The organism is Marinovum sp. E3 (assembly GCF_055755275.1).
Map to the genome: position 1 here is coordinate 169723 of NZ_CM146908.1, position 55587 is coordinate 225309.

General features: G+C 65.1%; 52 protein-coding genes, 1 tRNA gene and 2 pseudogenes (1 of these 55 only partly in view). 26 read left to right on the forward strand and 29 right to left on the reverse strand.

Going from position 1 to position 55587, the window contains the following annotated elements:
• Positions 1-86: 86 nt before the first annotated feature.
• The 5 genes from AC0J5K_RS00780 to glpD form a co-directional block, all read right to left on the reverse strand.
• Positions 87-974 carry a carbohydrate ABC transporter permease gene (locus AC0J5K_RS00780; protein WP_074837483.1) on the reverse strand — a complete coding sequence of 296 codons (888 nt, stop codon included), beginning with the start codon at positions 972-974 and terminating at the stop codon, positions 87-89.
• Positions 975-1089: 115 nt separating this feature from the next.
• The gene (locus tag AC0J5K_RS00785) at positions 1090-1959 is read right to left on the reverse strand and encodes a carbohydrate ABC transporter permease (RefSeq protein ID WP_048529116.1); all 870 of its coding nucleotides are present in this window, start codon (positions 1957-1959) and stop codon (positions 1090-1092) included.
• Complete coding sequence (locus AC0J5K_RS00790) at positions 1959-3035, reverse strand: ABC transporter ATP-binding protein (protein WP_274566115.1); 1077 nt, start codon at positions 3033-3035, stop codon at positions 1959-1961. The genes AC0J5K_RS00785 and AC0J5K_RS00790 overlap by 1 nt, the downstream gene beginning before the upstream one ends.
• A gap of 12 nt (positions 3036-3047) precedes the next feature.
• Positions 3048-4136 (reverse strand): ABC transporter ATP-binding protein, encoded by a 1089-nt coding sequence (locus tag AC0J5K_RS00795; protein ID WP_274566114.1) that lies wholly within the window; start codon positions 4134-4136, stop codon positions 3048-3050.
• 122 nt (positions 4137-4258) lie between these two features.
• Positions 4259-5854 (reverse strand): glycerol-3-phosphate dehydrogenase, encoded by a 1596-nt coding sequence (gene glpD, locus AC0J5K_RS00800; RefSeq protein ID WP_074837485.1) that lies wholly within the window; start codon positions 5852-5854, stop codon positions 4259-4261.
• A gap of 260 nt (positions 5855-6114) precedes the next feature.
• On the opposite strand from glpD, the gene AC0J5K_RS00805 reads away from it, so the two are divergent.
• Positions 6115-6879, forward strand: a complete 765-nt coding sequence (locus tag AC0J5K_RS00805; RefSeq protein ID WP_274566113.1) for a DeoR/GlpR family DNA-binding transcription regulator — start codon at positions 6115-6117, stop codon at positions 6877-6879.
• 22 nt (positions 6880-6901) lie between these two features.
• On the opposite strand, the gene AC0J5K_RS00810 is transcribed toward AC0J5K_RS00805, so the two are convergent.
• Positions 6902-8416, reverse strand: coding sequence for a malonate--CoA ligase (locus AC0J5K_RS00810; RefSeq protein ID WP_274566112.1), 1515 nt, complete (start codon positions 8414-8416; stop codon positions 6902-6904).
• Between the two features lie 3 nt (positions 8417-8419).
• Positions 8420-9679 (reverse strand): malonyl-CoA decarboxylase, encoded by a 1260-nt coding sequence (locus AC0J5K_RS00815; RefSeq protein WP_274566111.1) that lies wholly within the window; start codon positions 9677-9679, stop codon positions 8420-8422.
• Between the two features lie 172 nt (positions 9680-9851).
• On the opposite strand from AC0J5K_RS00815, the gene AC0J5K_RS00820 reads away from it, so the two are divergent.
• Together AC0J5K_RS00820 and AC0J5K_RS00825 are read left to right on the forward strand one after the other, a co-directional pair.
• The gene (locus tag AC0J5K_RS00820) at positions 9852-10511 is read left to right on the forward strand and encodes a GntR family transcriptional regulator (protein WP_048529128.1); all 660 of its coding nucleotides are present in this window, start codon (positions 9852-9854) and stop codon (positions 10509-10511) included.
• 165 nt (positions 10512-10676) lie between these two features.
• Positions 10677-12059: a Na+/H+ antiporter NhaA gene (locus AC0J5K_RS00825; RefSeq protein WP_048529130.1), complete on the forward strand. Its 1383-nt coding sequence runs from the start codon at positions 10677-10679 to the stop codon at positions 12057-12059.
• 52 nt (positions 12060-12111) lie between these two features.
• Here the strand turns inward: AC0J5K_RS00825 and AC0J5K_RS00830 are convergent, their stop codons facing one another.
• Positions 12112-13755, reverse strand: a complete 1644-nt coding sequence (locus AC0J5K_RS00830; protein ID WP_274566110.1) for a hypothetical protein — start codon at positions 13753-13755, stop codon at positions 12112-12114.
• A 194-nt stretch (positions 13756-13949) separates the two neighbouring features.
• Here AC0J5K_RS00830 and AC0J5K_RS00835 point away from each other — a divergent pair, with 194 nt between their 5' ends.
• Together AC0J5K_RS00835 and AC0J5K_RS00840 are read left to right on the forward strand one after the other, a co-directional pair.
• Positions 13950-14609, forward strand: a complete 660-nt coding sequence (locus AC0J5K_RS00835) for an ABC transporter ATP-binding protein (RefSeq protein WP_048529134.1) — start codon at positions 13950-13952, stop codon at positions 14607-14609.
• A complete protein-coding gene (locus AC0J5K_RS00840; RefSeq protein WP_274566109.1) occupies positions 14587-16368 on the forward strand; it encodes a KpsE/RkpR family capsule polysaccharide export protein in 1782 nt (593 codons plus the stop codon). The genes AC0J5K_RS00835 and AC0J5K_RS00840 overlap by 23 nt, the downstream gene beginning before the upstream one ends.
• A 70-nt stretch (positions 16369-16438) precedes the next feature.
• Here the strand turns inward: AC0J5K_RS00840 and AC0J5K_RS00845 are convergent, their stop codons facing one another.
• The 6 genes from AC0J5K_RS00845 to AC0J5K_RS00870 form a co-directional block, all read right to left on the reverse strand.
• The gene (locus tag AC0J5K_RS00845; RefSeq protein ID WP_074837492.1) at positions 16439-17368 is read right to left on the reverse strand and encodes a 2-hydroxyacid dehydrogenase; all 930 of its coding nucleotides are present in this window, start codon (positions 17366-17368) and stop codon (positions 16439-16441) included.
• Positions 17365-18513, reverse strand: coding sequence for a rod shape-determining protein RodA (gene rodA / locus AC0J5K_RS00850; RefSeq protein ID WP_048529139.1), 1149 nt, complete (start codon positions 18511-18513; stop codon positions 17365-17367). The genes AC0J5K_RS00845 and rodA overlap by 4 nt, the downstream gene beginning before the upstream one ends.
• Positions 18513-20453 carry a penicillin-binding protein 2 gene (mrdA, locus tag AC0J5K_RS00855; RefSeq protein WP_074837493.1) on the reverse strand — a complete coding sequence of 647 codons (1941 nt, stop codon included), beginning with the start codon at positions 20451-20453 and terminating at the stop codon, positions 18513-18515. The genes rodA and mrdA overlap by 1 nt, the downstream gene beginning before the upstream one ends.
• Positions 20450-20986 (reverse strand): hypothetical protein, encoded by a 537-nt coding sequence (locus AC0J5K_RS00860; protein ID WP_048529142.1) that lies wholly within the window; start codon positions 20984-20986, stop codon positions 20450-20452. Before AC0J5K_RS00860 ends, mrdA begins: the two co-directional genes overlap by 4 nt.
• The gene (gene mreC, locus AC0J5K_RS00865) at positions 20979-21899 is read right to left on the reverse strand and encodes a rod shape-determining protein MreC (RefSeq protein WP_074837494.1); all 921 of its coding nucleotides are present in this window, start codon (positions 21897-21899) and stop codon (positions 20979-20981) included. The genes AC0J5K_RS00860 and mreC overlap by 8 nt, the downstream gene beginning before the upstream one ends.
• Positions 21900-22010: 111 nt before the next feature.
• Positions 22011-23057, reverse strand: coding sequence for a rod shape-determining protein (locus tag AC0J5K_RS00870; RefSeq protein ID WP_048529144.1), 1047 nt, complete (start codon positions 23055-23057; stop codon positions 22011-22013).
• Between the two features lie 502 nt (positions 23058-23559).
• Here AC0J5K_RS00870 and AC0J5K_RS00875 point away from each other — a divergent pair.
• Entirely contained in the window at positions 23560-26064 is a 2505-nt protein-coding gene (locus tag AC0J5K_RS00875; protein WP_274566108.1) for a GcvT family protein, read from the forward strand.
• 170 nt (positions 26065-26234) lie between these two features.
• Here AC0J5K_RS00875 and AC0J5K_RS00880 read toward each other — a convergent pair whose 3' ends face one another.
• The 3 genes from AC0J5K_RS00880 to ubiA are packed head-to-tail and all read right to left on the reverse strand — an operon-like array spanning position 26235 to position 29499.
• Entirely contained in the window at positions 26235-26567 is a 333-nt protein-coding gene (locus AC0J5K_RS00880) for a hypothetical protein (RefSeq protein ID WP_048529148.1), read from the reverse strand.
• Positions 26560-28464 (reverse strand): OmpA family protein, encoded by a 1905-nt coding sequence (locus AC0J5K_RS00885; protein WP_274566107.1) that lies wholly within the window; start codon positions 28462-28464, stop codon positions 26560-26562. Before AC0J5K_RS00885 ends, AC0J5K_RS00880 begins: the two co-directional genes overlap by 8 nt.
• A 60-nt stretch (positions 28465-28524) precedes the next feature.
• Positions 28525-29499: a 4-hydroxybenzoate octaprenyltransferase gene (gene ubiA, locus AC0J5K_RS00890; protein ID WP_274566106.1), complete on the reverse strand. Its 975-nt coding sequence runs from the start codon at positions 29497-29499 to the stop codon at positions 28525-28527.
• A 12-nt stretch (positions 29500-29511) separates the two neighbouring features.
• On the opposite strand from ubiA, the gene AC0J5K_RS00895 reads away from it, so the two are divergent.
• The 4 genes from AC0J5K_RS00895 (at position 29512) to AC0J5K_RS00910 (ending at position 33054) form a co-directional block, all read left to right on the forward strand.
• Positions 29512-30252, forward strand: coding sequence for a 16S rRNA (uracil(1498)-N(3))-methyltransferase (locus tag AC0J5K_RS00895; protein ID WP_274566105.1), 741 nt, complete (start codon positions 29512-29514; stop codon positions 30250-30252).
• On the forward strand, positions 30249-31103 hold the full coding sequence (locus AC0J5K_RS00900; RefSeq protein WP_074837499.1) for a GNAT family N-acetyltransferase: 855 nt from the start codon (positions 30249-30251) through the stop codon (positions 31101-31103). Before AC0J5K_RS00895 ends, AC0J5K_RS00900 begins: the two co-directional genes overlap by 4 nt.
• Positions 31100-31621, forward strand: coding sequence for a hypothetical protein (locus AC0J5K_RS00905; RefSeq protein WP_074837500.1), 522 nt, complete (start codon positions 31100-31102; stop codon positions 31619-31621). The genes AC0J5K_RS00900 and AC0J5K_RS00905 overlap by 4 nt, the downstream gene beginning before the upstream one ends.
• A gap of 62 nt (positions 31622-31683) precedes the next feature.
• Positions 31684-33054: a glutamate--cysteine ligase gene (locus AC0J5K_RS00910; RefSeq protein ID WP_074837501.1), complete on the forward strand. Its 1371-nt coding sequence runs from the start codon at positions 31684-31686 to the stop codon at positions 33052-33054.
• Between the two features lie 39 nt (positions 33055-33093).
• Here the strand turns inward: AC0J5K_RS00910 and AC0J5K_RS00915 are convergent, their stop codons facing one another.
• The 5 genes from AC0J5K_RS00915 to AC0J5K_RS00935 all read right to left on the reverse strand — a co-directional run bounded on the left by AC0J5K_RS00915 (position 33094) and on the right by AC0J5K_RS00935 (position 36500).
• Positions 33094-34134 carry a threonine aldolase family protein gene (locus AC0J5K_RS00915; protein ID WP_074837502.1) on the reverse strand — a complete coding sequence of 347 codons (1041 nt, stop codon included), beginning with the start codon at positions 34132-34134 and terminating at the stop codon, positions 33094-33096.
• A 1-nt stretch (position 34135) separates the two neighbouring features.
• Complete coding sequence (locus tag AC0J5K_RS00920; RefSeq protein ID WP_274566102.1) at positions 34136-34606, reverse strand: YcgN family cysteine cluster protein; 471 nt, start codon at positions 34604-34606, stop codon at positions 34136-34138.
• The gene (locus AC0J5K_RS00925) at positions 34603-35529 is read right to left on the reverse strand and encodes a bifunctional riboflavin kinase/FAD synthetase (RefSeq protein ID WP_274566100.1); all 927 of its coding nucleotides are present in this window, start codon (positions 35527-35529) and stop codon (positions 34603-34605) included. Before AC0J5K_RS00925 ends, AC0J5K_RS00920 begins: the two co-directional genes overlap by 4 nt.
• Positions 35530-35623: 94 nt before the next feature.
• Positions 35624-35806, reverse strand: coding sequence for a hypothetical protein (locus AC0J5K_RS00930; RefSeq protein ID WP_048529165.1), 183 nt, complete (start codon positions 35804-35806; stop codon positions 35624-35626).
• A 73-nt stretch (positions 35807-35879) separates the two neighbouring features.
• Positions 35880-36500: a TIGR02466 family protein gene (locus tag AC0J5K_RS00935; RefSeq protein WP_074837505.1), complete on the reverse strand. Its 621-nt coding sequence runs from the start codon at positions 36498-36500 to the stop codon at positions 35880-35882.
• A 248-nt stretch (positions 36501-36748) separates the two neighbouring features.
• On the opposite strand from AC0J5K_RS00935, the gene kduI reads away from it, so the two are divergent.
• Both kduI and kduD read left to right on the forward strand, forming a co-directional pair.
• Positions 36749-37570 carry a 5-dehydro-4-deoxy-D-glucuronate isomerase gene (gene kduI / locus AC0J5K_RS00940; protein ID WP_274566097.1) on the forward strand — a complete coding sequence of 274 codons (822 nt, stop codon included), beginning with the start codon at positions 36749-36751 and terminating at the stop codon, positions 37568-37570.
• Positions 37567-38313: a 2-dehydro-3-deoxy-D-gluconate 5-dehydrogenase KduD gene (kduD, locus tag AC0J5K_RS00945; protein WP_074837507.1), complete on the forward strand. Its 747-nt coding sequence runs from the start codon at positions 37567-37569 to the stop codon at positions 38311-38313. The genes kduI and kduD overlap by 4 nt, the downstream gene beginning before the upstream one ends.
• A gap of 3 nt (positions 38314-38316) precedes the next feature.
• Here kduD and AC0J5K_RS00950 read toward each other — a convergent pair whose 3' ends face one another.
• Positions 38317-39633 (reverse strand): MFS transporter, encoded by a 1317-nt coding sequence (locus AC0J5K_RS00950; RefSeq protein ID WP_274566094.1) that lies wholly within the window; start codon positions 39631-39633, stop codon positions 38317-38319.
• On the opposite strand from AC0J5K_RS00950, the gene AC0J5K_RS00955 reads away from it, so the two are divergent.
• The 6 genes and pseudogenes from AC0J5K_RS00955 to AC0J5K_RS00980 all read left to right on the forward strand — a co-directional run bounded on the left by AC0J5K_RS00955 (position 39623) and on the right by AC0J5K_RS00980 (position 43229).
• Positions 39623-39817 (forward strand): hypothetical protein, encoded by a 195-nt coding sequence (locus AC0J5K_RS00955; protein ID WP_283646429.1) that lies wholly within the window; start codon positions 39623-39625, stop codon positions 39815-39817. The genes AC0J5K_RS00950 and AC0J5K_RS00955 overlap by 11 nt on opposite strands.
• 239 nt (positions 39818-40056) lie before the next feature.
• Positions 40057-40440 carry a plasmid mobilization relaxosome protein MobC gene (mobC, locus tag AC0J5K_RS00960; RefSeq protein ID WP_274566093.1) on the forward strand — a complete coding sequence of 128 codons (384 nt, stop codon included), beginning with the start codon at positions 40057-40059 and terminating at the stop codon, positions 40438-40440.
• Positions 40437-41864 carry a relaxase/mobilization nuclease domain-containing protein gene (locus AC0J5K_RS00965; protein ID WP_274566091.1) on the forward strand — a complete coding sequence of 476 codons (1428 nt, stop codon included), beginning with the start codon at positions 40437-40439 and terminating at the stop codon, positions 41862-41864. Before mobC ends, AC0J5K_RS00965 begins: the two co-directional genes overlap by 4 nt.
• 93 nt (positions 41865-41957) lie before the next feature.
• Positions 41958-42137: pseudogene (locus AC0J5K_RS00970) on the forward strand (SulP family inorganic anion transporter); the annotation flags it as partial.
• Positions 42138-42201: 64 nt separating this feature from the next.
• Positions 42202-42959, forward strand: a protein-coding gene (locus AC0J5K_RS00975) for an IS5 family transposase (RefSeq protein WP_141224905.1) whose coding sequence is annotated in 2 segments (ribosomal slippage) — positions 42202-42538 and positions 42538-42959 — 759 coding nt in all. Because the reading frame shifts where the segments join, the coding sequence is not laid out codon by codon here.
• 48 nt (positions 42960-43007) lie between these two features.
• Positions 43008-43229, forward strand: a complete 222-nt coding sequence (locus tag AC0J5K_RS00980; RefSeq protein WP_473009728.1) for a hypothetical protein — start codon at positions 43008-43010, stop codon at positions 43227-43229.
• Positions 43230-43253: 24 nt separating this feature from the next.
• Here the strand turns inward: AC0J5K_RS00980 and tnpC are convergent, their stop codons facing one another.
• The 3 genes from tnpC to AC0J5K_RS00995 are packed head-to-tail and all read right to left on the reverse strand — an operon-like array spanning position 43254 to position 45529.
• On the reverse strand, positions 43254-44804 hold the full coding sequence (gene tnpC / locus AC0J5K_RS00985; protein WP_420398484.1) for an IS66 family transposase: 1551 nt from the start codon (positions 44802-44804) through the stop codon (positions 43254-43256).
• A gap of 54 nt (positions 44805-44858) precedes the next feature.
• Entirely contained in the window at positions 44859-45212 is a 354-nt protein-coding gene (gene tnpB, locus AC0J5K_RS00990; RefSeq protein WP_274566147.1) for an IS66 family insertion sequence element accessory protein TnpB, read from the reverse strand.
• Positions 45206-45529: a transposase gene (locus AC0J5K_RS00995; protein ID WP_083416213.1), complete on the reverse strand. Its 324-nt coding sequence runs from the start codon at positions 45527-45529 to the stop codon at positions 45206-45208. The genes tnpB and AC0J5K_RS00995 overlap by 7 nt, the downstream gene beginning before the upstream one ends.
• Positions 45530-45956: 427 nt before the next feature.
• Between AC0J5K_RS00995 and AC0J5K_RS01000 the strand changes: the two are divergent.
• A pseudogene (locus AC0J5K_RS01000) lies at positions 45957-46019 on the forward strand (hypothetical protein); the annotation flags it as partial.
• A gap of 547 nt (positions 46020-46566) precedes the next feature.
• Here AC0J5K_RS01000 and AC0J5K_RS01005 read toward each other — a convergent pair.
• Positions 46567-46641 (reverse strand) — tRNA-Thr (locus AC0J5K_RS01005).
• 108 nt (positions 46642-46749) lie between these two features.
• On the opposite strand from AC0J5K_RS01005, the gene AC0J5K_RS01010 reads away from it, so the two are divergent.
• The 5 genes from AC0J5K_RS01010 to AC0J5K_RS01030 all read left to right on the forward strand — a co-directional run bounded on the left by AC0J5K_RS01010 (position 46750) and on the right by AC0J5K_RS01030 (position 50839).
• Entirely contained in the window at positions 46750-46923 is a 174-nt protein-coding gene (locus tag AC0J5K_RS01010; RefSeq protein WP_170850568.1) for a hypothetical protein, read from the forward strand.
• A gap of 4 nt (positions 46924-46927) precedes the next feature.
• Positions 46928-48196 carry a UDP-N-acetylglucosamine 1-carboxyvinyltransferase gene (gene murA / locus AC0J5K_RS01015; RefSeq protein ID WP_048529171.1) on the forward strand — a complete coding sequence of 423 codons (1269 nt, stop codon included), beginning with the start codon at positions 46928-46930 and terminating at the stop codon, positions 48194-48196.
• Positions 48193-48672, forward strand: a complete 480-nt coding sequence (locus AC0J5K_RS01020) for a DUF2948 family protein (RefSeq protein ID WP_274566144.1) — start codon at positions 48193-48195, stop codon at positions 48670-48672. Before murA ends, AC0J5K_RS01020 begins: the two co-directional genes overlap by 4 nt.
• Positions 48673-48774: 102 nt before the next feature.
• A complete protein-coding gene (locus AC0J5K_RS01025) occupies positions 48775-49878 on the forward strand; it encodes a THUMP domain-containing class I SAM-dependent RNA methyltransferase (protein ID WP_274566143.1) in 1104 nt (367 codons plus the stop codon).
• A 22-nt stretch (positions 49879-49900) separates the two neighbouring features.
• Positions 49901-50839 carry a 2-hydroxyacid dehydrogenase gene (locus AC0J5K_RS01030; RefSeq protein WP_274566141.1) on the forward strand — a complete coding sequence of 313 codons (939 nt, stop codon included), beginning with the start codon at positions 49901-49903 and terminating at the stop codon, positions 50837-50839.
• Between the two features lie 33 nt (positions 50840-50872).
• Here the strand turns inward: AC0J5K_RS01030 and AC0J5K_RS01035 are convergent, their stop codons facing one another.
• Together AC0J5K_RS01035 and AC0J5K_RS01040 are read right to left on the reverse strand one after the other, a co-directional pair.
• Entirely contained in the window at positions 50873-51790 is a 918-nt protein-coding gene (locus tag AC0J5K_RS01035) for a sugar kinase (RefSeq protein ID WP_274566139.1), read from the reverse strand.
• 194 nt (positions 51791-51984) lie between these two features.
• Positions 51985-53364: an FAD-binding oxidoreductase gene (locus AC0J5K_RS01040; protein ID WP_274566138.1), complete on the reverse strand. Its 1380-nt coding sequence runs from the start codon at positions 53362-53364 to the stop codon at positions 51985-51987.
• A gap of 155 nt (positions 53365-53519) precedes the next feature.
• Here AC0J5K_RS01040 and AC0J5K_RS01045 point away from each other — a divergent pair, with 155 nt between their 5' ends.
• Positions 53520-55301 carry an IlvD/Edd family dehydratase gene (locus tag AC0J5K_RS01045; protein WP_274566137.1) on the forward strand — a complete coding sequence of 594 codons (1782 nt, stop codon included), beginning with the start codon at positions 53520-53522 and terminating at the stop codon, positions 55299-55301.
• Positions 55302-55366: 65 nt separating this feature from the next.
• A protein-coding gene (locus AC0J5K_RS01050) for an SDR family oxidoreductase (protein ID WP_274566135.1) crosses the window boundary here: on the forward strand, positions 55367-55587 show its beginning. Its footprint extends 514 nt past the window's final position; 221 of the gene's 735 nt are visible here — the first part of the coding sequence; the start codon lies at positions 55367-55369; its stop codon lies beyond the right edge, outside the window.

Here is a 55587-nt window from a genome sequence, read left to right on the forward strand (position 1 = left end):
GATCTGGGGGCCTTTGGCCGCCCGCGCGGGTGTCATCCACCCGCTGGACCCGGGGGTGACATGCGAAGGGTTAAGGAAACCTTGCATCACACCCTCCCCAGGGCAAAGCCCTTGGCAATGTAGTTGCGCACGAAGTAGATCACCAGGGCGCCGGGCACGATGGTCAGCACCCCGGCGGCAGCCAGCACGCCCCAGTCGATCCCGGCGGCGCCCTGCGTCCGGGTCATGATGGCGGCGATCGGCTTGGCGTCGACGGTGGTCAGCGTCCGCGAAAGCAGCAGCTCGACCCAGGAGAACATGAAGCAGAAGAAGGCCGCCACACCGATGCCCGAGGCGATCAGCGGCATGAAGATCTTCACGAAGAACTTCGGAAAGCTGTAGCCGTCGATATAGGCGGTTTCGTCGATCTCCTTGGGCACGCCGCGCATGAAGCCTTCGAGGATCCAGACCGCCAGCGGCACATTGAACAGCGTATGCGCCAGCGCCACGGCGATATGGGTGTCGAAGAGCCCGACCGAGCTGTAGAGCTGGAAGAAGGGCAGGGCGAAGACCGCCGGCGGCGCCATACGGTTGGTCAGCAGCCAGAAGAACAAGTGCTTGTCGCCCATGAAGTGATAGCGGCTGAACGCATAGGCCGCAGGCAGGGCCACAACGAGGCTGATCACCGTGTTGATCGTCACGTAGATGATCGAGTTGACGTAGCCCAGATACCAGGCCGGATCGGTCAGGATGGTCTGGTAGTTGGCCAGCGTCAGGTTGCGCGGCCAGAGGGTGAAGGTGTTCAGGATCTCCGAGTTGGTCTTCAGGCTCATGTTCAGCAGCCAATAGATCGGCAGCAGCATGAACAGCAGATAGAGCGTCATGACGATCAGCGAGCCGTTGGGCCGGAACTTGCGGCGGGTCTTGGTGGCGGTGCTGTCGGTGACGTTGCCGGGGATCGAGGCCGCGCCGGGGGCAGAGGTGGTATCGGTCATTGCAGCGGTCCCTTGTTGCTTGCGGCGTTCTCGGGCTTGACCCGGGGAACTTTTGGCTGGGAGGCCCTCGGGTCAGGCCCGAGGATGACGGTGACTCTGTCGGGAAAACCCATCCTTAGCCCTCCTGTTTGTCGAGGTTGGTCATCACGGTGTAGAACACCCAGCTGACCAGAAGGATTACGAGGAAATACATGATCGAGAAGGCCGCCGCCGGACCGAGGTCGAACTGTCCCAGCGCCATTTTCACCAGGTCGATCGACAAGAGCGTGGTGGCATTGCCGGGGCCGCCGCCAGTGACGACGAAAGGCTCGGTATAGATCATGAAGCTGTCCATGAACCGGAGCAGGATGGCGATCATCAGCACGCCCATCATCTTGGGCAGCTCGATGAAGCGGAAAACTTTCCAGCGGCTGGCCTGATCGATCTTGGCCGCCTGATAATAGGCGTCGGGGATCGATTTCAGCCCGGCAAAGGCCAGCAGGGCCACCAGCGAGGTCCAGTGCCAGACATCCATCACGATGATGGTGATCCAGGCGTCTAGCGTGTCCTGCGTGTAGTTGTAGGAGATGCCGAGCGCATCCAGCGTATAGCCCAGCAGGCCGATATCGACGCGGCCGAAGATCTGCCAGATGGTGCCGACCACGTTCCACGGGATGAGCAGCGGCAGCGACATCAGCACCAGGCAGAAGGACGACCAGAAGCCGCTTTTCGGCATATGCAGCGCCACGTAGATGCCCAGCGGGATCTCGATCGCCAGGATGATGGCCGAGAACATCAGCTGCCGGCCCAGCGCGTTCCACATCCGTTCGGATTCAAGCATCTCGGCGAACCATTCGAGCCCGGCCCAGAAGAACTGGTTGTTGCCGAACGTGTCCTGCACCGAATAATTGACGACGGTCATCAACGGGATCACCGCCGAGAACGCCACGAGGATCAGCACTGGCAGGACGAGAAACCAGGCCTTTTGGTTGACTGTCTTTTCCATTATGCGGCCTCCCCCGGCACCCGCCAGTCATTGGCGTAGACGTTCACGAAATCGGTATCAAAGACCACGTGGGTCATGTCGGCGCTGACGTCGTCATCCTCGTCGGCGATGATGTTGATGTCATGGCCAAAGACCTCGGCCCGCACCAGCTTGTGGCGGCCGACATCCTCGACCCGGCGCACCGTGACCGGCAGGCCCTCGGTGCGGCTGAGGCGGGCGAATTCCGGGCGCACGCCCAGCTCGACCTTGCCGCTGAGATCGCCGTAACCACGCTTGAGCCGCAGTTCGGTGCCCTCGATATGGGCGGTGGCGCCGTTGACCTCGGCCGGGATCACGTTCATCCCCGGCGAGCCGATGAAATAGCCCACGAAAGTATGCTCCGGCGTCTGGAACAGCTCTTCCGGGGTGCCGATCTGCACCACGCGGCCGTCATACATCACCACCACCTTGTCGGCGAAGGTCAGCGCCTCGGTCTGGTCGTGGGTCACATAGATCATCGTGTGGCCGAAATCGTGGTGCAGCTTTTTCAGCTGGGTCCGCAGCTCCCATTTCATATGCGGGTCGATCACCGTCAGCGGCTCGTCAAAGAGCAGCGCGTTGACGTCCTTGCGCACCATGCCGCGGCCGAGCGAGATCTTCTGCTTGGCATCGGCGGTCAGGCCTCGGGCGCGGCGGTCGAGCATGTGCTCCATGCCGATCATCGCACCGATTTCCTGCACGCGTTCGGCCACATAGGCCTCGTCTCGTCCGCGGTTGCGCAGCGGAAAGGCCAGGTTGTCGCGCACCGTCATGGTGTCGTAGACCACCGGAAACTGGAACACCTGCGCGATATTCCGCTCTGCCGTCGGCGCGTCGGTGACGTCGCGGTCGTTGAACAGGATGCGGCCCTGGCTGGGGCGCAGCAGGCCGGAAATGATGTTGAGCAGGGTGGACTTGCCGCAGCCGGACGAGCCGAGCAGCGCATAGGCGGCGCCGTCCTGCCAATCGTGGTTGAGCTCCTTCAACGCGTAATCGTCTTCGGATTGCGGTTTCGGTAGATAGGAATGCGCGAGGTTGTCGAGCGTGATCTTGGCCATGGGTCGATCTCCTCAGGCTGCCAAGGCATAGGCGGCAGGCGCGATCAGCTTGCCGTCTTCGCCAAAGATGTAGACGTGACGCGGATCGAGCCAGACATCGAGCCTTTCGCCGCGTTGCAGATCGTGCACGCCGTGGATCAGCCCGACCCAGCGCTCGTCGAAGTGATCGAGGTGCACAAAGGTTTCCGAACCGGTCAACTCGGTCACTGACAACCGCGCCGCGAATTGCATCGCATTGTCGGAATGTTTCCTGATTTCCAAGTGGTTGGGGCGGAAGCCGGCGGTATAGCGGCCATCGGGCAATTGCGTCAGTTGGCCACTGGCCTGCGCGCTCTGGCCTTCGCCGAATTGCAGCTCGTTGCCGGATTTGGTGACATCGAGGAAGTTCATCGGCGGGTCCGAGAACACCCGCGCAGTGGTGGCATCGACCGGTTGACGATAGACCTCGGGGGTCAGGCCGAACTGTGTCACCCTACCTTCCCACAGCGTCGCGGTGTTGCCGCCGAGCAGCAACGCCTCTTCCGGCTCGGTCGTGGCATAGACAAAGATCGAGCCCGAGGCTTCGAAGATCTTCGGAATCTCGACCCGCAGCTCTTCGCGCAGCTTGTAATCGAGGTTGGCCAGCGGCTCATCGAGCAGCACCAGGCCGGCGTTCTTGACCAGCGCGCGGGCCAGGGCGCAGCGTTGCTGCTGGCCGCCGGACAGCTCCAGCGGCTTGCGGTCGAGCATCGGGGTAAGCTGCATCAGCTCGGCGCTTTCGCGCACCCGGCGGTCGATCTCCTTGGCATCGGCGCCCATCAGCTTCATCGGCGAAGCGATATTGTCGTAGACGGTCATCGACGGGTAGTTGATGAACTGCTGATAGACCATCGCGACCTTGCGGTCCTGCACCCGCATGCCGGTGACGTCCTTGCCCTCCCAGAGAATCTGACCGGTGTTGGGCACGTCAAGTCCGGCCATGAGCCGCATCAACGAGGTCTTGCCCGATGATGTCGGCCCGAGCAGCACGTTCATCGTGCCGTTTTTCAGCGTGAGATCGGTGGGGTGGATATGGACCTGACCCTCAACCGATTTAGACACGCCTTTCAATTCCAGCGTCATAGCGCTTGTCTCCTCCCTGGTTCGCCGTGGTGGCGGCGGACTGGCGGTATGCGCTCAGTCCGGTAATCTGTCGTGCCGCTTGCGGCCGGTTGGGCGGGGTCCGCCGTCCGGCTCTTTGAATGTTAAGCGGCAGCCGTGCTGGATCGACGGTTTTCCGCCATCCAGTCTTGTAGGTTTTCAATCTCGGCTTCGCTCATGCGCAGGCCAAGTTTGTTGCGCCGCCACACCACGTCTTCCGCGGTGCGTGCGTATTCACGGGTCATCAGCCAGACCACCTCGGTTTCGGTCAGCGTGGCACCGAAGTCGCGGCCGAGATCCTGGGCCGTCTGCGCCGCGCCCAGCATGACGGTCGCGTCGGTGCCATAGGCCCGCACCAGCCGGCGCGCCCAGAAATCGGTGAGAAAGCCGTATTGCGATTGCAGGTCGGCGATCATGCGTTCGACGCCATCGACCGGGAAATCGCCGCCGGGCAGCGGCACGCCCGCCGTCCAGGGGCCTTTGCCGACGTTCAGGTGGCTGTCGATCTGCTCCAGCGCGCTTTCCGCCAGCCGGCGATAGGTGGTGATCTTGCCGCCAAAGACGTTGAGCACCGGCGCGCCGCCTTCGGCATCGACCTTCAGCGTGTAATCCCGCGTCGCCGCCGTGGCGCTCGAGGCGCCATCGTCATAAAGCGGCCGCACGCCGGAATAGGTCCAGACGATATCGTCCCGGCTGAGGGCCTTGGCGAAATACTGGTTGGCAAAGTCGATCAAGTAGCGCTGTTCTTCCTCGGTGCAGACCGGTTTTTGCGACGGATCGGGGTGATCGGCATCGGTGGTGCCGATCAGGGTGAAATCGGTCTCATAGGGGATCGAAAAGATGATCCGCCCGTCGGTGCCCTGGAAGAAATAGCATTTGTCGTGGTCATAGAGCCGCTTGGTCACGATATGACTGCCGCGCACCAGGCGCACGCCCTCGCGCGAATTGATCCGCACCTTGGTCTGGATGATGTCGCCGACCCAGGGGCCGCCCGCATTGATCAGCATGCGGGCGAGGTGGGTCTGAATCTCGCCGTTTTCGGTGTTTTGCGTTTCCACGCGCCAGAGGTCACCCTCGCGCACCGCAGAAAGCACCTTGGTCCGGGTCAGGATCCGGGCGCCCCGGGCTTCGGCATCGCGGGCGTTGAGCACGACAAGCCGCGAATCCTCGACCCAGCAATCGGAATATTCATAGGCCTTGTCGAACCGATCCTGAAGCGGCGCGCCTTCCTTGCTGTCGTTCAGCGACAGGGTTCTGGTGCCCGGCAAAATCTTGCGTCCGCCCAGATGATCATACATGAAAAGCCCGAGACGGATGAGCCAAGCCGGCCGGCGACCTTTCATCCAAGGCATGAACAGCCCGAGCAGCCGGGACGTCGGCGTTTCCGATTCGAACCGCATATCCTTATGATATGGAAGGATAAAACGCATGGGCCAGCTGATGTGCGGCATCGCGCGAAGCAGGGTCTCGCGTTCGATCAGCGCCTCGCGTACCAGCCGAAACTCGAAGTATTCCAGATAGCGCAGGCCGCCGTGAAACAGCTTGGTCGATGACGACGAGGTGGCCGAGGCGAGATCGTTCATCTCGGCCAGGGTGACGCTCAGCCCGCGGCCGGCGGCGTCGCGGGCAATGCCGCAGCCATTGATGCCGCCGCCGATGACGAACAGGTCTGTCGGGCCATCTATGTCGTGATGCGACAACGCGGTTCTCCCTTCACGCTTGTTGCGTCAGTTCTGACACAGAGATGCGCGGTTTTCAACGGTTTTGTTTTCGTTAGTGTTCGATTTCGCGCAAAGCTCTGTCAAACATGGGGATATTCCCCATGTCAAAGCGAAAACGGCCCCGGTATCCGGTCGAATCCTGGGCTTTGTTGTTGTCAGTCTTGCGGTTTTGACGGTATGTTACGTAGATGTCCTCCGGTCGGCATTCGATTGAGGCATATCGAAAGGAAACGAAAAGAATGTCGCAAACTTTTCGGCATCCGGAAATCCTTGAAATCGCCCGTCGTGAAGGCAAGGTCACCGTCGAAGATCTGGCCGAACATTTCGGCGTCACCTTACAGACCATACGGCGCGACCTGTCCGACCTGGCCGATGCCGGGCGACTCGAACGGGTGCATGGCGGGGCAGTGCTGCCCTCAAGTACCACAAATATCGTTTACGAGGAACGTCGCTCACTCAACCCTGCGGCGAAACTCGCCATCGCCCGCGCCTGTGCCGCGCGCATTCCCAACGACATCTCGCTGTTTCTCAACATCGGCACCTCGACCGAGGCGGTGGCGCAGGAGCTGCTGCATCACACCAAGCTGATGGTGGTGACCAACAACATGAATGTTGCCAATATCCTCGCGGCCAACCCCGATTGCGAGATCATCGTCACTGGCGGCCACCTGCGCCGCACCGATGGCGGGCTGGTCGGCAATCTTGCCACCGACACCATCAGCCAGTTCAAGTTCGATCTGGCCGTCGTCGGCTGTTCGGCGCTGGATGCCGATGGCGACATGATGGATTTCGACATCCAGGAGGTGAGCGTGAGCCGCACCATCCTGCGCCAATCGCGCAAGACCTTTCTGGTGGCCGATCACACCAAGTTCGCCCGCACCGCCCCGGCCCGGATCGCGTCGCTGGCGGATGTCGACAGCTTCTTTACCGACAAGGCGCTGCCGCGCGATCTTGCCGCCGCCTGCCGCAGTTGGGGCACCGAAGTGGTGGTGGCCCAGGCCTGACGGCACCGGGGCAGGGCAAGGCTCAGCCGGCGAACATGTCCTTGTAGCTGTCGCGCAGCAGGTTTTTCTGCACCTTGCCCATGGTGTTGCGCGGCAGGTCATCCAGCATGACCAGGGCCCGCGGATGTTTGAACCGCGCCAGTGCCTGCTGCACCGCCTGCATCATCGCCTCGGTGTCGGGGGCGGCGCCTTTCTCGGGCACAATCACCCCCAGCACGGTTTCGCCGAAATCGGGATGCGGCACGCCGATCACCGCGCTTTCCAGCACGCCGGGCTGGTCGTCGAGCACCAGTTCGATTTCCTTGGGGTAGATATTGTACCCGCCGGAAATGATCAGATCCTTGTTGCGGCCGACGATGTGGACATAGCCGTCAGTGTCGATCCGGCCGAGATCGCCGGTGATGAAAAACCCGTCGTCGCGCAGCTCTGCCGCAGTTTTCTCCGGCATCTGCCAATAGCCCTTGAAGACATTCGGGCCGCGCACCTCGATCTGGCCGATCTCGCCGTCGGGCAGGGTCTTGCCGGTTTCGGTATCGGTGATCTTGAGCTCGACGCCCGGCAGCGGAAAGCCCACGGTGCCGGCGCGGCGTTCGCCCTCATAGGGGTTCGAGGTGTTCATGTTGGTTTCGGTCATGCCGTAGCGTTCAAGGATGCGGTGGCCACTGCGGCTCTCGAACTGGACGTGGGTTTCCGCCAGCAGGGGCGCGGAGCCGGAAATGAAAAGCCGCATATGCGCTGAAAGATCGCGGGTGAAACGATCGTCGTTCAGCAGGCGGGTGTAAAAGGTGGGCACGCCCATCATCGCCGTGGCCTCGGGCAGACCCGCGATCACCTGGTCGGGATCGAATTTCGGCAGGAAGATCATGCTGCTGCCCGCCGCCAGAGCGACATTGGTGGCCACGAAAAGACCATGGGTGTGAAAGATCGGCAGCGCATGCAGCAGGACGTCATCGGCGGTGAAACGCCATTCCTCGACCAGGGTTCGGGCATTCGACAGCAGGTTGGCCTGGGTCAGCATCGCCCCCTTCGAGCGCCCGGTCGTGCCCGAGGTATAGAGAAAGGCGGCGAGGTCGTCGGCCGTGCGCGGCACCGTGGCGAAATTCGCCGGCATGGCGCGGGCCTTGTCCATCAGGCTGCCGCTGCCGTCGGCGTTCAGGCTCTCGATCCGGGCGCCGAACTGTCCGGCCAACGGGGCGAGGGTCGCGTCGCTCCTGCCGTCACAAACGATCAGCGAAGCACCGCTGTTTTCGATGAAATACTGAAGCTCATCGGCGGTATAGGCGGTGTTGAGCGGTAGAAACACCAGCCCCGCCTGCGCGCAGGCGGCATAGAGCGCCAGCGCCTCGGGGGATTTCTCGACCTGGGCGGCCACCCGGTCGCCGGGCGCCAGCCCCAGATCGGCCATTACATTGGCGATCCGCGCGGCGCTCTCGAGAAAGGCGCCGTGTGTGATGACCTGCCCGTCGGCAAGCCGCAGGAAAGGGGTGGATTTGCCGGCATGCGCGCCAAACAGACCATCGTAAAGGGGGTTCGCCATGGGTCAGCTTTCTTGGGTCGGAGTAAGATCTGCGGCATCTGCCAGCGCCCTGACGTCTTTTGCCGCCATGACCTCTCTGGAGATGACATAGGCGTCGTGGTTCGCTTCGACACGGGCGAGATCGTAGAGGTAGTTCACCATTGCGCCGCCGGATTGCGCGCGGCCCTTGTCAGAGGTGTCGGCATCGGCATGGACCGCCTGAACGATGGCGCCATTGCCAAGGTGAAAGCGGGCGACCGGATCAGAGGGCAGGCCGCCGCGGGATTTGGCGTGCAGCAGGTAATGCGCAGCCAGTGTTTTCACCTGCGTCGGGTCGTCGACGCTCCAGCTCACGTTTTCCTGGTCGAGCCAGCGGGTCAGGCCGGGGATCGGCGACAGGGTGACAAATGTCCTGAGCCCCGGCAGTTCTGCCGCCAGATCGGCGACCACCTGCTTGATCAGGGAATTGCCGAAGGAAATGCTGGCCAGCCCCGCCTGGCAATTGGAGATCGAATAGAACACTGCGGTGTCGGCCTCGGCTGCTGGCAGGGGCAGGCGATCTTCGGCCAGCAGCGCCTGCACCGAACCGGGGATGCCGGTTGTCAGCGCCACTTCGACAAAAATCAGCGGCTCATCCGGCATCGCCGGGTGAAAGAAGGCAAAACAGCGCCGGTCGGTCGGTTCGAGCCGGCGGCGCAGCTCGGACCAGCTGTCGATGGCATGCACCGCCTCATGGGCGATGATCTTTTCCAGAATATGCGCCGGGCTTTCCCAGCTGATCGGCCGTAGGACCAGGAAGCCGCGATTGAACCAAGAGGCGAAGAGGTGGCGGAAATCCAGATCCAGTGCCGCAAGCTCCGGTTCGGTCCCCCCGAGCCGCAAGAGATCGGCGCGCATCTTGACCAGTTCGCCGGTAGCGCCCTGAACCCGGTTCAGGCGCCGGATCAGCTCCTGCCGGCGCGGTTCGGCCGCCTCGGCAAAGGCGCGATAGCTGGACTTTGACGGGGCGCGTTCGTACGCGTCGAGCCGGGTGCGGACCGCTTCGGGATCGATGTTCATCGAGCTGGCGAGAAAGCGGAAGAACTCGAGCTTTCGATTGTCGTCGAGCGCGCCGAAGCGGGCCAGGATTTCGCTCGCCAGCGCCAGCCCCGAGGTCTCGCTGGCCGATCCGACCAGCGCCATGGCCAGGTCTGTCAGCGGACGGCCATCCTCGGCCGCTATCGGCGCGTCACGGCGGTAGCGTCGTTCAAAGACGGTGGACAGAAGGTCCGCCAGCAGGGTCATGCCACAACTCCCCTCACGCGGCCGGCCGGACGCGGGGCAGCCGGCCATGGATGTCGGACCCGGCAGGGCCGGGACAGCCGCAGCCAACCATACGATGTATTTCAGGTCAAGATTTTTGTATACAAGACGGGCATTCTTGCGTTCGACGCGCCGGCGCGCCTATACAGATAACATGGAGCAACGGCGTGCCGATACCATTGCGGAAGCGCTCGAAGAGCGGATTTTCGACGGGACCTATTCCGATGGCGACCGTCTGGACGAGGTGCGTCTGGCCGAGCAATTCGGGGTCTCGCGCACGCCCTTCCGAGAGGCCTTGCAGCGGCTGGCCCGTTCCGGGCTGGTCGAACTGGTGCCGCGTCGGGGCGCCTTTGTGCGCCAGCCGGGGCCTGTCGAGCTGATCGAAATGTTCGAGGCGATGGCCGAGATCGAGGCGGTCTGCGGCCGCCTTGCCGCGATGCGCATTTCCGACGAAGCCCTGGCGGCGTTGCAGGATGCCAATGTGAAATGCGAGGCCGCCGTCGGCTGTCAGAACCCGGATGGCTATTATACCGAGAACGAGCGGTTCCACCGGATCATCTATGAGCAATCCGGCAACAGCTACCTGACCACAGAGGCCAACGAGTTGCACCGGCGCCTGAAACCCTTTCGTCGGCAACAATTGCGGCTGCGCGGCCGCATGGCGCAGTCCATGGCCGAACACAAGGCCATCCTCGACGCGCTCGAGGCCGGCGACCCGATGGCGGCGGCCGAGACGCTGCGCGGCCATGTGGCGATTCAGGGCGAAAAGTTTCACAGCCTGATGGCCACGCTCAAGCGTGTCACCGAGGTTTAGGCCAATGGTGACCCCGAAGCCGGAGCGTGCCTGTTCGATGCAATGGCTCGGATTGTCAAAACGCATTTGAAAGGCTTGCCGGCCGATTTCGCCCGGCTTGCGTTGCGGCGCGGGGGTATTTGAGGTACGTCGAAAACCACAAACAGGGGAAGGGCCGGGGAAGACATGTATCGCGTCTGGAATTTTCTGACCAATTATTCGCTGCTGTTGATCTTTGGCGCCTTGATTGCGCTGGTCTGGGCAAATCTGGACCTGATCGCCCCGGTGGCGGGCGATCCGCACTACTGGGCCGACACCTACCACTACTTCGTCGATTTCGTGATCTGGGATCACGCGCCCATCGGGGAATATCACGCCGCCGAAATCGCCGCGAGTGATCCGGCCTTTGCCGAAATGGTGGCCGCCGGCGCCGAGGTGTACACCGGGGCGGATGGCGCGCAATTCGTCTTTGGCGAGGGCAGTCGCACCCTGACGCTGCATTATCTGGTCAACGATCTGCTCATGGCCTTCTTCTTTGCCATCGCCGCCAAGGAAGTCTGGGAAGCGGTGATCCTCGAGAACGGCAGCCTGCGCGGCAAGAAGGCTGCCACGCCGCTCTTTGCCACCGCCGGGGGCATGTTCGGGCCGATTGCCGTCTATCTGGGTCTTGCGGCCGTCATGGGGTCGGAGACCTACAGTGCCGTGGCCAATGGCTGGGCGATTCCCACCGCGACCGACATCGCCTTTTCCTATCTGATCGGGCGGCTGGTCTTTGGCGCCGGTCACCCGGCGGTGCGGTTCCTGTTGCTTCTGGCCATCGCCGATGATGCCGCCGGGCTGATCATTCTCGCGGTCTTTTATCCGTCGGGCGAACTGGCGCCGGAATGGCTGCTGCTGTCGCTTGGCGCCGCGCTGGGGGTTTTTCTGCTGGCCAACTGGCTGCCGCGCCGGCTCGACCAGGGCAATCAGGACCGGCCGGCCTCGACCTGGGTGCGCAAAACCCTGTCGTTCTGGCCCTATCTGCTGGCCGGTTGTGCCAGCTGGTACGGTTTCATGATGTCCGGCCTGCACCCGGCGCTTGGGCTGCTGCCCATCGTGCCGACGATCCCGCATGCCGATCGCGCCTTCGGCATCTTTTCCGAGGCCGAGCAATATCTCACCGATCTGCTGAACATGATCGAACATGCGCTGAAGCACCCGGTCGAGATCGTCCTGTTCTTCTTTGGCCTGTTCAACGCCGGGGTCGAATTCTCGTCGATCGGGCCGGCGACCTGGCTGGTGCTGGCCGGGCTCTTGATCGGCAAGCCGGTGGGCATCCTGTTGTTCGGCTGGGTCGCGGCCAAGCCGCTCAAGCTGGGGATACCGCAGGGTATGCGGATCATCGATCTGGTGGTGATCGGCTTTGTCGCGGCGATCGGCTTTACCGTCTCGCTCTTTGTCGCCTCGGTCGCCTTCAATGCCGGGCCGGTGCAGGATGCCGCCAAGATGGGCGCGCTGTTCAGCTTTGCCGCCGCGCTGGTGGCGATTGCCTCGGGCAAGATCTTCCGGGTGGAAAAGCAGAACCTCTGAGCCGGCGGCTGGCTCGGGACAGAACACCGGCGCGGGTCTCCGCGCCGGTTTTTTATTCGCTGAAGGCCCCGGCCCGGCGCCAGCCATCGATCAGGATCTCGAGGTTTCGCGGGCCGGCATAGGGGTAGGTCTCGCGGACATAGGCCTCGGAAAATTCTGGCTGGACCTCGCGCAAATGGGCCAGAGCCTGGGCGGCGAGCTCTGGTTCGCCGCAGGCGCCGAAGGTCGTCACGCACCGCTGCAATCCGCGGGCATAATCGGGAGCGATGGCCAAAAGGCTTTTTGCCGCCTCGACCGCGCCGTCGCGGTCGCCGGTAAAGCACCGGCAGCTGGCAAGCTGGCCCAGGGCCGCCGCGCGGGCCGGATATTCGGGATTGAGCCGAAAGATCAGGCCAATGTGTTCCAGCGCCTCCTCGGGCCGGTCGAGCCACTCCAGCGCGCAGGCCAGCCCGTGCCGCGCCAGCGAGGCAGACGGGTTGAGCCGCACGGCCTCGGCGCTGTGATATTCGCCCGAGGCATAGTCGTGGTGGCCGAAAATGCGCGCCAGCCCGAAATAGGCATGCGCCTCCCAGTTGGTCGGATCCGCGGCCAGTGCGCGGCCGGCAAAGTCGAGCGTGGTGTCATAGGCGGCGGGGCGGTCGTCGGTCCAGCCCAGCAGCGCCCGGCGAAACCAGACCCGCGCCAGCCGCGCCAGCGCCGGAGAAAATTCCGGGTGCTGGCGCAGCACCTCCTGCATCAGCTGTTCCTGCGCGGCGTTGCTCTCGGGCGTGCCATAGCCTTCGCCGCCGGTGCGGTTGATGTCGTCGGCCTGCGCCATGACCTGCCATGGCCCGATCGACACGGGATGAACGCGGGCGATGCGGCTGGTTTCGGCATGAGCGATCTCTGGCTCGAGCTGGGCGACGATGGCGCGGCTGGCCTCTTCCTGAAAGGTGAAGATATCGTCGAGCTGGCCATCCACATTACGCGACCAGCAGGTGCGGCCGGTCTCGGTTTCGGTCAGGCCGACCGAGATTTTCACCCGGTTGCCGAGACAAAGCAGGGTGCCGCTGACCGCATAGGCGGCCTCGACCTGGGCCGCCGCCGTGCGCAGATCGATCTCGCGCGCGGTTTTCCAGCCGATGGCCTCTGGCCCGATCACCGGAAACCAGCGCCAGTAGGACAGCGTGGTGCGCAGATCGTCGGCCAGGCCAAGCGCGATCATGGCGTCCTGCGGGCCTTGCGACAGAGCCTCGAAGGCAAAGAGCAGGACAGCCGGGCGGGTCAGGAACCGCCGGTCGGGGGGCGTCGCGGGCGCAGGATCGGCGCGGCGCCTCTGGCGAAGCCAGTCCTCGAAGCCTTCGGACGCAAGATCGAATCCGGCGAGAAACGCGCCGCCGCCCGACGCAATCTCGACCCTGGCCGGATCGAGCCAGACATGCTGCCGGCTGGCCTCGAGCAGACCGTCAGGCAGGGTCCGCCGCAGCACCGACAGCTCCTGCCGCAGCGAGGCGCGGGCCTGTTCCTCGGATCGGTCGCTCCAGAGCAGATCGGCCAGAAACCCGCGTTCGGCCCGCATGTCACGTTGTTGCGACAGATAGGCCAGAAGCGCCTGTCCGCGCCGCGACAGCCCGGCCAGCGCGTCGCCGTCGGCGCGCGCGGCAAAGGTGCCGGTGAGCGTCAGGTGCAGGACCGAGGCTGTGGCGGTTGTGGGCATGGAACAACAATAGGCGATTCCGCGCCGTTCCGGCGACAATTTTCGCCGCAGGGCCGGGTGCTTGGCGTGATACCCCATGCGGGGAGTTGATACAATTGGCCCATCTGGGTCATAATATGACCAAAATCGGTGTCTAACAGTGCTTTAACCAACCTCTATTAATTTGAGGCGAGCAGACGCCGGGGCCAGATCAGATGCTGGAATTCGATAACGTGAGCAAGTCCTTCTGGACTGGAACACAGCGCAAGGTGATCCTTGATCGCGCCTGCTTTCGCGTGGACCTGGGCCAGTCGCTGGGCATCCTCGCCCCCAACGGAACCGGCAAGACGACGTTGATCAAGATGATGGCGGGGCTGGAAAAGCCCGACGAAGGCGAAATCCGCCGCGGCTGCCGCATCTCGTTTCCGCTGGGGTTCATGGGGGGCGTGGTGTCGAAGCATTCGGCGCATGAGAACGCCCGCTACATTGCCCGGCTCTATGGTCTCGATCCCGATTATGTCGAGGCCTATTGCCGCTGGCTTTGCGGGCTGGGCGAATATTTCGACCAGCCGCTCGGCACCTATTCGTCGGGCATGAAAGCGCGGTTCACATTCTCGCTGATGCTGGCGCTCGATTTCGATATTTATCTGATCGACGAAGGCATGCCAAATTCGACGGACGTGGAGTTCAACAAGAAAGCCGCCGCGATCCTCGCGGAACGGCTGCGCACCACGACCATCATCATTGTCTCGCACCAGCCCAAGGTGCTAGAAAAGTTCGCCCGCAAGGCCGGTGTTTTGTTGAATGGCCAGTTGCATATGTTTGAAACCTTGGAGGAAGCGAAGCAGCTCTATGACTACGAAACCCAAGGCTAAGAAATTTCGGGTTCGGCGCGCACGCCCCGGCGGAGCGCAGGAGATGGTGGGGCCGGAAGGTATCTCTTCGCCGCCTCCCGCGCGGCCCGGCGCGTCCGAGACCGACACCCTGATCGGCCAGATCCGCGCCCTCCGGCAGGAGGAACCCTCTGGTGATGAAACCGAGGCAGAGCCCCGGTCAGAGGACACGGCCGATGCCGCGACCAGTCGCAATATCAGGACCGGCGCCACCATTGCCCGGATCACCGGCGGCAAGCGCGCCGATCCGGCGGCGCTCTCGCGCGAGGGCGAGGTCTCATCGGCGGCCCAGGTCGCCGGCGAGACCGACATGGAGGCGATCCGCAAGGAAGGGCTGACCGGGCGCCAACTGCGCATGGCGCGGCGCATGTCGCAGAAGCACGGGCTGGCGGTGACCAGCGATTTCGACGCCGTGCGCCAGCTTCGCCAGCGGGGAATCGACCCGTTCCAGCGCTCCAACATGCTGGAGCTGGTGGTGCCGGCGCAGGGGAATGAGCCGGCACCGGGCAAGGACACCAAGGTGCAATTGCCGCAGACCGTCCCGGCCCCGGGCAAGAACCTGCCCTCAACCGAAACCAGCAACCCGATGGACCGCCGCATTCGCGAAATCGGCGATATCCAGAAAGACATCGCCAAACGCCGGCGCCGCAAGTCCATATTGCTGCTGTCGCGGCTGGCCTTCTTTGTCGGCCTGCCGACGCTGATCTGTGGCTGGTATTTCTACAATGTGGCGACGCCGATGTATGCCACCAAGTCGGAATTCCTGATCATCGCCAATGATGGCGGAGGCTCTTCCGGGATGGGCGGGCTGCTCTCGGGCACGCAGTTTGCCACCAACCAGGACGCCATCGCGGTGCAGAGCTATCTGATGTCCAAGGACGCGATGCTGCGGCTCGATCAGGATGTCGGTTTTCGCAGCCATTTCAGCCAGGACTGGATCGACCCGATCCAGCGGCTTGATGACACCGCCTCGAACGAGGACGCCTACAAGCTTTACAAGAAGAACATCGAGATCGGCTATGACCCGACCGAAGGCGTGATCCGGATGGAGATCGTCGCGGCCAACCCCTCGGTCAGCGCGCAATATACCGGTGCGTTGATCGAATACGCCGAGGATCGGGTCGACAGCCTGTCGCAGCGCAAGCGCGAGGATCAGCTCAAGGGCGCCACCGAAGCGCTGGAAGAGGCTGAAACCGCGCGCCGCGAAGCGCAGTTGCGGCTGGTGGAGTTGCAGCAGGTGTCGCAGGTGCTCGACCCCGAGGGACGGATCGCCTCGTTGCGGCAGCAGATCGGCAATGTCGAGGTGCAGATCCAGGAGCGCGAGTTGCAATTGCAGGCGCTGCTGGACAATGCCCGGCCCAACCAGGCCAAGGTCGAAGGCGCGCGCGGCGATATCCGCCGGCTTCGCGGGCTGCTCGAGCGGTTGCAATCCGACATGACGCAGGCCTCCGAAGGCGAAAATTCTCTGGCGCAGTTGTCCTCCGAAATCCAGATGGCGCAGGCCGATCTGGCGACGCGCGACCTGATGTTGCAGGAAGCGCTGACCTCGCTCAGCCAGACCCGGCGCGAGGCCAATGCCCAGGTGCGCTATCTTCAGACTGCGGTCGCGCCGGTGCCGTCGCAGGATCCGAGCTATCCGCGCAAGTTCGAGAACACCATCCTGGCATTCCTGATCTTCGGCGGCATCTACCTGCTGATCTCGCTGACCGCGTCGATCCTGCGTGAACAGGTGTCGAGCTAGGGGCTCCGGGCCTGGCGATGCGCGGCGGGCTCGCAATCCGCGATTCCCGCGCTTTGGAACCAACCGCCGGTTAATACCCGGCGGTGCGATCCACCAGATGCAGGAAAGGCTGCCCCGCCTCGCCGCGCAGGATGTTCTCTGCGATCACCCCGGCGCCGCTTGCGGCCCGGGTTTCCGAGGCTACATGCGGCGTGACGGTGACACCGGGATGCGCCCAGAACGGATGGTTCTTGGGCAAGGGCTCCTCGCGAAAGACGTCGAGCGTGGCATGGCCGATCTGCCCGCTGTCCAGCGCCGCCAGAAGTGCCTGATCATCGATCAGCGGGCCGCGCCCCGGGTTGATCACGAATGCGCCCCTGGCCAGGAGCGCCAGCGCCTCGGCATCGAGGATGTTCTCGGTCGCCGGCGTGTCGGGCAGCAGCAGCACCAGGATCTCGGCCCCGCGCAGCGCCTCGGCCAGACCGTCATCGCCGTTCAGGGTACGGACCCCGCCGATCTCTTTCGGCCGGCGGCTCCAGCCAGTGACGGCAAAGCCCACGCCGGCCAGTTTCTGCGCCACCTCGGCCCCCAGGGCCCCGAGCCCCAGCACCGTCACCCGGCGCTCGGAGGCCAGCGGCGGCGGCGCCCAGTGCCAGTCGTGATCGGGGTTCACGATATGGGCGTCCATGCCGAGGTGATGGCGCAGGCTGTGGCCCAGCACATATTCCACCATCCCCTCGGTCAGCCCGCCGCCGACCATCCGCGCCAGCGGCTGGGTCAGGGTCTGGTTGCCGACCACCGCCTCGACCCCGGCCCAGGTGTTCAGCACCGCCTTGCAGCGGGTGAAGGGCGTGAAATCCTGCAACGCTGAATCCGGCGCATAGACGATGTAATCCACCACCTCCGGCGCCATGTCCTGCGCCAGCGCATAGCCGAGCCCGGCCTGATCGAGCGCGGCGCGCAGAGGTGGTGCCCAATCGTCCCAGCGATCGGGTCCGGCGGCGAAAAGGATGTTGGTCATATGGCCCCGCGTGGTCTGTGAACATGTGCCGATTGCACCAGCCCGAAGCCGATCATCAGGATCAGCATCGCCGAGCCGCCATAGCTCACCAGCGGCAGCGGCACGCCCACCACCGGCGCCAGCCCCATGACCATCGACATGTTGACGGCAAAGAACAGGAAGAAGGTCGTCGCGATGCCCAGCGTCAGCAGTGCCGCGAAACGGTCACGGTTCTGCAAGGCCGAGGTGACGCAGAAGGCGATGATCAACGCATAGAGCCCGAGCAGGGAAAAGGCGCCGACAAAGCCGAATTCCTCGGCCAGGGTGGTAAAGATGAAATCGGTATGCTTCTCGGGCAGGAAGTTCAGCCGCGACTGCGTGCCCTGCATGAAGCCGCGCCCGGTCCAGCCGCCCGATCCCAGTGCGATCTTGGACTGGGTGATGTGATAGCCCGCGCCCAGCGGATCCGTCGACGGATCGAGAAAGGTGTCGATGCGGCGGAACTGGTAGTCCTTGAGCAATTGCCAGTCGGTGCCCCGGCTCTGGAACACTGCCGTCACCAGCCCGCCCGCGGCGGCCAGGACGGCGGCGAAATAGGCCCAGTGCACGCCTGCCATGAACATCACCAGCCCGCCGCCGGTCATCAGCAGAATGGCGGTGCCGAGATCGGGCTGACGCAGCACCAGGAAGGTCGGAAACAGCACCATGAGCACCGGCAGGATCACCCAGAAGGGGCGCGAGGTCTTCTTGATCGGCAGCCAGTCGTAATAGGCGGCCAGCAGCATCACCAGGGTGATCTTCATCAGTTCCGAGGGTTGCAGCCGCATGAAGCCGACGTCGATCCAGCGCTGGGCGCCCATGCCGGTGACACCGACGAATTCCACCGCCAGGAGCAGCACCACCGAGATGCAATAGGCCACCACCGCCATGTTGCGCCAGAACCAGATCGGCACCAGCGCCACGATCAGCATCAGCACGAACCCCAGTGCGAAGCGCTTCATCTGCGGTTCCGCCCAGGGCGAGAAAGAGCCGCCGGCCACGGAATAGAGCATCAGAAAGCCGATCGCGGCAACCGAGGCCAGCAGGATCGCCAGCGGCCAGTTCAGGTAGAATATCTTGCGCGGCCCCGAGGGCACATGTTTGACGTTGTACTCGAGATACGACATCAGGCCTCTTCCTGGCCCGGGGCGGCTGGCGTCCGGCGCTCGCGCGCCAGCCGCTCTTGCTGGGTCTTGATGCGACCCCGGTCGGCGCTGGGATAGGCGTCAAGCGGCGGATCGCCGCCGTAAAGCGCCTGAAGCGTCACGTCACGGCCGATCGGCGCGGCGGCGCCGGAGCCGCCGCCATGTTCGACCACCGTCGCCACCGCGATGCGCGGCGCCTCGGCGGGGGCGAAGTTGACAAACAGACCGTGGTCGCGCCGCTCCCAGGGCAGGTCCTCGTTGCGGGTGACGCCGCGGGCGCGTTCGGCGGCGGTGATGTTGCGCACCTGGCTGGTGCCGGTTTTGCCGGCGATCCGCACGTCTTCGGCCACCGACCGATAGCGATAGGCGGTGCCGCGCCGGTTGTTCGAGACCTCGAACATCGCCTTACGGATCTGGCGCAGGTGGTTCTCGTTGATGCCGAGGCTTTCGCCCCCGCGCGAGGGCTCTTCGACGCCATCGATCCGCTTGATCAGTCGTGGCGCAACGCTGCGGCCGGTGGCCAGCCGCGCCGTCATCACCGCCAGTTGCAGCGGCGAGGTCAGCACGAAACCCTGGCCGATCACGGCGTTCACCGTGTCGCCGACCACCCAGTCGGCGCCGCGGTTGACGAATTTCCAGTTCTTGTCCGGCACCAGCCCCTTGGTCACCGCCGACATCGGCAGGTCATGCACCTCGCCCAGTCCGAGCCTGCGGGCCATCTCGGCGATCTTTTCGATGCCGACCTTGATGGCGAGGTCGTAGTAATAGACGTCACAGCTTTCGCGCAGGCTTTTCTCGAGGTTCATGTGGCCATGACCGGCACGTTTCCAGCAGTGGAATCGCCGGCCCGAGACCTCGAGATATCCGGGGCACCAGACGGTTTCGGTGGGGGTGATCAGCCCGGCCTCCATCGCCGCCAGGGCGGCAGCCATCTTGAAGGTCGAGCCCGGCGGATAGGCGTCCTGCACGATCTTTGAGGCCAGCGGCCGGTGGTCGTTCTCGCGCAGGACGCTGTAATCGGCGACGGAAATGCCGCGCACGAACTTGTTGGGGTCGTAGGAAGGTGAAGAACAGGCGGCGAGCACATCGCCATGCTCGAGGTCGAGCACCACGACGCTGGCGCTTTCCTCGCCCAGCCGCGCGGCGGTGTAGTTCTGCAACTGACTGTCGATGGTAAGCTGCACAGTGGCGCCGCTGGTGCCTTCGCGGCGGTCGAGTTCGCGCATGACGCGGCCAACGGCGTTGACCTCGACCCGCTTGGCTCCGGCCTTGCCGCGCAGCACCTCTTCGAGCTTGGTCTCGACGCCGACCTTGCCGATCTGAAACCGCGGAATGCGCAGCAGCGGCGGCGGATCGGCGTAATGCGCAAGATCGCGTTCCGAAACCGGGCCGACGTATCCCACGACATGCGCCAGATCGTGGCGCAGCGGGTAATGCCGCGACAGGCCCACCTCGGGGGTAACCCCGGGCAGGGCGGGGCCGTTGACGGCGACGCGCGAGATGTCTTCCCAGCTTACCCGGTCGGCCACGGTCACCGGCAGGAACGGCGCCGAACGCTTCATCTCGGCGCGGGCCCGTTCGACCTCTTCGGGATCGAGATCGACCAGCTGACCCAGGCTGTCGAGCACGGCGTCGATGTCGCCGGCGTCCTCGCGCACCATGGTGATGCGATAGGCCGGCGCATTGGCCGCCACGGCCACGCCGTTGCGGTCGAAAATCTCGCCGCGCGCCGGCGGGATCAGCCGGATGTTTATCCGGTTTTCTTCCGCCAGAAAGCGGAACTGATCGGCCTGATCGACCTGCATGTGGCGCATCCGCCAGCCCAGCAGGCCGACAAACCCGGCCTGAAGCCCGGCGACCACGAGGCCCCGGCGGCTTATCTTGCGGGCGCTTTCCAGCGTGTCCTTGGGCGGGCGTCTCATGTCATCCTCCCGGCGGCGAGTTCGGCGTTGCTGCGGGCGCGCACGCCGAGCAGCCACTCGGAGGCCAGCGCCACGACGGGATAGATGGCCACGGTAAAGAGCACCTGCAAGAGCGACAGCCCCAGAAGCGGCCGCGGCAGCATGAAGAGAGTGAGCGCCACCCGGTAGGCCAGCGCCACCGCAAGGATGGTGAGCGCGACAAGGATCATCTCGGCCAGGAACCCGGCGTCGCGCAGCCCCGGGCCGCGCTTGCGCATGGCTTCGCAGGCCAGCACGACAATGGCCGCCATCAGCCCTGGCGGGCGCTGGAAAAAGAAATCGGTCAGCAGGATCGCGGCGGCGACAAAGACCGCCGGCACATAATCGGGGCGGCGCAGCGACCAGGCCAGGCAGAGCGCCAGCAGCACGTCGGGCGCGGGCCAGCGCACCGGCCCGGTTTCGAGCGGCAGCAGCCGGAAAAAGACCGTGGTCAGCGCCAGGGCGAGGAAGGTGAGGCGCATCAGCCAGAGTCGCGAGGCGGTATTGTCAGCCATCGACCGCCTCCCCGGTGTCCTGCGGCGCCTCTTCGGCCAGATCCCCCTCGGTTTCGGGGGGCACCACCAGATCGCCGGCGGTGTCGACCGCGGGCGTGCCGTGATCGCGCAGCACCCGGAGGAATTCGAGCCGCTCGATATCGGCCGAGAGGCGCACCCGCAGGCGGCCGCCCGGATCCTTGGCGACCTGCCCGATCACCAGCCCCGGCGGCAGCACGCCGGCATCGCCCGAGGTGATCACCCGGTCGCCGGGGCGCACCTGGTCGGCGTCTTCGAGAAAGTCGATCGGCGGCACCATGGAATTGTCGCCCACCACCAGCGCCTTTTGCCCCGACGGCTGGATCAGCGCCGGCACCTTGGACGAGGTGTCGGTGAGCATGATCACCCGGCTGGTGCGTTCGCCGACGCCGGAGATGCGGCCGACCAGCCCCAGCCCGTCCATCGCCGCCCAGCCATCCTGAATGCCGTCGCGGTTGCCGACGTTCAGCAACAGCGACTGCCGGAAGGGCGAGCCGCTGTCGGCCAGAACCACGCCGGTGACATAGGTCAGCTGCGGATCAAGGCGCACATTGTTGAGATCGAGCAGGCGGGCGTTCTCCTGTTCGAGTTGCAGCGCGGCTTCCTTCCAGCTCTTCATCTGCTGCAATTCGCGGCGCAGCTCCTGGTTCTGGGCGTAGAGCGATTGATAGGACTGGAAATCGCGGATCAGGTTGACCGTGGCGGTGACCGGCGCCATCGCCCAGGAAAAGCCCGGCATCACCCGGTCGACCACCTGGGCGCGAAACCGTTCGACCCGCGGGCTGTCGATCCGCCAGAAGATGAAAAGCCCGATCAGACAGAGCAGGATGACAAAGGTCACCAGCCGCCGGAGCGGGCCTGCGTAATCCTCCTGATGCGCGCGATCTCGGGCCAACGCGGCGTCTCCGGTCTCTGGGTCAGTCCGTCATATCACGGCCGGGCCGGCGCAATCCAGACGCGGCCGCTTCACGATTGGCGAAGGGTGGGGGCGCTCCCCACCGCCGGCTCAGCTGTCGTAATCGATCGCGTGGCGCAGCTGCTTTTCGTATTCCAGCGCCTTGCCGGTGCCAAGCGCCACGCAGTTCAGGCTCTCGTCGGCAATCGACACCGCCAGCCCGGTCTGCTCGCGCAGCGCCAGGTCAAGATCGCCCAGCAGCGCGCCGCCACCGGTCAGCATCACGCCACGGTCGACGATGTCGGCAGCCAGATCCGGCGGCGTGGTCTCGAGCGCGGTCATCACCGCCTCGCAGATCGCCTGCACCGGCTCAGAAAGCGCCTCGGCCACCTGGGCCTGGGTCACTTCGGTTTCCTTCGGCACGCCGTTCAGCAGGTCGCGTCCGCGCACCTGCATGCTGGCGCCACGCCCGTCGTCGGGCATCCGCGCGGTGCCGATCGAGGTCTTGATGCGTTCGGCGGTGCTCTCGCCCACCAGGATATTCTGTTGCCGGCGCAGATAGTTGACGATGGCTTCGTCCATCCGGTCGCCGCCGACGCGGACCGAGCGGGCATAGACGATGTCGCCCAGCGACAGCACCGCAACTTCGGTTGTGCCGCCGCCGATATCGACCACCATGTTGCCGGTGGGATCGGTGATCGGCATGCCGGCACCGATGGCCGCCGCGATCGGTTCGGCGATCAGCCCGGCCTTGCGTGCGCCCGCCGAGAGCACCGACTGGCGAATGGCGCGTTTTTCCACCGGGGTGGCGCCGTGGGGCACGCAGACGATGATCTTGGGCTTGGAGAAGGTCGAGCGCTTGTGCACCTTGCGAATGAAATGCTTGATCATCTCTTCGGCGGTGTCGAAATCGGCGATCACCCCTTCGCGCATCGGGCGGATCGCCTCGATGCTGCCCGGCGTCCGGCCCAGCATCAGCTTGGCATCCTCGCCCACCGCCAACACCTTCTTGACGCCGTCCTTGACGTGATAGGCCACCACCGAGGGTTCGGACAGGATCACGCCCTTGCCTTTGACATAGACCAGCGTATTGGCCGTGCCGAGGTCGATGGCCATATCGGCGGAGAACATACCAGTCAGGTCGGACAGTGAAAACATTCAGGATGCGCCCTTCGCTTGGTGCTGCAAGTCGGAGTCTGCCATAAATATGGGCCGCGACTCTGCACCAGAGCCCGGCCACGGGCACTTATACGGAGCCGCGCAACCGGACGAAAGAGGGGGGGGCGGACAAATCAGCACGTTTCCGCCGCATGAGACCCTTAATAAACGGTGTGATGCGCTCATCTGCCCGGGCCCCGCCACGGGCGCGGCCGGCCGGTCGGCGGCGCCTTCGGGCGAAGCGCATGAGAAGATTGCGCTTTTCGGCCGGAGGCTGATCCGGGCGCTTCGCCGGCCATTTGACCGAAGCGGGCGGCACCGGCGGTGATGCCGAATGCGGGTCTCGGGCGCGCCAGCGCCGCGACGTCCCGGGGGCCGCCCGTATCGCCCCGCCCCGCCGGTGGCGAATGTCGCTTTCATTGCTTCACTGGTCGGGCTGGTTTTGCAGCGGCCCGGCGCGGGGCGTTATCCACGGGTCAAAGCCCTCTGGAGTGAGCCCGCTATGAAGACCCATGTAAAAGCGCTTGTCGTCGGCGGTGGTGCCGTCGGCACCTCGATTGCCTATCACCTCGCGCGTGCCGGGTGGCAGGATGTGATGCTGCTCGAACGTGACGAGCTGACCTCGGGGTCCACCTGGCATGCCGCCGGGCTTCTGCCGCTGTTCAACATGGGATATGCGACAAGCCATATCCACGATTATTCGGTCAAGTTCTACAAGACGCTCGAGGAAGAGACCGGGCTCAACGCCGGTTTCTATGTGGTCGGCAACCTGCGCATGGCGCAGAGCCGCGCGCGGATGGACGAATTTGAGCTCTATGCCTCGACCGCCGAGACCGTGGGCATTCCCTACGAATGGATGAGCCCCGACCAGATCCGCGAACGCTGGCCGCTGGTGCGCACCGAGGATTTGCAGGGCGCACTCTATCATCCGACCGACGGCTACATCAATCCGGCCGATGTCACCCAGGCGATGGCCAAGGGCGCCCGCCAGCGCGGCGTGGTGGTCGAGCGGCGCTGGCAGGTCGACGGCTATCACTGGACCGGCGCGGAGTGGCAGGTCACGGTGACCAAGATGGTCGAGAAAGGCGGCAACCTGGTGCCGTCGGACGAGCAGCAGGTCATCACAGCCGAACATGTCGTCACCGCCACCGGCAACCATGCGCAGCGCACCGCGCGGCTTCTGGGGCTGAAGATCCCGGCGATCCCGGTCGAACACCAGTACATCGTCACCGAGCCCGACCCGGCGCTGGCGGAATGGCGTGCCGCCGGCAACGCCGAACACCCGGTACTGCGCGATGCCGATGCCAAATGGTATGTGCGCGAAGAGCGCAAGGGCTGGATCCTCGGCCCCTATGAGCGCAATGCGCCGGCGCGTTTCCTCTACGATGTGCCGGAGTCGTTCCGCGCCGATCTCTTCCCGCTCGATCTCGACCGGATCGAAGAGGAATACATGAGCATGATCCACCGCATTCCGTCGTCGGAAACGGTGGGGCTGAAAGACGATTACAACGGCCCGATTTGCTACACCCCTGACGGCAACCCGCTGGTCGGCCCGGCGCCGGGGCTGCGCAACATGTGGCTGGCCGAGGGCTTCAGTTTCGGCATCACCGCCGCCGGTGGCACCGGGTATTACCTGGCGCAGATGATGGTCGAGGGCGAGGCCGAGATCGACATGGCGGCGCTCGACCCCAAGCGCTACGGCCGTTGGATGACGACGGAATACGCCGCGCGCAAGAACGAGGAATGTTACGAGCACGTCTACATCCTGCACCATCCGGATGAGGAGCGCGAGGCCTGCCGGCCGCTGCGCACCGCGCCCTGCTATGACCGGATGAAGGCGCGGGGCGCGCAGTTCGGCTGCGTCAACGGCTTCGAGCGTCCGAACTACTTCGGCCCGCTGGACGCGCCCGAGAGCTTTGACCACGACGCGCGCAGCTTCCGCCGCGGCGGCTGGTGGCAGTATGCGGTCGACGAGGCAAAGGCGGTGCGTGAGGGCGTCGGCCTGATCGATGCCTCGGCCTTCACCAAGCACTGGGTGTCGGGCAAGGGGGCGACCGAGTTTCTCGACTGGTTCACCACGAACAAGCTGCCCAAGGTCGGCCGCATCAACCTGACCTATGCGCTGACCGAGGCAGGCACGACACGCACCGAATACACCATCGTGCGGCGCGAGGAGAACGGCTATTACCTGGTCTCGGCCGGGGCGCTGACCGAGTATGACGGCGATTACCTGCGCAAATCCGCCGAGGATTTCATGGAACGCACCGGCAAGCTGGTGCTGGTGCATGACGTGACGACGCAATGGGGTGTTTTCGCGGTGGCGGGGCCAAAGGCGCGGGCCTTGCTGCGCGACGTGATCAAGGATGCGGAACCTGACACGGCGCTTTCGAACAAACGCTTCCCCTGGCTGTCGGCGCGCGAAATCGAGCTCGGCATGTGCCCGGTGATGGCGATCCGCGTGGCCTATACCGGCGAGCTGGGCTGGGAGCTGCACCACCCGATCGAGATGCAGAACTATCTTTTCGACCTGCTGGAAAAGGCCGGCGCGGCGCATGGGCTCAAGCTGGTGGGCGCGCGCGCGCAGAACTGGTTGCGGCAGGAGAAAAGCTATCGTGCCTTCGGCACCGAGCTGGGCCGCGACGCGACGCCGCTGGAGGCCGATCTGCCACGATTTGTCGATCAGGAGAAGGAATTCCGCGGCAAGGCGGCGATGCAGGCGCTGGGCGTCCGGTCGAAGTGCTGCACGCTTCTGATCGACGGGCCGGAGGACGCCGATCCCTGGGGCCGTGAGGCGCTTTATCTTGACGGTGAAAAAATCGGCCGGCTGACCTCGGGCGGCTATTCGGTGGCCTTCGACAAATCGATCGGCATGGGATATGTGCGGCCCGATCTGGCGGCGGAGGGCACGCGGCTCAAGGTGCGGATGCAGGGACAGCTCTGGGATGCGGTGGTGACCTGCGACGCGCCCTATGACCCGAAGAACGAGACGATCCGCAAGGACGGGTGATCCGGGCGGGGCCGGTGGCGCGCTGCGAGTCAGGCACGGGGTTCGCGCTCCGGGCCTGACCCGGGGTCTGTCGGCCGCGGCGGACGGCGAGGCCCCGGCGCGCGGGGCGGCGGATCAAGCCGTGGCGGGATACGCGCAGCCCGGGCTTGACCGGGGGCCGTCGCGGCGCCTCAGCCGGCGTTCTGTTGCAGGCGTTCGGCGTAGGCGCGGAGCTCTTCGGCCTCGTGGCGGGCGTCGCGCAGGCCTTCCATCGCGGCGGACAACTCGGCCTCTGTCTGGGCCAGCTGGTTGGTCAGCTCGGCCTCGCGCTGCTGAAGGTAGGTGATTGCCTGATCGCGGGTCTCTTCGGCCTCGTGCAGCTCCTGGCTCATCCGCTCGAGCTCGCCGACGTCGGATTTCGACACCGCGGTGAACCGGTGCAGCAGCCAGTTTGCGAACCATCCCAGGCAGAAGGCCACAAACAGGATGATCGCCGTCGCGATGACAAATTCGGTCCTACTCATCCGCAGCGTCCTCCGTGCCAGAAGCGCCGTCTTCTTCTACGGAATCGTCAGGGCTTTCAAGCTCGGATTCGGCTGTCTCGTCATTCTCGGGCAGCAGCAGGCGGAATTCGATCCGGCGGTTGGCTTCGCGCCCCGCTTCGGTGTCGTTGCTCTCGATCGGCTGGGTCTCGCCATATCCCTTGGCCCGGAAGGTCGAGGTTAGCACCCGGCGGTTGCGCAGTTCGGTCAGGATCGCATTGGCGCGGGACTGGCTGAGATCGAGGTTCATGCTCTCGCGGCCCTGGCTGTCGGTGTGGCCGGCGATCTCGAGATCGATCTGGTCGCAGCCCGATAGCACTTCGGCAATGTCGTCGAGGATGTCCTTGCCGGCGGCGTCGAGCGTGTCGGACCCCGGCTCGAAGCTCAGCTTGCGGTCGCCGAGGACAGTCTGAATGCGGCCCAGGCATTCCTCGGGGGTGGGCAGCGCGGCCTGCGGGTCGAGCGCCTCGGCATATTCGACTTCGATGGTGAATTCGGCGCCTTCGCCCAGCTTCTCGGCCATCAGCGCCGCCATCGCGGCGCTGGCCGACTGGTCGCCGGTCCGGCCAGCGATGTGCATGTCGTCGGGGGTGACGGTGACCGCGCCATTGGCAAGGTAGGACAGCGCCTCGATCGCCGCCAGCACCCGCACCGGCCAGCCGCCGGGCAGGGTATCGTCGACCCGGGCGGTGGTGCGCACCGCGGCGCTGGCAAAGGCCGCCTTGGCATAGCTCTCGGCGGTCTGCCGAGTCATCTCGCTCGACACCCGGCCGCGCAGGTGCACCTGGCCTTCGGGGCTCAGGGTGGCGACGAATTCCGGCGGGCCGTCGTCGTTGGCCTCCGGGGTTTCCGGCAGAACGGCGGTCAGATCGAAGACCGGCGGCAGGTCGTTTTCCAGCGTGCCCACGGTCTGATCGAAAAGCGCCTGATCGGTGCCCTCGGGCACGATCATCGAAATCTCGGCGTCGGTCATCGTCACGGTGCCACCGCCCAGCGCGCCCAGCCCCGCGATCGACAGTTCCGCGGCCTCGGCCCAGCGCTTGGTCGGCACGCCCAGCCCGATCCGGCATTCGGTGTCGGGCGCCATGCCCTGCGCCGCCTCGGCGGCCTGAAGGATGCGCGCCCGCGCCTCGTCGGTATCGGCCGAACAGGCGTCGAAGCGGCCGGCACCTTCCTCGATCACGTAGCGCAGGGTGAAGGGGGTGATCACCGGTCGCGGCGCCGAGATCGCCAGTTGCACACGCACATCCTCGGGCGCGAGCTTGAGCAGCGCGGCCTCGGTCTTGACGCGCTCGTCTTCGCTGTCGGTCATGGCGGTGACAAGCACCTGCGTCGGCTCGACCGAGATCTTCGAGCGCGGCAGGCGGGTCAGCGCCTCGAGCGCAAAGCGCATGGCGTCGTCCCAGCCCGGCGGCACCTGGTGTTCGGCGGTCTCCATCAGGTCCGAGACATTCTCTTGGCCGACGATCTTGCCCATTCGGGTGACCATGGCGTCATGCTTGTCGCCCTTGGGCACCAGCCCGATGAGCGAGACGCCGGAATCGTTGCGCAGGATCTCGACCGAGAATTTCGGCGGCGCGAGGTCCTGGGTGTCGACCACGTCCATCTGGTCGATCACCCTTGCGGCATCGACCACCTGGCCGGCGTTCGACAGGGCGCGGAACCGGTCGGCCTCGGTCGGCGCGGTGCCGAAGAGAAAGACCTGAAGGCCGGTTGCATCGACCGAGGCCCAGCTCAGCCCGGCGATCTGGAATTGTTCGGTGACGGCCTGTTCCGAGGCGTCTTCCACCAGGGTGACGGCAGAACCGGCAGCGACGACCGACAGAACCGCCGCAAGGGCGAATGAAGAGGCGGGCAGCACATAAGTCGAAAGGCGCATTCGGCGGGTCCGGGCTGTGAACGGTTGCGTTGGGATACGCCGGTCGCCGGGCGGTTTCAATCACGCCAGAAGCGCGGCGGCGAAAAACAGCACAGGCAGCAGCCCGGCGTTGCGGTTCGAGCGGAACAGCATCAGCAGCCGGTCCATGTCGTCCATCTTGAGCATGCGCATCTGCCAGACCATGTGCCAGCCAAAGGCCCAAGGCCCGCCAAGCGCGATCACCAGCGCCAGGATCATCGCTTTCGGCACCGCCAGGATGATTGCCAGCCCCATCAGGCTGACGCTGGCCACCAGAAAGCGGCCGAGCCATTTCGGCGTCGCATCGCCGAACAGCCGGGCGGTGGATTTCACCCCGATCAGCGCGTCGTCCTCCTTGTCCTGGTGGGCATAGATCGTGTCATAGAACAGCGTCCAGGCCATGCCCGCGAAGTAGAGCACGACGGCCGGCCATTCCAGACGCCCGGTATGTGCCGTCCAGGCCAGCAGCGCGCCCCAGTTGAAGGCGAAGCCGAGAAAGATTTGAGGCCACCAGGTAAAGCGCTTGGCAAAGGGATAGATCGCCACCGGCACCAGCGCGGCAACGCCCAGCAGGATGGCGGCGGCGTTGAAGGTCAGCAGGATGGCAAAGGCCACAAGCGCCTGCGCCGCCATCCAGAGCAGCGCGCCGGTGACGCTGACCTGCCCCGAGGGGATCGGCCGGCTGGCGGTGCGCGCGACCGAGCCGTCGATGTGACGGTCGGTGATGTCATTCCAGGTGCAGCCGGCGCCGCGCATCAGGAGCGCGCCCAGCCCACAGCCGACGAAAATCCAGAGATCGTGCCAGCGCGCGGTGTCGGTGTGCAACATCGCCAGCAGCAGCCCCCACCAGCAGGGCAGCAGCAGGAGCCAGGTGCCGATCGGCCGGTCGGCGCGGCTCAGCCGCAGGTAGGGCCGGGTGGCGGCGGGTGCCAGCCGGTCGACCCAATTGCCGCGCACCGCGTCGGAAACCTGCCCGGCGGCCTGCGGGGGCTCTGGTGTCGGGCTCTGCTCTGTCATATCTGTCATCCCATGAGTGGCACGGTCAGGCTGTATGTAGATCACCCGCTGGGGCAGGGGCAAACCATTCCTCTGGAACGGGCGCAGGCGCATTACCTCTTCGGGGTGATGCGGCTGGAGGCGGGTGCCGAGCTTTTGCTGTTCAACGGTTCCGATGGCGAATGGCGCGCCGAGGTGGCGCAGGCGGGCAAACGCGGCGGCGTGCTGGTCTGCCGCGCGCAGAGCAAGCCGCAGGAAGTGCCGCCCGACATCTGGCTGATCTTTGCCCCGGTCAAGAAGGCGCGCACCGATTTCATCGTCGAAAAGGCGGTGGAGCTGGGGGTGCGGCGCATCCTGCCGGTGCAGAGCGATTTCACCAATTCCGAGCGCATCCGCGCCGAGAAGCAGCGCGCCCATGCGGTGGAGGCGGCCGAGCAATGCGGTGCCACCTTCGTGCCCGAGGTGGCCGATTTGCAGAAACTCTCGCGCCTGCTGGATGGCTGGCCGGCGGGCCGGCGGCTGATGTTCTGTGACGAGGCGCAGGCGGGCGGCGCCTCGGCGCAGGCCGGGCTTGCGGCGCTGAAGGATGGCCCTGCCGGTCCCTGGGCCATCCTGATCGGCCCCGAAGGCGGCTTTTCCGAGGCCGAGCGTGCCCGGCTGCATGGCTTTGATTTCACCCATCCGGTGGCGCTCGGGCCGCGCATCCTGCGCGCCGAAACCGCGGCGGTGGCGGCGCTGACGCTGTGGCAGTCGGTGCTGGGAGACTGGCAATGATGCGGCCGGCCGGCCCCGCCGATGTTGCCGCCCTGCGCGGCTTTCTTGAGACGCATATCGAGACCTCGATGTTCCTGCTCGGCAATCTCGAGGCGCATGGCGTGGGAGGATCGGCGCATGACCATGCCACGCGGTATTTCCTCTGGCAGGAAGCCGGCGAGATCACCGGCGTGTTCGGCGTGACGCGCAGCGGATACCTGATGTGCCAGATGCCGGCCATGACGGCCGCGGCCGCGGGCGCCTTTGCCCGTGCTCTGGAGGGGACGCCGATACTTGGCATGACCGGGGCGGCCGATCAGGTGCAGCGGGTGCTCGATGTCTTTGCCCTGCCAACGTCACTGTGGCAGGTCAACGAGGTTCAGCCGCTCTACGGGCTCGACTGCGCCGGTCTGCCAGAGAGCGCCGATGCCCTGCGGCCGGCGCAGGAGGATGACAAAGCGCTGCTGGCGGAATGGTTCACCACGCTTCTCCTCGACACCGGGATGGCCGCCGGCCCCGCCGCCAGGGAGCAGGGCGCGGCCCGCGCCATGGCGGCCATCGGCAGCGAGCGCTTTGCCTTTCTGTCCGAAGCAGGCCAGCCCGTGGCGATGAGTTCGATTACCGCCCGCGCCGGCCAAGCGGTGCAGGTCGGCGGCGTCTTTGTGCCGCGGGCGCTGCGCGGACAGGGCTTGGGCGGGCGTATGGTGGCGGCGCAGCTGCGGCAATGGCGCGCCCGGGGCATCGCGCGCGCGATCCTGTTTGCCGCCTCGCCCACCGCAGCCAAGGCCTATGAGCGCATCGGCTTTCGGCGTCGGGGCGATTACCGGGTCGCCCTGCTGAAACAGGGCCACATTCTGGGTGCGGCGACATGAGCTTTGTCCGCCCCGAAGTGCGTCGGGCGCTCTGGCGCTGGCGCGAGGTGCTGGCCGGGGTCGGGCTGCTGGCGCTGGGGCTCTGGTGGGGCTTCGGGGCCATCGGCTGGATGATCAACGGGCTGGGCTATGTGCTCACCGCCATGGCCGGCGCGCTGGTGGTGCTGGGCCTGCAACGGGGGCGGTTCCGCGACGGCGCGGACGGGCCGGGCGTGGTGCAGATCGTCGAAGGCCGGGTGGCCTATTTCGGCCCACTCACCGGCGGCGCGGTGGACATGGCCGACCTTTCGCGCCTCAGCCTCGACCGGCGGATGCATCCGGCGCATTGGATCCTCGCCCAGCCGGGCCACGACCCGCTTCACATTCCCGTCACCGCCAAGGGCGCGGACCAGCTGTTTGACGCCTTCACCAGCCTGCCCGGCCTGCGTACCGAGTACATGCTGCGCGAACTCGGCAGCGATACGTCGCGCGAAGTCGTGATCTGGCAGCGCCGGCAGATCGCCCCCGCCCTGCATTGACAGCCGGGAAATTTCCGCCCATCCCTTGCACACCCTTGAAGGCCACGATCGGAGCTGCGCCCATGTCCATTCCTCAATCCGGCGGCGGTGTGATCGAACGCCACGAGCAACTGGCAGAGTACCTCGCAGCGGGTTGCAAACCCAAGGAAAACTGGCGCATCGGCACCGAGCACGAGAAGTTCGGCTATTGCAAGGACACGCTGAAGCCCTTGCCCTATGAGGGCGCGCGCTCGATCGAGGCGGTGCTCTCGGGGCTGCGCGACCGGCATGGCTGGGCACCGGTAACCGAGGGCGGCAAGCTGATCGGGCTGGAAAAGGACGGCGCCAACGTCAGCCTGGAACCCGGCGGCGCGCTGGAGCTCTCGGGCGCGCCGATGGAGACCATTCACCAGACCTGCGACGAGGTGAATGTGCACCTGCGCGAGGTCAAGGACATCGCCGACGAGATCGGCGTCGGCTTTATCGGCCTTGGCGCCGCGCCGGAGTGGCAGCACGACCAGATGCCGCTGATGCCCAAGGGCCGTTACAAGCTGATGGATGCCTATATGGGCAAGGTCGGCACCATGGGCCGGGCGATGATGCGACGGACCTGCACGGTGCAGGTCAACCTCGATTTCGGCTCAGAGGCCGACATGGTGCAGAAGATGCGGGTGGCGATCGCGCTGCAACCGGTGGCCACCGCGCTCTTTGCCAATTCGCCGTTCTTCGAGGGGCGGAAAAATGGCCATAAATCCTGGCGCTCGCGCATTTGGCGCGATCTGGACGATGCCCGCACCGGCATGGTGCCCTTTGTCTTTGATGACGGCTTCGGTTTCGAGCGCTGGGTGCAATATGCGCTCGATGTGCCGATGTATTTTGTCTACCGCGATGGCGAATACATCGACGCGCTGGGCCAGTCGTTCCGCGATTTCCTGAAAGGCGAGCTTCCGGCGCTGCCGGGGGAAAAGCCCTTGATGAGCGACTGGGCTGATCATCTGACCACGCTGTTCCCCGAGGCGCGGGTGAAGAAATTTATCGAGATGCGCGGCGCCGATGGCGGCCCGTGGCGCCGGCTCTGCGCGCTGCCGGCCTTCTGGGTCGGGCTGACCTATGATCAGGGCGCGCTGGATGCCGCCTGGGATCTGGTGAAAGACTGGGATGCCGAGACCCGCGAAGCGCTGCGGGTTGCCGCCTCGGTCGGGGGGCTGGCGGCCGAGGCCGGCGGGGTCAAGATGCACGATCTGGCGCGCGAGGTGCTGGCGATCTCCGAGGCTGGTCTGGTGGCGCGCGGGCGCGCCGGCTCGGGCGGGCTGGTGCCGGACGAGACACATTTCCTCAATGCGCTGCGCGAAAGCGTCGAGAGCGGCAAGGTGCCGGCGGATGAGCTTGTCGAGCAATTCGAGGGCGATTGGGGTGGCGATCTCTCGCGGATCTACGCGGCGCATTCGTATTGAGCAGGTCCGCGGGGCGCGAACGCCGGTAGCCCCCTGGCCCTATGCGCCCAGCAGGCCGGTGAACCGGTCGATATCCGTCTTGCTCACCGACCAGTCGCAAACAAACCGAGCCCGCACCGCCTCGTCCTCCGGGCCGTCCAGCGAACCGAAGAGCGTGTACCGTGCCCCGGCCGCATGCAGCTTGCGGTGCAGCCCGCGTGGCAGGGTGCAGAAGATCATGTTGGCCTGAACCTCGTAAAGCAACGCCGCCTCGGAACAGCCGCGCAATCCTTCGGCCAGTCGCGCCGTATTGGCATTGGCCGCTGCCGCCATCTCGAGCCAGAGCCCGTCGTCGAGATAGGCCAGCATCTGCGCGGCAAGATAGCGGTGCTTGGAATAGAGATGCGCCCCGCGCTTGCGCCGAAGCTCGAATTCGCGGGCCTTGGCCGGGTCGAAGAGCACCACCGCCTCGGCCCCCATCAGCCCGTTCTTGGTGCCGCCAAAGCTCACCACGTCGACGCCGGCCCGCCAGGTCATCTCGGCGGGGGTACATCCCAGCGCGGCAATCGCATTGGCAAAGCGCGCGCCATCGAGATGCACCGGGTTGGCATGGCGTTTCGCCACCTCAGTCAGCGCGCGCAGCTCGTCCAGCGCATAAAGCCGGCCGTTTTCGGTCACCTGGGTCAGCGACACCGGGCCGGACTGGGCGATATGAACATCGCCGGAGCCATGATGCGTCATCGTGGCATCCAGTGCGGCGGGCGTCATCCGGTCGGCCTCGCCCACCAGGGTGAGCTTGGCGCCGCCGGTGTAGAACTCCGGCGCATTGCATTCGTCCACCTGAACATGCGCTTCGGGGGTACAGAACACGGTGTCCCAGGGTCGCGTCAGACAGGCCAGCGCCAGCGCATTGGCCGTGGTGCCGGTGGCGACGAGGTAGACGGCGGCCTCGGGCGCTTCGAAGATCTCGCGGATGCGGTCTTCGGCCTGCCGGGTCAGGTCGTCGCTGCCGTAAGAGGGCATGTGGCCGGCATTGGCCTCGGCCAGCGCCTCCATCACGCGGGGGTGGACCGGGCCGGTGTTGTCGGAGGCAAAGAACATCTCAGGTCGGCTCCTCGATGATATGGTCTTCCCAATCGTCGTCGTCGATCTCGAATTCCGGCACTGTCTTGTGCTGCATCGACACGCCGGCGGCATGGACGCTCTCGGGGGTGCCGGAAATCAGCGGGTGCCAGTCGGGCAGCGGCTTGCCTTGCCAGAGCAGGCGATAGGCGCAGGTCTTCGGCATCCAATAGGCGTGGCTGTCGATGTTCTCGGGCGTCAGCACGATGCATTCCGGCACGAACTGGTGGCGGATCTCGTATTGCGAGCAGCGGCAGCTCGCATCATCGAACAGCCGGCAGGCAACGCAGGTCAGCTCGACCTGTCCGGTGTCCTCGTCCTCGAGCTTGTTGAGGCAGCACTTGCCGCAGCCGTCGCAGAGCGCTTCCCATTCCTGCGGGGTCAGCGCCTTGAGCGGCTTTTTCTCCCAGAAGCGGGGCGGCAGGCCCTTGCGGTCGATCGGATCGCTCATGTGGTGGCCAGTATCTCGCGGGCGCGGGTGCAATCGGCCTGCATCTGGGCGATAAAGGTCTCCTGGCTGGCAAAGGTCGCCTCCGGGCGGAGATAGGAGACCAGTCCGACCGAGAGATGCGCGCCGTAGAGATCGCCGGAGAAATCGAACAGGAAGGTTTCGAGGTTGGGCACCGCACCGCCGAATTGCGGCCGGACGCCCAGCGAGGCAGCGCCGCGATAGCTGCCCTTGTGCGGCCCGTCGGTGACATCGACCAGCACCGCATAGACACCGAACGCCGGCAGGTGCAGCCCGGTCAGATCCATGTTGGCGGTGGGAAAACCCAGCGTCCGGCCGCGCTGTTCGCCGCCCACCACCGGGCCGGCGATGCGGTGCCAATGGCCCAGCATCTCGGCCGCCAGTTCCGGCCGTCCGTCACTCAGCGCCTGGCGGATCGCGGTGGAGGAGACCTGCGCCGTGCCCTCCTGCAAGAGCGGCGCAATGGTGACGTCAAAGCCCATCTCGCGGCCGAAGCGTACCAGATCGTCGGCGGTGCCGGCGCGCTTGCGGCCAAAACAGAAATCCGCCCCCACCACCACATGCCGCAGCCCGAGCCCATCGCGCAGAACGCGGCCGCAGAACTCTTCGGGCGACAGCCCGGCCAGCGCGTGGTTGAAGTTCAGCTCATAGAGCACATCGACGCCCAGTTTTTCGAGCCGCGCGGCGCGCGCCTCGGGCGACATCAGCCGGAACGGCGGCGCATCGGGAGCGAAGAATTCGCGCGGATGCGGCTCGAAGGTGAGAATGCCCAGAGGCGCATCCGACCGGCGGGCAAGATCGATCACCGACAGGTGGCCGCGATGCACGCCATCGAAGTTGCCGATGGCAACGCTGGCGCCGCGATCGGGGGCCTGGGTGAACTGATAGTCGCGGATGATACGCATGGCGCAGGGGTAGCCTTGCGGCTTCCCGCTGACAAGAGGCGGAGTAGACCTGCCGCCCCTCGGCGTTGCGTCACATCCCGGTGCCTACGGCCGTCTATTTCTGGCGCGGGCCGCGCATCCGGTGGATGGTTTCGCGCACGCGCGCCCAATCTCTGGCTTCGTCGGTCTTGCCGCTAGCCTCGCAGTCGCGCATTTTCTGCGACACTTCGAGGATGGCCTTGTCGCCATGGGCTGAAACAAGGCGGCTGGCGTAGTCGGTGACTTGAATGGCGTCCATGGTGGTGTCTCCCGCTGTTGCTCGGACTCACTCGGGGCGCCCACCATACCAGATTCCCGCGAAAATGCGACCGTCAGCTCCAGCTGTAATTGAAACTGATCGAGATCCTGTGGTTTTCCGAGGTGTTCATCGGCACTTCATGGCGCAGCCAGCTCTCCCAGAGCAAGACTTCGCCGACCGCGGGGGATTCGTATACAAATGTACGCAGTTCCTCGCGCGCCTGCTTGCGCCGCGGCGGGGCCGCCATCATCCGGGCCGAGCGCGGATCTTCGAGCTTGAGCGCCGAGGCGCCCTCGGGCATCGCCACATAGGTGGTTCCGGATATCACCGCATGCGGGTGCAGGTGCGATGAGTGGAAGCCGCCTTCGGGCAGGATGTTGATCCAGAGATCCTCGAGCTTGAGCTGGCGTTCGTCGAGATTGAACTCCAGATCCTCGGCAAAGGCCGCGACATGGGCATCCAGCGCGCTGACCAGATCGGCAAAGATCGGAAAGCGCCAGGGCAGATCGCTGAGCGAGGCATAAGAGGTGTAGCCCGGGTAATCATTGGCCTCGCACCAATCCTGGCCCGCCTCGTCATCCTCGGCAATCGAGAGACAGGAGGCTTCGAGTTGACCGGCGTCGATCCTGGGGCCCTGTTCGGCAAGGGCGGCGCGATAGAGGCGGGTGACAAAAAGAGAGCGAATATGAGCCATGCGGCCGATCTAGCGCGTGCGGCGCCGTTTGGCGAGGTGCATTCGGAGCCGCGCCGCCTGCCATGACCGGGGTTTGACAGAACTGGGAGTCTAGAATATTAGCTGGGTGTCGCGTTTGCAGGAGGGGGCAGGCGCAGGGGCCGCAGATGGCGCGGCCCGGAGCGGTGCAGGCCAGCCCTGCGCGGCCCGCGACCGGAACTGCCGCCTCGCCAGGGACGCCCACACATACTGATGCCGAAAGGATTTCCATGACGTCCGCCGAAACCCGATATGCGGTTGATCCCGAGACCGCCAAGAGCTTTGACACCGCCAAGCTGCGCGAGCATTTCCACGTCGGCGGGCTGTTCGCGCCCGGCGAGATCAAGCTGGTCTATTCGCATTACGACCGGCTGATCCTCGGCTCGGTGGTGCCTGACGGCAGCGCCCTGACGCTCGACACTGTGCCCGAGACCGGGACGCCCTCGTTCCTCGACCGGCGCGAGATGGGAATCCTGAACCTGGCCGAAACCGGCGAGGTCACGGTCGGCGGCGAGCGCCACACCCTGGCGCGCGGCGAGGTGCTCTATATCGGTATGGGCGCCGGTGCGGTGACCTTTTCCGGCGGCCGGTTCTACGTCCTCTCGGCCCCGGCGCACCGCCGCTGTCCGACCAAGCTAATCCGGCTGGAAGACGCCCGCCGTGTCGAGATGGGCGCGCGCGAGAGCGCCAACGAACGGGTCATCATTCAGTTCCTGCACCCGGAGGTCTGCGACAGTTGCCAGCTCCTGATGGGCTATACCCAATTCGCCCCCGGCTCGGTCTGGAACACCATGCCGGCACATACCCATGACCGGCGGATGGAGGCCTATCTTTATTTCGACGTGCCCGAGGACGCGCGGGTGTTCCACTTTATGGGCCGGCCCGACGAGACCCGCCATATCGTCATGGCCAACGAGGAGGCGGTGATCTCGCCGCCCTGGTCGGTGCATTGCGGGGCGGGCACGGCGTCTTACACCTTTTGCTGGGCGATGGCGGGCGACAATGTCGATTTCACCGACATGGACATGGTGGCGATGGAGGAGCTGCGATGAGCGGCGCCTTCCAGCTCACCGGCAAGCGGGCGCTGGTGACCGGCGCCAACACCGGCATCGGCCAGGCGATTGCCCTGGGGCTGGCCGAGGCCGGCGCGCATGTGGTGGCCGCCGGCCGCCGCTCCTGCGACGAGACCGTGGCGCAGATCGAGGCGGCAGGCGGCAGCGGCACAGCGCTGCTGCTCGATCTCTCGGATCCGGCGGCGGGGGCGGCGCGGCTGGGCGAGGCGGGTCACCTGGATATCCTCGTCAACAATGCCGGCATCATCCGCCGGGCCGAGTCGCAGGATTATACCGAGACCGATTGGGATGACGTGATGGATGTGAACCTCAAGGCGGTCTTCCTGATGTGCCAGGCCTTCGGCAAGGCCGCCATCGCGCGCGGCACCGGCGGGCGGATCGTCAATATCGCCTCGCTGCTGAGCTTTCAGGGCGGCATCCGCGTGCCGGCCTATACCGCGTCCAAACATGGCGTGGCCGGGCTGACCAAGTTGCTGGCCAACGAATGGTCGGCGCACGATATCAACGTCAATGCCGTGGCGCCGGGCTATATCGCCACCAACAACACCGCAGCCCTGCGCGACGACCCCGAGCGTGCGGCCGAAATCCTCGGCCGCATCCCGGCGGGCCGCTGGGGCGATCCGGCCGATATCGCCGGGGCGGTGGCCTTCCTCTGCATGCCGGCGTCGAATTACGTCACCGGCGCCGTGCTCAACGTCGATGGCGGCTGGCTGGCCCGCTAGGCGTCAGCCCCGCTCCCAGCTGCGGTGATTGTCGTCGATGATATAGGTATGGGCATGGGTGCGCCTTCCGTCGAGGTGCGGATGATCGAGCGGCAGGTCGTCGTGGCGATGGGTCAACACCAGCGGGTCTTCGGCCGGCCAGAGCCTCCGTGCGGCGAGGAGGCCAAGCCCGGCCAGCAGGCTCAGGCTCACAAGCGTGGCCGGCGCGCCGGCACCGGTCATCAGGACGCCGGCCAGCGGATAGGTGACCAGCCAGCAGGCATGCGACAGCGCGAATTGCGCGGCAAAGACTGCTGGGCGGTCCTCGGGGTGGGCCGAGCGGCGCAAGAGCCGGCCCGAGGGGGTGAGCACCGCCGCATAGCCGATCCCGGCCAGCAGCCAGGCGGCGAGCAGCAGGCCCCATGACAATCCGGCCGAGAGCAGCACCGCCGCCAGCCCGACCAGCACCGAGGTAAGCAGGCCCGCCCCGGCGAGCATCACCGGCCGGTCCGACAGCCGGTCGAGCAGCGGCGGCAGGCCGAGCGCGGCCAGCATCGAGCCGGAACCGAAGGCCGCCATTGTCCAGCCCAGCGCACTGGCGCCCAACCCCAAATCGCCCCGCACCAGCACCACGGTGTTCACCAGAACCATCGCGCCCCCGGCGGCGGCCGCAAGGTTCAGCGCCAGCAGCCCGCGCAGCCGGGGTGTGGCGAGATAGATGCGCAGGCCACGGGTCATCCGGTCGTAAATGCCGCGCGGCGCGGCGGGTTTCGGGCGCGGCAGCAGCACCGAGATCACCAGCGCGGCCGAGGCGACAAACCCCGCCACGGTGCCGAGAAACAGCGCATTGTAGGACATCACCGCCAGCAGCAGCCCGGCCAGCAGCGGGCTGACCAGGCTCTCGAGGTCATAGGCCAGCCGCGACAGCGACAGCGCGCGGGTATAGCGGTCTTCCTCGGGCAGGACGTCGGGAATCGTCGCCTGAAACAGCGGCGTAAAGGCCGCCGAGGCCGATTGCAGGGCGAAGATCAGCACATAGACCTGCCAGACTTCGGTGACGAAGGGCAGGGCCAGCGCCGCACCGGCGCGCAGCAGATCGAGCGTCACCAGCAGCGCCCGGCGCGGCACCCGGTCGGCAAAGGCGCCGGCAATCGGCGCGACGCCGACATAGGCCACCATCTTGATGGTGAAGACCATGCCCAGCACAAGCCCGGCGCGCTCTCCGGCCAAATCATAGGCCAGAAGCCCCAGCGCCACCGTGGCCAGCCCGGTGCCGAGCAGCGCCACGACCTGAGCCAGAAACAGGTGCCGGTAGCTGCGATCCGCGAGAATGGCCAGCATGATGCCCTCAGAGATGCCGCGCGGCCCGGGGCGCGCGGCTTTGATTCATGCCATCGAGATACAGAGCGCCTATGGCGCCGGCGACCGCATATTCGATCGCCGGGCGCTTCCGGGCAATCAGGAACGGCGGGCGTGCATGGCGGTGCGGGAACATGAGGCGAGGATATTCCTCTCGGGCGATTAGGCAAGCGGTTCGCGCCGGCGGCCTCTGCGGCGAAGTCGCAGGCCGGGCAAGGAAGCTTCTCTGCCGGGCACACGACGCACAGCCCGGTGTTTTGTCGTCGTGGTCTTTGGAGAGATGGTGCACCTGAGTAGAGAAAGCTCGAACTATTTGTTCGAAGTTCTTTCTGAATGGAATCAGGTACTTGAGACAATCGACGACCCTGTGAACGATCTTGAAATAGATGTTCACAGGGAGGTTGGATGACCAAGAAGACACCTCCCTTCTCCCTCAGACTGACTTTTGAAGAGCGGGCTAGGCTTGAAGAGCTGGCTGGCGACATGCCGCTTGGGGCGTATATCCGCCGCAAGGTCTTCGACGGTCAGGGGCTCAAGAAAAAACGTGCACGGGCGCGGTCACGTCGCCCGATCAAGGATGAACAGAAGCTGGCGCAGGTGCTGGCCATGCTTGGGCAGTCGAGGATCGCCAATAATCTGAACCAGCTCGCCAAGATGGCCAATCTCGGCACGCTGCCCGTTCTCCCTGACACGGAACGCGACATTCGGCGCGCTTGCGCCGACGTGGCGCTGATGCGGCGCGAGCTTCTTCGCGCGCTCGGCCATCGTACCGATGTGGAGCCGTCATGATCCTGAAAGGATCACAACGAAGCGGCGCAAAGCAGCTCGGGCTGCATCTTCTCAAGACCGAAGAAAACGAGCATGTCGAGCTGCATGATATTCGCGGCTTCATGTCCGAAGATGTTGTCGGCGCGCTCCGCGAAGCCGAAGCCATCGCCAAGGGCACGAAGTGTCGCCAGTTCATGTTTTCGGTGTCGTTGAACCCGCCAGAGAACGAGCGTGTCCACGTCCGTACCTTCGAAAAATCGCTGGAAGCCATCGAAGAGAAAAACGGCCTGACGGGCCAGCCGCGCGTCGTCGTCTTCCACGAGAAGGACGGACGGCGGCACTGTCATGCGGTATGGAGCCGGATCGACCCCGAGACGATGACCGCCAAGCCGATGTCGTTCTACAAGAATAAGCTGCGGGTGGTCTCGCGTCAGCTCTATCTTGAGAACGGCTGGCAGATGCCGCGCGGCTTGATCGATCCCAAGGACCGCGACCCCCGCAACTTCTCACTTGATGAATGGCAGCAGGCCAAACGGATCGGACGCCATGCGGGCGAATTGAAAGAACTGATACAGGAAGCCTGGGCGACCTCGGACTCAGCGCGCACCTTCGCGCACGCTCTCGAAGAACGCGGCTTCTATTTGGCGCGCGGGGATCGGCGCGGCCATGTGGCTGTCACCTTCGAAGGTGAAGTTATCTCGATCTCACGGGCGACGGGCAAGAAAACGAGAGAGCTGCACGCCCGTCTTGGAAAGCCCGACGCATTGAATAGCGTTGAGGAGACTCGCAAACGGATCGCCGAAGATATACTCCCTCGCATCAAGTCGCATGTCGATGAAGCCCGCGCTTCCGCACGCGCCGAACTCGACCAACTGAATATGCGTCGCATGAAGATGGCGAAGGCGCATGCCGTGGAACGCGCCAAGCTGGACGCAGGCCAGAAGGCGCGGTTTGAAGCTGAATCCCGCACAAGGGCGGATCGCTTTCGCAGAGGCATGATGGGCCTGTGGGATCGCCTGACAGGCAAGCGGGCTCAGCTCGAAAAACAGAACCATCTTGAAGTGATTTGGGCGCTTCGCCGCGATCAGGATCAGCGGCAAATGACGGTCAATGCGCAATTGCGCGAACGCGGCGATCTGCAAAAGGAAATCCATGCTGCGCGCACGAAGCATGCGCAAGCCTTGCGCGCCCTGCATCATGATGCCACAAATTATCGCCTGATGCGCCGTGGCGAAGAACCCAAGGCAAAGACAGTTTTCGAGCGCTTGGATACGTTGCGAACCGAACCGAAGAAGCAACCGGAGCGTCCACGCTTCGACAAGCTCAAGGAGCGCAAGCCCGAGCGCCAGACCCCCTCGACTACGCCGGCGCATGATCGTTTGCGCAAACTGCGCGAGCAAAAAAGTGATGGACCGTCCTATGACGGTCCTGACCTGGACAGATAGGACAAACACAGAATGAAATTTAGATGTGAACGAGAGAAATCGATAGCCGCAATTATCTGGAATCACTCCAGAATTCTGTGTTAGTTCTGAATAATGAGACAGCCTAAGATTCTAACCACGATCAAAACTTATGACATACAGCAGTTCGTTGCCGATCTTATTGCTGGTGTTACTGTTGCCATGGTTGCTTTACCTCTTAGTCTTGCGATTGCCATCGCTTCAGGCGCTGACCCAGGGCAAGGTCTCGTGACGGCCATCGTAGCAGGTTTTCTAGGGTCAGGACCCATTGATTTCCGCCTGTCGGCGTGATTCACGGTTCGAAAAACGAGCGGTGAACATGTCCGATCTTTTCTGGCTGACAGATGCACAGATGGCGCGTCTTGAGCCCTTCTTCCCGAAGTCCCACGGCAAACCCCGCGTCGATGATCGGCGTGTGTTGAGTGGAATTATCTTCATCAATCGCAATGGCTTGCGGTGGCGCGACGCGCCGAGTGCGTATGGCCCACACAAGACACTCTACAACCGCTGGAAGCGGTGGAGTGACAGAGGCATCTTTACCCGGATGATGGCCGGACTGGCTGCCGGGCACGGCGAAGAGAAGACCGTGATGATTGACGCCACCTACCTGAAGGCGCATCGCACAGCGACCAGCATGGGCGTGAAAAAGGGGGGCCTGGACGCCTGATAGGTCGGACCAAAGGCGGCATGAACACAAAGCTGCATGCGGTCTGCGATAGTCAGGGCCGACCGCTCAACCTGTTTGTCACTGCCGGTCAGGTCAGCGACTATATCGGTGCCCGCGCCTTGGTGAGCAGTTTGCCAAAGGTGGAATGGCTGCTCGGAGATCGAGGGTATGACGCCGACTGGTTCCGAGAAGCGTTGAAAGACAAAGGGATACGCGCCTGCATCCCCGGTCGCAAGCAGCGCAAGAAAACCGTCAAGTACGACAAGCGCCGCTACAGACGCCGCAATCGGATCGAAATCATGTTCGGCAGGCTGAAGGATTGGCGGCGTGTGGCGACCCGATACGACCGGTGCCCGAAGGTCTTCCTGTCAGCCATCGCTCTCGCCGCACTCGTCATTTACTGGCTATGAGTCCTGACCCTAGAGCGTGAGCAAAACCGCCGACAGGTTCGACAGAAGATGGTTGCCCGTATCGAGAAAGGCTATTGGGTCTTTCATGCGCCAGTAGGCTACAAGTACATAACCGATAAGGTGCACGGAAAGCTTCTGTCTCCTGACGGTTTGCTTGCTGAGTATGTGCAAGAAGCCCTCGAAGGGTACGCAAATGGTCGCTTCGCGTCTCAAGCCGAAGTGCAGCGGTTTTTAGAAACCAAACCTGAGTTCCCAAAGGATTTGCCGTAAGCGCTGTCGCCACCCCACGCCTGTTCAGCTTGACGGGATGAAGTTCCAAGGTAGCAGCTCGTCGATCCTGCTGGCCGGGTGACCGGCGGCGATGGCTTCAAGGTTCGCCTTCAAATAGGCAAAGGGCTCGACGCCGTTGATCTTCGCGGTGGCGATCAGGGAGGCGATGCGGGCCCAGGTGCGGCCGCCCTCGTCGTGGCCGGCGAAGAGTGCGTTCTTTCTTGTCAGGGCGATCGGGCGGATCAGGTTTTCGACGGCGTTGGAGTCCATCTCGACGCGGCCGTCGTGGAGGAAGGTCTGCAGGCCGCCCCACTGGCGGTGGATGTAGGTCAGCTTCTCGCCGAGGCGCGACTTGGCCGAGATACGCAGACGCTGTGCCTGCAGCCAATCGCCGAACTCGGCCACGAGGGGCGCGCTGCGGGCCTGACGGGCCGACAGACGTTGGCCCGGGCCCAAGCCCCGGATCTCGGCCTCGATGCGGTAGAGTTCAGCGATCCGGCGCAGGCCCTCGGCGGCGATTTCCGAGCCGTCGCGGTCGAAGACCTCCTTCAGCTTGCGACGCGCATGCGCCCAGCAGTGGGCCACCGTGATCGGCGCGCCGCCGTTGCGGGACGGGCGCGTCAGCCGGTCATAACCGGTGTAGCCGTCGAGCTGCAGGATACCGTCGAACCCCTGAAGGATCTGTTCCGCGTGGGCGCCGGCGCGGCTGGGCTGGTAGGTGAAGACCACACCGGGCGGGTCTTCTCCGCCCCATCCGCGATCATCGCGGGCCAGGGCCCAGAGGTAGCCGGTCTTGGTTCGGCCGCGTCCGGGGTCGAGGACCGGAGCCGTGGTCTCATCCATGAACAGCTTTCCGGAGGACTTGATGTGTTCCGCCAGCCGGTCGACCACGGGGCCGAGGTGGAAGGCCGCTGTGCCAGCCCAGTCCGCCAGGGTGCTGCGGTCGATCTGGATGCCGGAGCGGGCAAGGATCTGGCTCTGTCTGTAAAACGGCAGGTGGTCCGCGAACTTGGACACCAGGACATGTGCGATGGCCCCTTCGGTCGGCAGCCCGCCTTCGAGCAGCCGGGGTGCGGCGACAGCCTGAATGACCCCATCCGAGCAGATGCGGCAGGCATACTTCGGCCGGATGTCGACCAGCACCCGAAGCTGCGCCGGCACGATGTCCAGCCGCTCGGTCCGATCCTCGCCGATCTGGTGCATGCGGCCGCAGCCACACGGGCACTCAAGGCTCGCCGGTTCGATGACACGCTCGATGCGCGGCAGGTCCGCGGGCAGATGGCCGAGATTGCGCTGCCGTGTCGCGCGCGGGGTCCTGGTGGATGACGCGGTCTGCTCCTTGCGGGTCTCGACCTCCGCGACTGCGGTTTGCAGGTCTTCGAAGGCCAACTGCCGGTCGTCCTCGCTCAGTTTCTCCGAGCGTTTGCCATGCACGACGTGGTTCAGCTCAGCCACGAGATGCTCGAGCCGCCGGTTGGCATCCTTCAACGCGTCGTTCTCCTGAAGCAGCGCCAGCACGGCCGCGCGCTGGCTCTCGGGGATCGCGGAAAGGTCGATGGGCGAGGTGCTGGACATGCGCGGATTATACCGCGCCAAATGCGTCGATGCCCTATCATTCCCTGGGGCGAGTCACTCTGCCACAGCTGGTCTGCGCACCTCCAACGATCGTATACGGCGCCAGTCCAGGCCGGCAAACAGGGCCTCGAACTGTGCCCGGTTCAGCGTCATGGCCCCATCCCTGATCGCAGGCCAGGTGAAGGTGCTCTCTTCCAGCCGTTTGTAGGCCATCACGAGCCCGCTGCCGTCCCAGAACAGGATCTTCATTCGGTCGGCGCGCTTCGAGCGGAAGACGAAGACCGTTCCGGTAAACGGATCTTCCGCCAGAGTAGACTGGACCAGGGCCGCGAGACCGTCATGGCCTTTGCGGAAGTCGACCGGCTTCGTCGCCACCAGAATCCGCACACCCTGCGAGGGCATCAACATGGATGCGCCTCGAGCGCGTGGACGATCTCCGCGACCCGGGCGACGGGCATGTCATGCGCCAATTCGATCACAACAGCCCCCCGAATGATCCTGATCGGGGCCGCCTGCGAAGTTACCTTCGGACGCGCTTCCTCCTCGGCGACCTCGCAGACGACGAGCGGCGCAAAGACAGGTTCCTCGACTTCGGCTGCAGGCAGCACCAGCTTGCCCTGTTTGGCCTCTCGTCGCCACGCCGAAAGTTGATTGGGCAGAATGCCAAACCGCTCCGCTACGGCATTTACAGTCGCTCCAGCTTCCAGGGTCATCGAGACGGCCAAGGCCTTTGCCTCATCCGGCCACCGACGATGACCCGACGCGTAGATCTCGACGCCCAGCGATTTGAGAAACGAATTTGTAGCGCACATTGCGAAACGCACTCCCCATCATGAGATGGAGATCACTTCGCAGCCGAAGCCATCAGCAGCAACGTGGGGTCGAGACGACGCTTACGATTTGCCAAACGGGAAAATCCGAGCGTGGAAGATTACCAAGCTACTCAGGAACCCCCTTTATGCAGGGTACGTGCATTCAGAGACATGGGATGTGAGCCTGCGCAAAGGTCATCATGAAGCCCTGATCGGCTTCGGCACGCATGAAAAGATTCTGTACAACTTGGAGAATGGCGGTCGTCCTGCTGCTCGGCGCGATTTCAGCCCAGATTTTCCGCTTCGCGGCTTCGTGCATTGCGATGATTGCGACAAGCCCATGACCGCAGCTTGGTCCAAGGGCTGCCGCAAGCATTATCCATATTATCTGTGCGACACACCGGGCTGTCGGTCCAAGCGAAAGTCGATCCCGCGCGCGAAGATCGAGGAAGGTTTCGCGGAAATTCTCAAATCCATGCAGCCAACGAAGAAGCTCTTCGGTGTCATGCGCATGATGTTTGAGCGCGCATGGGATGCACGCTTGGATGAAGCCAAACGATCCAAGAAAGCGGTGCTTGCCCAGCTGGCAGACGTTGAGGACCAGATCAACAAGCTGCTCGACAGGATTGTCGAGTCGTCGAGTACATCCGTGATCTCTGCGCTTGAAAAGCGGGTCGAGAAATTGGAGCGGGAGAAGTTTCTGCTGACTGAGGAAGCCGAGAAGATGATTCCAGCGAAGGGGAGGTTTGGAGAGTCTATTGAACTCGCGCTGAAGTTTCTCTCAAGCCCTTGGAGTATATATGAAAATGGGTCTCTATCCCTGCGCCAAACCGTGCTGCGGCTGGCCTTTGTAGAGCCTCTTCGATACTCCCGCGAAAACGGTTATCGAACTATAGAAACTGCCATACCTTTCAAGGTCTTAGCGGGTTTGCAGGGTCAAAATTGTCAAATGGTGCTGCTGGAGAGAATTGAACTCTCGACCTCTCCCTTACCAAGGGAGTGCTCTACCTCTGAGCTACAGCAGCGCCGGGGGCCTGCGGCATCAGCCGCGGCGTGGCGGGTGATTAGACGCAAACGCGCAGCAGTGCAAGGGCAATCTGGACCCTTTTTTGCACTTGCGGTACCACAGCGCCATGACCCGTGATAGCGACACCGAAACACCCGGAAAAAAGCCCCGCGATGAAGGCCGCGATGCGCGGCTCAAGGCGGCATTGAAAGCGAACTTGGGGCGCAGGAAGGCGCAGGCCCGGGCCCGGGCGGCGCAGGACGACGCATCCGACGACCAGATCGAGCAAAAGGACGAATAGAGGCATGGATTCGATTATCGTGACGGGCAATGGCCCGCTGAGCGGGCAGATCCCGATTGCCGGCGCCAAGAACGCCTGCCTCACGCTGATGCCGGCGACGCTGTTGAGCGAAGAACCGCTCACCCTGACCAATGCGCCGCGGCTGTCCGACATCAAGACGATGACAACGCTGCTGCAATCGCTCGGCGCCGAGGTGTCGCAGCTTCAGGATGGCCAGGTGATCGCGATGTCGAGCCACGATCTCGACAATCATACCGCGCATTACGATATCGTGCGCAAGATGCGCGCCTCGAACCTCGTGCTCGGCCCGATGCTGGCGCGGCTGGGGCAGGCGGTGGTGTCGCTGCCCGGCGGTTGCGCGATCGGTGCGCGGCCGATGGATCTGCATATCTCCGCGCTGGAGGCGCTGGGCGCCGAGATCGAGCTCAAGGACGGTTACCTGCACGCCAAGGCGCCTGGCGGGCTCAAGGGCACAGTGCACGAGCTGCGCTTTGCGAGCGTCGGCGCCACCGAGAACACGGTCATGGCGGCGACGCTGGCCAAGGGCACCACCGTGCTGAAAAACGCCGCCCGCGAGCCCGAGATCGTCGATTTGGTGCGCTGCCTTCGCAAGATGGGCGCGCAGATCGAGGGCGAGGGCACTGCAACCATCACCATCGAGGGCGTCGACCGGCTGCATGGCGCCACCCACCCGGTGGTGACCGACCGGATCGAGCTTGGCACCTATATGATCGCCCCGGCCATCGCCGGCGGCGAGGTCGAGTGCCTCGGCGGCAAGCTGGAGCTGGTGCAGGCCTTTGCCGAAAAGCTCGACGCCGCCGGCATCTCGGTGGAAGAGACCGACACCGGCCTCAAGGTCGCCCGCCGCAATGGCCGGGTCCGGGCGGTGGACGTGAAAACCGAGGTCTTTCCGGGCTTTCCAACCGATCTTCAGGCGCAGATGATGGCCTTGATGTGCACCGCCGAAGGATCTGCGGTGCTTGACGAGACCATCTTTGAAAACAGGTTCATGCATGCCCCGGAGCTGACCCGCATGGGCGCCGACATCGAGGTGCATGGCGGTCAGGCCCGGGTGAACGGGGTCGAGCGGCTCAAGGGGGCGCCGGTGATGGCCACCGATCTGCGCGCCTCGGTGTCGCTGATCCTGGCCGGACTGGCCGCCGAGGGCGAAACCCGGGTCAGCCGGGTCTACCACCTGGATCGGGGCTATGAAAACGTGGTGAACAAGCTGAGCGCCGTCGGCGCCAGGATCGAGAGGGTCAAGGAGGCATGAGCCAGGACGCAACCTTCGAAGAGGGCCGCGAGGCGCCGCTCTACCTGGCGGCGCTCGATCCCGACGATCTGCAAATCCTCTCGGCGCTGGCGCAGGATGCGGTGTTTCCGATCACCGAAATGCGCTGGCAGCCCAGGGCCCGCCGCTTTGCCCTGCTGGCCAACCGCTTCCGCTGGGAAGACCTGACCGCCGCCGAACGCCGGCAGCGGACCCCGGAGCGGGTGCAATCGCTGCTGGTGATCGACAATGTTCTCAAGGTGGCGAGCCAGGGCATCGACCGCAGTGACAGCGATCTGATCCTTTCGCTTCTCGCCGTCAGTTTCACCCCCGGTGAGGACGGCACCGGCGAGGTGCTGCTGACGCTGGCCGGCGATGGCGCCGTCCGGCTCGAGGTCGAGGCGCTGGAGGTCACCCTCAAGGATGTCACGCGGCCCTATACGGCGCCTTCGCGCAAGGTGCCCAAGCATCCGGAGTGATGCGCGCCTGCTTCAACCTGCCCGATCAACACCGGGGGTCCGGGGGCCACGCCCGCCAATGCCCCCACTCAATTCCCGCGCGCCAGCCCGGACGGAGCCGAAATGTCCGATAGTTTCGAGATTTTCCTCGCCTGTCCTCCGGGTCTGGAACCGCTGCTGCGTGACGAGGCCCGCGAGGCCGGGTTTGCCGCGCCGGCCTGCACCCCCGGCGGCGTCACCTTCCGCGGCGGCTGGCCCGAAGTCTGGCGCGCCAACCTCGTCCTGCGCGGCGCCAGCCGGGTGCTGGCCCGGATCGGCGAATTTCGCGCCCTGCATCTGGCGCAGCTCGACAAGCGCGCGCGCAAGATGGACTGGCGCGCGGTGTTGCGCGCCGATGTGCCGGTCAAGGTCGAGGCGACCTGCCGCAAATCGCGGATCTACCATGCCAAGGCCGCGACCCAGCGGGTCGAGGGCGCGCTGGAGGCGGCGGGCATTGCCCTCGGCGCCGAGGCCGAGCTGGTGCTTCGGGTGCGGATCGAGGACGATCTCTGCACCTTCAGCGTCGATACTTCCGGCGCGCTGCTGCACAAACGCGGGTTCAAGACCGGCACCGGCAAGGCGCCGATGCGCGAGACGCTGGCGGCGCTGTTCCTGCGCGGGGCGGGCTTTGATGGCAGTGCGCCGGTGGTCGATCCGATGTGCGGCTCGGGCACCTTCGTGATCGAGGCGGCGGAAATGGCCATGGGTCTCGCGCCCGGTCGCGGCCGCAGCTTTGCCTTCGAACGGCTCGCCAGTTTCGACGCCGACGCCTGGGCCGCGATGCGCGCGGCGGTCACGCCGCGCGAGACCCCGCTGGTCTTTCACGGCTCCGACCGCAATGAAGGCGCGATCGCCAACGCCCGTGAAAACGCTGCGCGCGCCGGCGTCGATCAGATCGCCCGGTTTCGCCATCACGCGATCAGCGACCTGAGCCCGCCCGACGGGCCGAAGGGGTTGGTCATTGCCAATCCGCCATATGGCGGCCGGATCGGCAACAAGAAGCTGCTCTACGGGCTGTACGGCAGTTTCGGGCAGGTGCTGAAACAGCGATTCGCCGGCTGGCATGTCGGCGTCGTGACCAGCGAGGCCGGCTTGGCGCGGGCCACCGGGCTCAAGCTCGAGCCCGGCCCGGTGGTCGATCACGGCGGCATTCGCGTGCGGCTTTATCAGGGCCGGATTGCCGGCTGACAATTTGTTAGGAGAAAGTGTTGTGACGAAAGTTCTGGCCATCGGGGCCTATACCGAAGAGGAAGGCGCGGCGCTGGCGGCGGCGTTCGAGTGTCACCCGTTGGCCGAGGAGCGCGAGATCGCCAACCTGCCGCACCCGCTGCGCGCGGAGATTACCGGTGTCGCCTACAAGGGCCATCAGGGATTCGGCGCCGCAGAGATGGCGCATCTGCCGAACCTGCGGCTCGTGGCGAATTACGGTGTGGGCTACGATTCGATCGACATCGAGGCCGCCAGCGCACGCGGCATCACGGTGACCAATACGCCGGATGTGCTCAATGACGATGTGGCCGATCTGGCCATCGCGCTCTGGCTGATGCAGGGGCGCGAGATGGAGCAGGCCTCGGCCTGGGCGCGGTCCGGGCGCTGGGCGCAGGAGGGCGAGTACCGCCGCAACCGCAAGCTCAGCGGTGCCCGCGTCGGCATCGTCGGCCTCGGCCGCATCGGGCGCGAGATCGCCGACCGGCTTGCTGCCTTCAAATGCGAGCTGCATTACCACGCGCGGTCGGAAAAGGAGACGCCGGGCTGGCGCTATTACGCCGATCCGGTGGCGCTGGCAGAGGCGGTGGATGTCCTTTTCATCGCGCTGGTCGGCGGGCCGGCGACCGAGGGGTATGTCTCGAAAGAGGTGATCGCGGCACTGGGGCCACGCGGCGTGATCATCAACATCTCGCGCGGCTCGACGATCGACGAGGCGGCGATGCTCGACGCGCTCGAGGCCGGAGAGCTGGCCGGAGCGGGGCTCGACGTGTTCCTGAACGAGCCGCAGATCGATCCGCGGTTCTACGCCCTGCCCAATGTGGTGATCCAGCCGCATCAGGGCTCCGGCTCGGTGGAAACCCGCGCCGCCATGGCCCGGCTTCAGCGCGACAACCTGGCGGCGCATCTTTCCGGCGCCGCTCTTCTGACGCCGGTGAACTGAGCAGCCCGGCGGCGTGTCCGCCGCCGGGGCCCGTCAGGCAAAGCGGCCGTTTTCGAAGATCTCCGGCACCAGTGCGCCGGGCGCCTGGATCACCTCGGCCGCCAGCGCCATGGCGCGGGTGGCGGCCGCTTCCAGATCATGCCCGGTGGCCAGCGAGGCCAGCAGGCCGGCGGCAAAGCTGTCGCCGGCGGCGGTGGTGTCGACCGGGGTGACCTTTTGCGGTTGCAGCGTGGCGCTGCCGCTGTCCTTGGTCCAGACCGTCAGCGGCCCGCCGCCATCCTTGACCGCGATCAGCTTTGCGCCGCCGTCGCGGTAGCGCCGGATCGTGTCTTCCGGCGTGGCATCGCCAAACAGCGCGGTTTCCTCGTCGAACGAGGGCAGCACCACATCGGCCACCGAGGCGCCGAGCGTGAGCCCGGCGCGCATCGCCTCTTCGCTGCCCCAGAGCTTGGGCCGCAGGTTAGTGTCGAAAGCCACCTGCGCGCCGCCGTCGCGGGCACGGCTCAGCACGTCACAGAAGGTCTGGCGCTGTTCGGGCGGCAGGATCGCCAGGGTGATGCCGGAAAAATGGATGATGTCGCGGCCGCTGGTGATTTCTTCCAGCCACTCCGGGTCTTCGGCCATCGCCCGGGCGGCGGATTGCCCGCGCCAGTAGGAAAAGCTGCGCTCGCCGTCCTGGAGCGAGATCATGTAGAGCCCGACGGTGCGATCCGCGAGCCGGCGCATGGCGCTGGTGTCGATGCCGTGGCTTTCCATATAGGCGGCCATCTCCTCGGAGATCGCGTCACTGCCGATGCAGGAGCCATAGCCCACGGTCCAGCTCTCGGGCAGCAATCTGCGGGCATACCATGCGGTGTTGAAGGTGTCGCCGGCAAAGCCCCGGCGGCATTTGCCATTCTCGACCGGGCCGATCTCGACCATGCATTCTCCGAGCGCTAGGAAATCGGGCATCAGCGCAGCCCTCCCTGTGCCGCATGGGCGCGGGGCAAGGCGGTCTGAGCTGCGCGTGGCGCGAGAGCTGGGGTGGTCACGGTATCGTCCTCATGTTGTGTGGCCCGGGGCCGGCCGGAACGTGGCCGGCGGCGAGCTGGTATGTTAATATGCGCTGGGCGGCGAAAGGTACAGAACCCAGGCAGTGCCCCGGGTCAGGCCTCCTCGGGCGGCAGCAGCTTGCCGGGGTTGAGGATGCCGCGCGGATCATAGGCCTGTTTCAGCGCCCGCATGTAACCCAGCGCCGCGCCGTGCTCGCGCGTCATATAGGCCTGTTTGCCGATGCCGATGCCATGTTCGCCCGACACCGTGCCGCCCAGCGACAGGGCCAGGTCATTGAGCTCGTTGACGAAGCCCTTGACCGTTTTCAGCTCGTCGGCGTCTTCCGGAGCGACCCGCACGCCGCAGTGAAAGTTGCCGTCGCCGACATGGCCGACGATGGTGCAGGTCAGGCCCAGATCGCGGGATTTGCGCTGCGCGGCGGTCACCGCCTCGGCGAGTTTCGAGATCGGGACACAGACATCGGTGGCCAGCGTCCGCTTGCCCGGCTCGAGCGCGGAATTGGCGTAATGCGCGCCGTGGCGCAGGGCCCAGAGCCGGGATCGGTCCTCGGGCCTGTCGGCCTTGGCAAAGCCGGTTGCGCCGAAATCCTCGGCGATTTCGGCGAAGGTCGCCGCCTGTTCGGCAACGCCGGCCGGGGTGCCGTGAAATTCGAGGAAGAGATGCGGCTTTTCCGGCAGGCCGGCATCGCCCGACAGGTTGAAACCGCGCACCATCATCTCGTCCACCAGCTCGATCCGTGCCATCGGCAGGCCGGACTGGATGGTCAGGATCACGCAGTTGACCGCATCCTCGACGCTTTCGAACCGGCAGGTGGCGGCGCTGATCGCTTCGGGCTGGCCATAAAGCCGCAGGGTGACCTCGGTGATCACGCCCAACGTGCCTTCGGATCCGACAATGAGATGGGTCAGGTCATAGCCGGTCGCGGATTTGCGTGCCTGGCTGCCGGTGCGGATGACGGTGCCGTCGGCCATCACCACCTCGAGCGCCAGCACCGCCTCGCGCATGGTACCGTATCGCACCGCCATAGTGCCGCTGGCGCGGGTCGCGGCCATGCCGCCGATCGAGGCATTGGCGCCGGGATCGATGGGAAAGAACAGCCCGGTGGCGCGCAGTTCGGTGTTGAGCGCCTCGCGGGTCAGGCCGGGCTGGACGGTGCAGTTGAGATCCTCGGCATTGACCGTCAGCACCCGGGTCATTCGGCCCATGTCGAGGCTGACGCCGCCCGCAATCGGCAGATGCTGGCCCTCGAGCGAGGAGGCGGCGGCAAAGGGCGTGACCGGGCAACGCGCCTCGTGGCAGATCGCCAGAATGCGCGAGACTTCCTCGGTGGTCTCGGGATAGGCCACGGCATCCGGTAGCGCACGCGCGAAATAGGCCTCGTTCTGCGCATGCAGCTCGCGGTGGCTGTCGGAGGTGGCGAGCCTGTCGCCCAGCAGCGCGCGCAGCGCCTCGATTGCAGCCTCATGTGCCATGCGATCTCTCCCTTGCCCGGCCTGATGTCTGGCTCCTGTCGTATCGCGCTTTTGGGAGCGGTACCATGGGGGCCGGGGCCTCGGTGATTGCCCTCGGGTCCGCGCTGTGCCATTCCAACGCTGACCCAGAGGCGGGACAACAGCCGGAGACAGCCATGAGTGACACGCGTGCCAACAAGCAATTCCGGTCGCAGGAGTGGTTCGACAACCCCAACAACCCGGGCATGACCGCACTCTACCTCGAGCGCTATCAGAACCAGGAATACACCCGCGAAGAGCTTCAGGGCGGCAAGCCGGTGATCGGCATCGCCAACACCGGCAGCGATCTGGCCCCCTGCAACAAGATCCACGTCTTCCTGATGGACCGGATCAAGGCCGGCATCCGCGCCGCCGGCGGCATCCCGATGGAATTTCCGGTGCATCCGATTCAGGAGACCGGCAAGCGGCCCACCGCCGCGCTGGACCGCAACCTTGCCTACCTGAGCCTTGTCGAGGTGCTGCACGGCTATCCGATTGACGGCGTGGTGCTGACCACCGGCTGCGACAAGACCACACCCGCCATGCTGATGGGCGCGGCGACGGTGGATCTGCCGGCAATCGCGCTCAATGGCGGTCCGATGCTGGATGGCTGGTGGAAGGGCGAGCGGGCCGGATCGGGCACCATCGTCTGGGAGAGCCGCCGTCTGCTGGCCGAAGGCAAGATCGATTACGAGGAGTTCATGAGCCGGGTCTGTTCCTCGGCGCCGTCGCTCGGGCATTGCAACACCATGGGCACCGCCTCGACCATGAACGCCATGGCCGAGGCGCTGGGCATGACCCTGACCGGCAGTTCCGCCATCCCCGCGCCGTTCCGCGAGCGCATGGCGATGGCCTATGAGACCGGCAAGCACATCGTGCGGATGACCTATGACGATCTGAAACCCTCCGACATCCTGACCCGCGCGGCCTTTGAGAACGCCATCATCGTCAATGGCGCCATCGGTGGCAGCACCAATGCGCCGCCGCATCTTCAGGCGATTGCCCGTCATGCCGGGGTGGCGCTGGATGTGACCGACTGGGAAACCATCGGCTTTGACGTACCGCTGCTGGTCAACATGCAGCCCGCCGGCGAATACCTGAGCGAGAGCTTTTTCCGCGCCGGCGGGGTGCCGGCGGTCATGGGCGAGCTGCTCAAGGCCGGAAAGCTGCACGAGGCCGCGATGACGGCGACCGGCAACACCATGGGCGTCAATCTCGCCGGTGTGGAAAGCGTCGATACGGATGTGATCCGGCCGTATGACCGGCCGCTGCGCGAGCAGGCCGGGTTCAAGGTGCTGTCGGGCAATCTGTTTGACTCGGCGCTGATGAAGACCAGCGTGATTTCCGAGGATTTCCGCCAGCGCTTCCTGTCCGAGCCCGGCCAGGAAGGCATCTACGAGGCGCGCGCCGTGGTCTTTGAAGGCCCCGAGGATTATCACGACCGGATCAACGATGCCGGGCTCGAGATCGACGAACGCAGCATTCTCTTTGTCCGCAATGTCGGCTGTGTCGGTTACCCCGGTTCGGCCGAGGTGGTGAACATGCAGCCGCCCGATGCGCTCTTGAAACAGGGGATCAACCATCTGCCCACCGTCGGCGACGGCCGGCAATCGGGCACATCCGAAAGCCCCTCGATCCTCAATGCCTCGCCCGAGGCCGTGGTGGGCGGCGGGCTGGCGCTCTTGCAGACCGGTGACCGGGTGCGGCTCGATCTCAATGCCTCGCGGATGGACGCGCTGGTTGACGAAGCCGGGTGGCAGGCGCGGCGCGATGCCTGGGAGGCGCCGGAGATCCGCAGCCAGACACCGTGGCAGGAAATCTATCGCCGGCACGTCGGGCAATTGGCCGAGGGCGGCTGTCTGGAGCTGGCGACGGCCTATCAGCGGATCAGGAAAGACCTGCCGCGCGACAATCACTGACGGTTCGGCCAGCCCGGCCGAGTGGGCTTGACGACTTCGGTCGCGCCGCAGGGGAGGGAGAGACCATGAAGAGCATCATCATCACCGGCGGGGGCGCCGGCATTGGCAAGGCCTGCGCCGAAACGTTCGCCGAGGCGGGCTGGCGGGTCGCGGTGATCGGGCGCCGGCCGGAGCCGCTGGAAGCGCTGGCCGACCGATACGACGGGGTGCTGGCGCTGCCCTGCGACGTGACCGAGGAGGCGGCGGTCGACGCGGCTTTCGACGCCGCGCAGGAGGCCTGGGGCCG

Coding starts and splice junctions, on each gene's coding strand:
- AC0J5K_RS00845 (WP_074837492.1), bottom strand. CDS start 17,368: ATGACCAACATCCTTTTCGCCGCCGGACCCGATCGCTGGGACGATTGG.
- AC0J5K_RS00920 (WP_274566102.1), bottom strand. CDS start 34,606: ATGAGCGATCCGATCGACCGCAAGGGCCTGCCGCCCCGCTTCTGGGAG.
- AC0J5K_RS00910 (WP_074837501.1), top strand. CDS start 31,684: ATGTCCATTCCTCAATCCGGCGGCGGTGTGATCGAACGCCACGAGCAA.
- ubiA (WP_274566106.1), bottom strand. CDS start 29,499: ATGACAGAGCAGAGCCCGACACCAGAGCCCCCGCAGGCCGCCGGGCAG.
- AC0J5K_RS00980 (WP_473009728.1), top strand. CDS start 43,008: ATGGTTGCCCGTATCGAGAAAGGCTATTGGGTCTTTCATGCGCCAGTA.
- AC0J5K_RS01010 (WP_170850568.1), top strand. CDS start 46,750: ATGACCCGTGATAGCGACACCGAAACACCCGGAAAAAAGCCCCGCGAT.
- AC0J5K_RS00820 (WP_048529128.1), top strand. CDS start 9,852: ATGGAGCAACGGCGTGCCGATACCATTGCGGAAGCGCTCGAAGAGCGG.
- AC0J5K_RS00840 (WP_274566109.1), top strand. CDS start 14,587: ATGACTACGAAACCCAAGGCTAAGAAATTTCGGGTTCGGCGCGCACGC.
- AC0J5K_RS01045 (WP_274566137.1), top strand. CDS start 53,520: ATGAGTGACACGCGTGCCAACAAGCAATTCCGGTCGCAGGAGTGGTTC.
- mrdA (WP_074837493.1), bottom strand. CDS start 20,453: ATGAGACGCCCGCCCAAGGACACGCTGGAAAGCGCCCGCAAGATAAGC.
- AC0J5K_RS00835 (WP_048529134.1), top strand. CDS start 13,950: ATGCTGGAATTCGATAACGTGAGCAAGTCCTTCTGGACTGGAACACAG.
- rodA (WP_048529139.1), bottom strand. CDS start 18,513: ATGTCGTATCTCGAGTACAACGTCAAACATGTGCCCTCGGGGCCGCGC.
- AC0J5K_RS00965 (WP_274566091.1), top strand. CDS start 40,437: ATGATCCTGAAAGGATCACAACGAAGCGGCGCAAAGCAGCTCGGGCTG.
- tnpB (WP_274566147.1), bottom strand. CDS start 45,212: ATGTTGATGCCCTCGCAGGGTGTGCGGATTCTGGTGGCGACGAAGCCG.
- AC0J5K_RS00900 (WP_074837499.1), top strand. CDS start 30,249: ATGATGCGGCCGGCCGGCCCCGCCGATGTTGCCGCCCTGCGCGGCTTT.
- AC0J5K_RS01020 (WP_274566144.1), top strand. CDS start 48,193: ATGAGCCAGGACGCAACCTTCGAAGAGGGCCGCGAGGCGCCGCTCTAC.
- kduI (WP_274566097.1), top strand. CDS start 36,749: ATGACGTCCGCCGAAACCCGATATGCGGTTGATCCCGAGACCGCCAAG.
- AC0J5K_RS00925 (WP_274566100.1), bottom strand. CDS start 35,529: ATGCGTATCATCCGCGACTATCAGTTCACCCAGGCCCCCGATCGCGGC.
- AC0J5K_RS00885 (WP_274566107.1), bottom strand. CDS start 28,464: ATGCGCCTTTCGACTTATGTGCTGCCCGCCTCTTCATTCGCCCTTGCG.
- kduD (WP_074837507.1), top strand. CDS start 37,567: ATGAGCGGCGCCTTCCAGCTCACCGGCAAGCGGGCGCTGGTGACCGGC.
- AC0J5K_RS00805 (WP_274566113.1), top strand. CDS start 6,115: ATGTCGCAAACTTTTCGGCATCCGGAAATCCTTGAAATCGCCCGTCGT.
- AC0J5K_RS00795 (WP_274566114.1), bottom strand. CDS start 4,136: ATGACGCTGGAATTGAAAGGCGTGTCTAAATCGGTTGAGGGTCAGGTC.
- AC0J5K_RS00930 (WP_048529165.1), bottom strand. CDS start 35,806: ATGGACGCCATTCAAGTCACCGACTACGCCAGCCGCCTTGTTTCAGCC.
- AC0J5K_RS00780 (WP_074837483.1), bottom strand. CDS start 974: ATGACCGATACCACCTCTGCCCCCGGCGCGGCCTCGATCCCCGGCAAC.
- AC0J5K_RS00880 (WP_048529148.1), bottom strand. CDS start 26,567: ATGAGTAGGACCGAATTTGTCATCGCGACGGCGATCATCCTGTTTGTG.
- AC0J5K_RS00875 (WP_274566108.1), top strand. CDS start 23,560: ATGAAGACCCATGTAAAAGCGCTTGTCGTCGGCGGTGGTGCCGTCGGC.
- AC0J5K_RS00830 (WP_274566110.1), bottom strand. CDS start 13,755: ATGCCCACAACCGCCACAGCCTCGGTCCTGCACCTGACGCTCACCGGC.
- AC0J5K_RS00810 (WP_274566112.1), bottom strand. CDS start 8,416: ATGGCGAACCCCCTTTACGATGGTCTGTTTGGCGCGCATGCCGGCAAA.
- AC0J5K_RS01040 (WP_274566138.1), bottom strand. CDS start 53,364: ATGGCACATGAGGCTGCAATCGAGGCGCTGCGCGCGCTGCTGGGCGAC.
- AC0J5K_RS00935 (WP_074837505.1), bottom strand. CDS start 36,500: ATGGCTCATATTCGCTCTCTTTTTGTCACCCGCCTCTATCGCGCCGCC.
- AC0J5K_RS01035 (WP_274566139.1), bottom strand. CDS start 51,790: ATGCCCGATTTCCTAGCGCTCGGAGAATGCATGGTCGAGATCGGCCCG.
- murA (WP_048529171.1), top strand. CDS start 46,928: ATGGATTCGATTATCGTGACGGGCAATGGCCCGCTGAGCGGGCAGATC.
- mobC (WP_274566093.1), top strand. CDS start 40,057: ATGACCAAGAAGACACCTCCCTTCTCCCTCAGACTGACTTTTGAAGAG.
- AC0J5K_RS00790 (WP_274566115.1), bottom strand. CDS start 3,035: ATGGCCAAGATCACGCTCGACAACCTCGCGCATTCCTATCTACCGAAA.
- AC0J5K_RS00860 (WP_048529142.1), bottom strand. CDS start 20,986: ATGGCTGACAATACCGCCTCGCGACTCTGGCTGATGCGCCTCACCTTC.
- AC0J5K_RS01025 (WP_274566143.1), top strand. CDS start 48,775: ATGTCCGATAGTTTCGAGATTTTCCTCGCCTGTCCTCCGGGTCTGGAA.
- AC0J5K_RS00815 (WP_274566111.1), bottom strand. CDS start 9,679: ATGACCCTGCTGGCGGACCTTCTGTCCACCGTCTTTGAACGACGCTAC.
- AC0J5K_RS00785 (WP_048529116.1), bottom strand. CDS start 1,959: ATGGAAAAGACAGTCAACCAAAAGGCCTGGTTTCTCGTCCTGCCAGTG.
- AC0J5K_RS00905 (WP_074837500.1), top strand. CDS start 31,100: ATGAGCTTTGTCCGCCCCGAAGTGCGTCGGGCGCTCTGGCGCTGGCGC.
- AC0J5K_RS00870 (WP_048529144.1), bottom strand. CDS start 23,057: ATGTTTTCACTGTCCGACCTGACTGGTATGTTCTCCGCCGATATGGCC.
- AC0J5K_RS00895 (WP_274566105.1), top strand. CDS start 29,512: ATGAGTGGCACGGTCAGGCTGTATGTAGATCACCCGCTGGGGCAGGGG.
- tnpC (WP_420398484.1), bottom strand. CDS start 44,804: ATGTCCAGCACCTCGCCCATCGACCTTTCCGCGATCCCCGAGAGCCAG.
- AC0J5K_RS00825 (WP_048529130.1), top strand. CDS start 10,677: ATGTATCGCGTCTGGAATTTTCTGACCAATTATTCGCTGCTGTTGATC.
- AC0J5K_RS00915 (WP_074837502.1), bottom strand. CDS start 34,134: ATGTTCTTTGCCTCCGACAACACCGGCCCGGTCCACCCCCGCGTGATG.
- AC0J5K_RS00950 (WP_274566094.1), bottom strand. CDS start 39,633: ATGCTGGCCATTCTCGCGGATCGCAGCTACCGGCACCTGTTTCTGGCT.
- AC0J5K_RS00955 (WP_283646429.1), top strand. CDS start 39,623: ATGGCCAGCATGATGCCCTCAGAGATGCCGCGCGGCCCGGGGCGCGCG.